The sequence below is a fragment of the Coprococcus sp. RTP31081st1_H1_RTP31081_211007 genome, from assembly GCF_040227275.1.
GTDB classification, from domain to species: Bacteria; Bacillota; Clostridia; order Lachnospirales; family Lachnospiraceae; genus Coprococcus; species Coprococcus aceti.
Window position 1 is genome coordinate 505635 of the sequence record NZ_JBEHVP010000001.1, and the last position, 57671, is coordinate 563305.

Consider the following 57671-nt stretch of genomic DNA (forward strand, 5'->3'; position numbering starts at 1 on the left):
TATTCGCCGCCGCAGACCGTGCAGACAGCCTTGGCGATGCAGGTCGCCGTGCCGCCGTGGCAATTCTCGGTTTCCGTATGGCTGGTGTCACGCTTACAGATTCGAGTGTGGGTCTTTTCATCGCTGTTCTGCGTCCAAGCGCCCCAGTCGTGCCCAAGCGGTTCGGAAGATCCGCCGCAAAGCGTGCATGTCCTTCCGCTTGTGCAAGTCGCCGTTCCGCTCCATATGTGTGACTCCCAGTAATCCCATGTATTATCACACACCGTGCATGTAAGATCGCATCGATGCCATTTATCATTTGCGTATTGACGAGTCACCCTTACCGTTTGTCTCTGGCCGCATTTAGTACATAACGCAATATCCGCCGCATATGCCGTCATAGGCATAACAGCCAGCATCAGGCACAGTATGAGCACAACGCTCAAAATTTTCTTATTCATATAGTCTCCTCTCCTTTGCTGTCCTTTGACAGCTTAAAGTCATATTTCATTTCCAACATGGCGAACAGCTTATACATTACCTCGGTGGCGATTGCCTTGATATCCAGTGATTGAATAAAGGCAAGCACCTTTGCCTGCTCTGCCTCCGGTACCCGATACACCCGCATAGCCGCCGTCAAAAAGCGGCTGAGCTTGCGTTCCAACGGAAAATGAATATCACATTTTCTCGCCATATAGCTGCGCATCAGTCCCGCCGTGCCGATTTCCATCTCGTAAAAGTCGCTCTCGGTATCATCGGGAAATTTTTCACCAAAAATCTGTTTCAGCTCTGCTGTGGTATGCAGGTAAATATATTCCGATGTTTCGGGCAGGGAGTAGGCTTCGATGTAGATTTCCCGCAGGTTCTCGTTCAACTCGGTCAGTGTCAGTTGAATCGCCGTTTCCACCGCATAAGCGTAAACCGGCGGCAGCTTGCTGTCTGCAATGCTTCTTGCCACGCCGAACTGTCCGCCGAACATCGTTTCGGTCAATTCCAGCAAAATTCTGTCCTTGGTAGGAAACAAATTCAAATAGCTTCCTCTTGCAACACCTGCTTCATCCACAATCTGACTGACAGAGGTGTTTTTATACCCCTGCTCCAAAAAGAGACGGACGCACACGGTCAGTATTTTCCTCTTTGTTTCACTGCTGTCTCTCCGCAAATATATCACCTCTCTTTGAGCATCCTAGTACGCATACTAATAATATCATAACAAGTGCAAAAAGGCAAGTGGAATTTGAAACTTTACCTCCGTAAATTGTGACATTTCCGCAAACGCTGGCTTCTTCCATTACTCACGGAACTTTATGACTTATTGAATACTGCCTGAAAAGGAAAAGCCGCCGTCTGTTGTTCATCCTCTGCACCCACAGCATTTGATTTTCCGCTTTGAGGGCTTCCGTTACGCCCTCTTTTTCGGAAAACTGTTTTACCAGCCGAGAAAATATTGCTTCTCCGGCTTTCTGCACGGATTGCTTACGGTGATAATAGAAGTTCTTTTCCAATTGTGCAAAGCACTTGACATTTCATTAAGGGATTTTTTTGATGATGATAATAAGGTTCTAATCAATGATCCACTGTCAACCAGAATATATAGACTCAACTCTGTACAAAGAGAGGCATTACTCGCCTTTCTAAATACTATAGATTAAGAAATCACAACGAAAAACACAGCACTACATAGATAACTACAACTCATCTACATAGTGCTGTGTTTTAATTTTATATTTAATATCTTCCCTGCCTAACGCCGTTTAAAAAAACACCAATTAATCGCCACAAAGTCATTAAATTATGGAAAATCACATCATTTTACATACATTTTTGTCTTTATTGATATGTAACGCATTTGGCTTAAATCCTTAGATTTTATGCGGTCTCACCGGCTTCTAATCCCACTTATACGGTGTGAGCTGATAAACGTAATAATTGAGCCAATTCGCATACAAAGTATTCGCGTGGCATCTCCACTTCTTCACTGGTTTCTTTTCCGGGTCGTTGTCTGGATAATAGTTCACCGGAATCTGTGGATTCAGGCCCTTGCCAAGGTCTCTGTGGTACTCCTGGTCAAGGGTCAGCACGTCGTACTCAGGGTGTCCTGTGACAAATATGTTTTTGCCGCCGTCACCGATTATGAGGTACGGGCCAGCCACATCTGACTCGGCTACGATCTCAAGGTGATCATTGTTTACAATGTCCTCCTTGGACACACCGGTATATCTTGAGTGTGGCACATAGAATACATCGTCGAAACCGCGGACTAGCGGTGTTCTCTTGTGGAAGGTGTGATGTTCGTATATGCCTGACAGTTTCTGCGGAAGGTCGAACTTCTGCACACCGTATCTGTAGTAGAGTCCCGCCTGGGCGCCCCAGCAAATGTGCATGGTCGATGTGACATTTGTCTCGGACCAATCCATGATCTCGCGGAGTTCATCCCAGTAGTCAACATTCTCAAATTCCATCTTTTCAACAGGTGCTCCGGTTATGATGAAACCGTCCCATTTGCGGTTCTTTACGCTGTCAAAATCCTCGTAGAATCTGTCAAGGTGTCCCTTTGTCACGTTCTTGGACTCGTAGGACATGGTTCTAAGAAGCGTGATGTTCACCTGAAGTGGGGTGTTTGACAGGCTTCGCATGAGCTGCAGCTCTGTATCCTCCTTCAGCGGCATGAGGTTGAGTATCAGGATGTCAAGGGGTCTTATGTCCTGGCTGTGCGCCCTTCCTGTTCCCATGACAAATATGTTCTCGTCCTCCAATGTTTTCTTAACCGGCAGATCATCATCTATTCTTATCGGCATCTCTATTCATTCCTTTCCATTTACTACAGTTACTCCTACTGTCCAATCAATTCTAAGAAATCCTCCTCAGATATGATAGGCACATCAAGGCTTTTTGCCTTCTTGTTCTTGGATGATGTAGAATTCACATCGTTATTTATAAGATATGAGGTCTTGGCAGATACAGAACCTGTAACCTGACCTCCTCTGCTCTCTATCAGTTCCTTGAGCTGATTTCTGTTGTCAAAATGGGTGAGCGAACCGGTTATGACGAACACCTTGCCCGCCAGATCCTGCTCCGTATCAGAAACCTCATCCACAAACGTAAGCTCAACCATCAACCTATCTATGATAGCACAATTCTTCTCATTTTCAAAGTATCTGACTATATCCTCTGCTATAACCTGACCGATTCCGTCTATCTCAACGTATGCTGACACATCTGCCTTCTTCATGGCATCCATATCATTTGCAAAATGCTTTGCCATGAGCTTGGCTGTCGCCTCTCCGACATTTGCAATGCCGAGACCATTGACAAGACGCCACATGTTCGTCTGTCTGGATGCGTCCACCGCAGCCACAAGCTTGTTGTACGACTTCTCGCCAAATCCCTCAAGTTCAACTATATGTTCTCTGTGAGCCGCAAGCTTATACAGATCAGGAAGCTCCTCGAGGATCTTCTCATCTATGAACTTCTCTATGGTCGCCTCTGAGAGTCCATCTATATTCAACGCATTTCTGGACACGTAGTGTGAAAATGACTTAAGTTTCTTCGCAGGGCAGAACTGGTTTGTGCAGTACAGAGTCTCAACTCCTGACACTGCACCGCCTTCCTCCCTCACTATCTCAGTCTCTCCTCCGCATGCAGGACACGCAGCCGGTATGACCACGTTACCACTCATGGTTAGATTCCTTGCAATCTGCGGAATGATCATATTCGCCTTGTACACTGCAATCTCATCACCTTCGCCCAGCGCCAATGACTTAAGTATGCTGACGTTGTGTATGCTGGCACGGCTTACTGTTGTTCCCTCGAGCTCCACCGGGTCAAATACAGCAACCGGGTTTATGAGTCCAGTTCTTGATGGACTCCACTCCACATAGCGGAGGTGGGTTATCGCTTCCTCGTCCGCCCATTTGAACGCCATGGCATTTCGCGGGAACTTGGCTGTGGTTCCCAGGCTCCTTCCGTATGCCAGATCATCCAGCATGAGTACCAGACCATCCGATGGGAAGTCATTCTCCGTTATCTTCTCTGAAAATTCCCTCACCTTATCAGGAAGTGCCGCCGAGTCTGTCAGGTAGTGTTCTACCACGGTAAATCCCTGCTGCTCCAACCAGTCAAGCTGATATTTGAATGAATTGTGGAAGTCCACATCCTCACCGTCCACTAAATTAAAAGCGAAGAAATGTACATTTCTCTCTTTTGTTATCTTGTTATCGAGCTGTCTCACTGAGCCGCTGCACAGATTTCGCGGGTTCTTGTACTTAGATTCCGCATCCGTTATCTTCTCATTTATCGCATTGAAATCCGAGTATTTGATGACCGCCTCGCCTCTGATCGTCAGCTTGCCCTTGTACGGGATGTGATGAGGTACATTTGCAAATACCTTCGCATTGTTCGTGATGACCTCGCCTATCTCACCATTTCCACGGGTAACCGCTTTTATCATCTCTCCGTTCTCATATGTGAGAACAACTGTGAGTCCGTCCATCTTCCAGGATATTACGCCCTTCTGACCGCCAAGCCATGACGCAAGAGCACCTACATCCTTTGTCTTGTCAAGAGAAAGCATTGGATGCTCGTGAGCCTCCTTCGGCAGCTCACTGACGACCTCATATCCTACCTTGACCGTCGGGCTGTTGCTCATGACCATCCCGGTCTCTTTCTCCAGGGCACTCAGCTCATCGTACAGAGCATCATATTCCAGATTGCTCATGATCTCTGTATCTTCCATATAATATTTCTTTGCAGCATCGTTGAGCTGCTTTACAAGTTCTTTAATTCTGGCTATCTTGCCATTATCGTTATTGCCACTGATGTCATTATTTTCTTTAATATTTTCACTGGTATTTCTACTAATATCTTCCATACACACCCCACAAAAAATCCTATATACACTCTCTACTACATCCCCACTATCCGTCTCAGCTCTGCCTCTTCCTCGCGGCTGAGCTCCCTTAACTCTCCAGGTCTCATATTGCCAAGCTTCACGTTGCAGACCCTGACTCTCTTCAGGTTCACTACCCTGTAGCCCAATGCATCACACATTCGTCTGATCTGCCTGTTGAGACCCTGTGTCAGCACTATCATGAATGATCTGTCATCTATCTTTCGCACCTTACATTTCTTTGTCACTGTATCAAGTATAGGCACTCCTTCCGACATCTTCCTGATGAAGTCCTCTGTTATCTCACGGTTCACCCGCACTCTGTATTCCTTCTCATGGTTGTTCACCGACTTCTGGATGGCATTTGACAGATCACCATCATTTGTCAGAAGAAGTAGACCCTGGGAGTCCTTGTCCAGCCTTCCCACGTACTGAAGTCTGATCGGATAATCTATGTGATCAAATATATTGTCTGGATCAGCCTTACTCGCTGTACAGGTAAGTCCTATCGGCTTATTATATGCCAGGATCACTGTCCTATCCTTCTGCTGAACCTTCCTGCCCATGAATGTCACCACATCCCCGGGCATGACCTTCTGACCCATGACTGCAGTCTCTCCGTTGATCGTAACCTTTCCATTCTCTATATGTGTATCCGCAGCGCGCCTTGAGCACACGCCCGCCTCACTGAGATATTTGTTAAGTCTTATTCCATCCGCCATAATCTTTCCTCTGTTATTATTTTCCTATATTGTTAATACATATCTCACATTCTAATTTCTGGTCAGCATACACTATGTATCAGCCAGACCAAGGCCAGTAAATTCTAACCAATATGCAGAACCATCATACCATTTATTTTTCATTTTGTGAACCATTCATCACACCATGTATAACCCACAGCAAAGATTCAGTTAAATTAATTTTGTAAAAGTCCTTGATTTTTTTTATCAATTAATGTATATTTAAGCAAACGCAAAGGTGTGTTTCTTCGGAAACGCACCTTTTTTTATTTTAGGAAAAGGAAGTGCATATTATGGATAACATCGACAGAAAAATCATTCATCTTTTACAGGGCAACGCCAGAACCCCACTCAAGTATCTGGCCAGCAAAGTCTTCCTTTCTTCGCCGGCAGTTTCAGCAAGAATAGAGAGACTTGAGAAAGCAGGAATACTGACCGGATATCACGCAAGCATCAACCATGAGGCTCTCGGATATCACATTACAGCATTTATACACATGGCTCTTGATCCAAAACAGAAGCCAACCTTCTATCCATTTGTTGAAGCATATCCAAATGTACTGGAATGCAACTGTGTGACCGGTGCGCACTCCATGCTCATGAAGGTCTGCTTTCCTAATACCATGGATCTCGACTCATTTATCGGACAGCTCCAGAGATTTGGCAGCACAGAGACACAGATAGTATTCTCCACACCGGTTCCTACCAGAGGGATTTTGATCGACACAGATACTGTAGACTCTTCAGAGGCTATGTAACAAAATAGCTGTTCAGCAGAAAACGCAGGCATAAAGCCTGCGTTTTCTTTAATTATACATATTCTGGAACTTTCTAAATGTCTCATCCGTTCTAAGCAGATAATCATTGTTTTCTTTTACATGTTCATATATCGCCTGTATATCACCAGATGAGTTGATGGTGTTGATATACGAGCTCTCCTTGTCAGACAAAGCCGAATTGTTGATCTTGTAGCTTCCATCTGACTGTTTCGTCACATATAACGACCTTATATCGAGCGGTTCCGAGTTGACATCCTTTATCATCAGATTGGATAATTCGTACACGATATACGAATCTGCGGTATATCCGTTGGCTATATAACAGGTGGTCTTGTTGTACGCCGTTATATACTCCGCTGCTATCTCAATGCTCTTCATGTCGTCAAATTCCGACGGATCTGTGACCAGTCTCTGAAGTGTCGTCTGATCTGCCTTTGTTCTCGCCAAAAGATAATTGTTCACTAGCTGATTTATCTCATCGATCGTACACAGCCTGTAATTTGCTCCGTCTGGTATCTCCAGTCTCACCGTGTTATCTCTTCCGGTTATGTTCTCTGTGAACAGCTTATCGTTTATAAAAAATACATACACATAGACTCCGACAAGTATCAGAAATACCGCCCACAGCAAGGCAAGAACGCCACCAGAGATCCCGCCATGTCTGGATCTTCTTCGGCCTTTCCGCGTCTTTGCCTTCTCTTCGGCAAAATAATCGTCATCGCCATACAGCTCTTCATCATCGAACATATCTCCGGTATCCGGTGCATCATCCATATCCTCAGGATCTTCTATGACATAATCCTCATACGGCCTTTTCTGTCTCGCCGGGGTCTCCTCAACCTCTGAAGCTCCGCCGGGCTCTGAGTTATCAGCCAGCTCCGAATCTTCACTGTCATCTAAGTCATCATCTGTCTCTGAATCTCCACCGATCTCTGATTTCCCATCCAACTCCGGCTCTTCATTTTCTATATTCTGTTCTTCCGCTTCCAAATTCTTTTTCTTCTTCATCACTGCATATCATCCTTTTACGAAATAAATATCAGAGTATAAAAAAGCGTACCAGGGCGGAGTCGAACCGCCCGTCATGGCTCCGGAGGCCATTGCCGTATCCGATTGGCTACTGGTACACAGTTGGTATGATACTACAAAAAACTCACTTTGGCAAATAAAAAAACGTCCCCGCACTTATATGCGGGAACGCTTTGAATTCTCTTGTGTCACTAAATAATTACATAGTTACCGAAACGAATTTTACTATAAATAAGAGTGCAATAATCGTCACTACGATATCCTGCTTCTTATACTTGCCTGTGAACAGTGTGATAAGAACATATGTGATAGCGCCAAGACCGATACCATTTGAAATAGAGTATGTCAGTGGCATCATAAGGAATGTCACGAATGCAGGAACTGCTGAGCGCATATCCTCCATATCAACCTTTGCAAAGTTCTTAGCCATAAGTACACCTACGAAGATAAGTGCTGGTGCTGTTGCACATGATGGAATGATGTTGGCAACAGGGCTGAGGAACAGACATACTGCAAAGCAGATTGCTGTAACCAAACTTGTAAGACCTGTTCTACCACCTGCAGCGATACCTGAAGCTGACTCTACAAATGTTGTACATGTTGATGTACCGAGAATAGCTCCTGATACAGTACCTATAGAGTCACACATCATACACTCGTCAAGCTTCATTGGGTCACCCTTCTCGTCAAGCATATTAGCCTGGGAAGCTGCACCATAGAGAGTTCCGATGGTATCAAACATATCTACCAGACAGAAGCTGACAACAAGCATGATTGCTGAGAACACACCGCCGATATACTCAGCAGAGAATGCATCCTTCCATGCCTGTCCCTGGAACACTCCGAGGAATCCGACTGAACCGAAATCCTTGAATGACTGTCCGATCGATGAGAAATCAAAGTTAGGTGCCTGAAGCATCATAACATAATATAATACTGTAGATGCAAGGATACCTATGATAATGTTACCCTTTACATTAAGCTTTGCAAGGATCGCAATTATTATAAATCCTACAAATGCTACTATAGGAGGTGCGATCTGTGCAATAGCCTCCTTTGTGCTGCCAGCGCTTGTGATCACACCGTGAAAATCAAAGAACTGAACAAATGTATATGGGTTGTCCTGGATAAGTGTTGCATTCTTCAGTCCGATAAGAGCTATGAACAGACCGATACCTGCCGGAATTGACTTCTTAAGGCACTCAGGCATTGCAACTGCAATGTACTTTCTGAGTCCTGTCACTGAAAGAATCAGGAATACGAGACCTGATATCAATACTATTACCAGACCTGCCTGATAACCTCTGATAACACTCACACCTGCAAATGCTGCACCAGCTACGAAGATAGTACAGAAGAATGAGTTAAGTCCCATTCCGCAGGCCTGTGCAAATGGCATGTCCGCGAGGAACGCCATGAGAAGTGTTCCCACTATTGCAACAAGAATAGATGCGATGAATACAGCATTCCATACTGTACCAAGCTCACCAGCCATGTCTGGAACTGCCCCTGCCAGCCAGCCATTGCTGCCTTCTCCTGCAACCTGATTTGGATTGACCAGAACGATGTATGCCATGGCGAAGAATGTTGTAAGTCCTGCCATGATCTCGGTCTTGATTGTAGACCCACGCTCTGAGATTTTGAAGAATTTGTCCATGATTACTCTCCTTTTCTCGTTTTAGTATAATATAAACAAATACTTATCCATTCTATATCACTTAATGATACTTTTTCAACTACTTTCAAATAATTTCTTAATGTTCCTTACAAAAATTAAATAACATATAAACAAATAATAAAATAGTCCGGCCGGGTATTCCCCAATCGGACTATCGTATATATGTATTACTCTGTACTATTTTACTTTTTTGACAACAAGACCTCTCACTACTTTATATCTTGAACCTGATATCTTAACTATACCGGTAACTTCTGTGGCGATCTTGCCCTTCTTCACATAGTAGTTCTTGTGATTCTTAGGACTCTTTACTATTCCCGTCTTGCCTGACTGGAATACACCCTTGTAGATATAGCATTTAGCACCTGTTGTGGTACTCTTGAAGAAGCCTGTATAACCTGACTGGATTATACCTTTCTTTACATAGTAATACTTCTTATTCTTAGTGCTTCTGACAAGGGCTGTCTTGCTCTCTGCAAATTTGCCCTTTATTATGAGACACTGCTGTCCCTTTGAATTTCTGTAGAAACCTGTGTATGCTGTATAAATCTTGCCATTCTTTACAAGATATGTTTTTCCCGTCTTAGGGCTCCTTACAAGTCCCTTGTATCCTGTCTTTACCACGCCATTTACAACATAGTAGTTGACTCCGGCACTCCTGACAAATCCTGTGTAATTCTCCTGAACCACGCCCTTCTTATAGAAGTAGGTCTTTCCATTCTCCTTCACAAGACCATTCTTGCTTGTATCAATAGAAGGAGTTGGGTCTGGTGTTGGATCTGGATCCGGTGTTGGTATTGGATCTGGTGTTGGATCCGGGTCCGGTGTCGGATCTGGGTCTGGTGTTGGATCTGGGTCCGGTGTTGGATCTGGATCCGGTGTTGGATCTGGATTTGGATCTGGTGTCGGTGTGATATCCGCATCCTTGTAGAGATATGCGTCATCCCATGTTCCCCATGCCTTACCTGATGCGGTTGCTCTCATTCCGACAACAACCTCTGTTGTCTCTTCCACTGTAAACCTAATCTCAGGATGCTGCCAGATTTTCCAGCCCTGTGGGACTGCAGGTGCGGATGCGAGTTCTGTATCTCCAGCTTTTGCATACACCTCATACACATCGTTATCTCCATTTGCACCGCCCTGAAGATATGCGCTGAACACATACTCTCCCGGTTCAAGTGTGATGGTCTGATATACATCATATGTAAAATCTGATGAATTGTAGTAGTGACCACAATATGCACCGTTTCTAAAATCTTCCTTTGTCTTGATTGCAAATCCCTTGCTTGTATCAGCGATGGTCCATCCCTCGTTTCCTGACTCAAATCCAGGATTTACAAGGATGTTCTCCTTTAATATTGTTACATTGCACTGAACCTCGACAGTCTCATCATTTACTGTCACAGTTCCCTTTACAGTACATGTTCCTGCACCGTAGTTCTTTACCTTCTCAAGTGCTCCATCCTCCCAGGTGATGTCTGCGCTCTCTGAATTGCCATCATTGTAAGCTACTATTGCTGCAGTCGGCAGAGCTACATTTGCAATATCTGTTATCTCGATCTCAACATCATCAACTGTTATTGAGACTACCTCTCTCTTTGTCTTTGTTCCTGTGTGAACATAGGCAAATGTCTTGAGCGACTCAAGTGGGTGTCCTGTGAAGTCAAACAGTGCCTGGTTGTCAACCGCTGAACCGCCGTACCACTTGCCGGCGTCTGCTGCGTCGTACTCTCCTGCGTATGATGAAGCCCAGCCTGAACCGTACTTCTCCCATGCCTCCTTGTTGGCTGCAAGGACGTCTGCTGCATTCTCTGCAGATGAATCATACACATTTACAGGAAGCCATGCAGGCTCCCAGTAGAATACACCGATTCCTGAAGAACCTGTATTCTTTACTGCTTTTATAACGGAGCTTATCTCATTGGCCTGTCCCTGAACTGATAAATCATAAGTTGTAGAATCATCTTTACCTTTTCTGACAGTATTTTCATGTCCATCACCATCATCCAGTGTATATGCCCATGATGTCTCTGCCACCATGACAAGCTTGCCATATGTGTCTGCCACATTCTTGAGAACCGATGTGAGATTGTCTGTTGAGCCATGCCATACAGGATAGTATGATGATGCAAATACATCGTAGTCTACGTTGTATGTATTAAGTCTCTTTGCAAAATTTGCGTAATTGCCACTTCTCTCAGGATTGGTGAAATGGATGGCAACAAGGATATTCTTGTCGATGGCTCTCACTGCCTCACTTCCGGCGCTGAAGATCTTTGCCATGTTTTCCCAGTTCTTTGAAGTCTCACCACATATTCCGTTGGTCGTCTCGTTACCGATCTGAACCATGCCGACATCAACGCCAGCATCGAGCAGAGTCTTAAGGCTCTCTGATGTGTATGACTTAACTGCAGCTACCTTCTCGTCAAGAGTGAAGTCAGCCCAAGCCTTAGGCACCTGCTGTTTGCCAGGATCAGCCCAGAAATCCGAATAATGGAAATCCACAAGAAGCTTTATTCCGGCTGCTGTTGCATACTGTCCGATCTTCTTGGCTGTCTCCAAATCATTGTTACCGCCGCCGTAACCGTTTTTGTCTGCATCATATGGATCATTCCATACACGGACACGCACATAATTTATTCCACATGAAGCAAGGAACTTGAAGTATCCGATATCATCCAGCTCGTTGCCATCGAAATCATAATACTTAACTCCACTGTTCTTCAGTGACACATAGGATGATACGTCTACGCCCTCGATAAATGACTGCTTCTCTCCGTTCAGATCTGTGTATGTGAGATCACGCACGCGGTCCACATATATTCCAGCCTCCACAGGCTCAACTACATCTTCCTCGTCTGTAAGCTTGCAGAGCTTTACATTGTCTATCTTGCCCCAATATCCCTTGGCAAGACTGCCCTTGAATGAAATGCTGACATCAGTTGTATCCTCAAGAACGAACTCTTCTGTCTCATTTGTCGCCCATGCATCCCATCCGGTCGTGGCTCCAACAGCCTGTGACTTATCAGCGACAGATACTGTGAGCCCTGTATCCTGGGCATCGCCCTCGACATCATACTCCAGCTTGTATGTTCCCGCAGGAACAGCCTCTACAGTCTGTGTGATGCTGACATCAGCCGCATCTGAAGCCCAGATATTAAGATAATATGTGGAGTTTACATTACTTCCACCGTTTTTTACAACAAGCTCAGCTCCCGATCCACTCTCTATAGTCCAGTTACTGCTGTCACCTGTTTCAAAATCACCATTTGCAACCTTGAGTGTGTCCACCCAGCTCTCCGCAGCCTTCGCTGTTATCAGTGAAGCTTCCGATCCAAAGATCTGCCCTACCATAAGCGCTCCTGCAAGAACTGCACAGCCAATCTGCTTTACAATTCTCTTTCTTCTCATATACGCCCTCCTAATAAGTAATATTACGCAGACGCATTCCAATGCGCTTCGCGCGGCGTCCGCATTATCACAAGTATTCCTCCTTGTAATGTTGATCAACAGTTGCGCAACCGTTTGTCCTTATGGTGATATATTAACATATTTGAGTTCTGGTTACCATGTCGCTTGTAGACAATGTTTTTAAGAATTAATTGTGCATTTTGTATACATCAAAGCGCAACTCAAGCGCAATCTATTTGCAAATTTGTGCGCAACAGGATAATATTATGTTATGTATTTTCAAATATGCACAATAAATCCCAACGCTTATACAAAGAAAACGCCCTGTCCATGATATGTTATGTAAACTTCATATCATGAACAGAGCGTTTTAACGTATACACACTGTATTATTCTATAATGTAACTTGGAATGTGATGTATCCATCCCCGTCACATCTTGCTGTTATCCTGCCCTTGTGAGACTCAACTATCGATTTGGCGAGAGAAAGTCCTATTCCCGAACCTCCGGTCTCCGAATTTCTTGAGCTGTCAGGTCTATAGAATCTCTCAAACAATATATCCTGAGAGCCCTCTTCCATGCCATCTGTAAGGTTTTTGAGAACAAACTTCACCTTTCTGCCATCACGCTTCAAGGATATACTTATATCCGCTGATTCAACAGCATACTTCATGGCGTTATCCACCAGTATGCTTATGAGCTGCCTGATGGAATTCTCATCTCCGACATACTTTATTCCATCTTCGATATCCGCGCTGATCTTCTTGCCTCGAACCTCCGACAGAGACGAGAAATGATCTATCACCTCATACGCCACATCAGACAGATCAAACTTTGCCTTCTCCTTCGGTTCAGGATTCTCATCCAGTCTGGAGAGAGCCACCATCTGATTTGTGAGCGCTGTCAGCCTCTTGACCTGATCCCTGGTGTTCTTCGTCCATTCACTCTCACCGTTCACCATCTCTATGACCTCGGTATTTGCATCTATGATGGTTAGGGGTGTCTTGATCTCATGGCTTGCATCGGTGATAAACCGCTTCTGCTTGGCATAACTCTCAGCCACCGGCTTGAATATCTTCTTTGACCAGAACAGCACCAACATGAACACCGCAAGGAATCCCAGAAGTGACACTCCTACACTGTATACCAACGTATTTCTGAACGACTCCAGCTCCTGACGGCAGTCGACAAATATTATCCTGGTTCCATCCTCACAGTCCGCTACCCTGTATCTGTATATATCCGTAAATCCACTGTCTGAACCGTCCCCAAGTATCTTCAAAGCATACGACTCGGCTTCCGATTCATCAACAGCAGCTATATTGTCAAGGCTGTAGGACTCAACAGCCCCATCACTTACGACCACGGAGAAATATCTTGTCTGAAATGGTGTCTCCGGTGAGAACTTATCATTGCTCTTGCCATCAGGCTTATCAGGTGGCTGGGAATCCGCATTGGTCTTAACCTTCTCTTTCAGAAAATCCCTGCGGTCAAACTGTCCATTATTATCCACCAGTTCACTTAAGGTATCATCCGCCCTTGAAACCATGCGGGCATAATTTGCTATGTTGAGAATGCTCATTATGACAAACAGCACTCCAAATGTGGATGCCATTGCCGCAAATATAAATCTTTTTCTCAGATTCTTTATCATGTTCTATCCTCTTCCTTATACTCAAGTATGTATCCCTGATTTCTTACTGCCTTAATGGACACCCCTGAGCCTATCTGACTGAGTTTCTTCCTGAGATACGAGATATTGACCCACACAACACTGATCTCCGTATCCGTGTCATAGCCCCATATCTTCTCCATCATAAGCTCTGCTGATATTATCGCATTCTGATTTGCCATCAGCAGTTCCATGATCTGATATTCCTTGTTCTGCAGCTTTACGCTTCCACCAGATGAACTGAGCTCATAATTCAGGCTGTTTAACGTGCAGTCGCCATACTTCATCTCCGTGCTGACCGCCTCACTCTTTCTTCTGGTTATCGCGCGTATCCTTGCCAGGAGTTCCTTTGTCTCAAATGGCTTTGCAAGATAATCGTCCGCCCCCAGATCAAGGCCATTGATCTTGTCATCAGTCTCAGCCTTGGCCGTGAGCATAATGACCGGAACATCGCAGCCCTCAGCCCTGATCTTTGACAGCACGGTAAAGCCATCCATCTTTGGCATCATGACATCAAGTATGACTCCGTCATACACCCCTGCCATAATGTAATCATAGGCATCCTGTCCGTTATACACAGCGTCCACTGAGTAATTGTTGTGCTTCAATATAACCTGAAGCGCGCTTGAAAGCGCTTTCTCATCCTCCGCAAGAAGCAATCTCATAATCTTATCTCCGTCTCATATTATTATGGTCTCCACCAGATATGACGCAAACCATCTATAATTCGTATTTTACCCCTCAAGCTTAAATAAAGCTTAAACCTTCATGACATCAACAATTGTCTGGACAAGTCTGTCTGTATCTATAGGCTTGGCAAGATGGGCATTCATACCCGCTTCCCTGCCTCCACACCGTCAAGCATAAGGTCGACCAAAAGCCCGGATGCCGATTCTATGTGTCCCTGCTCGTTACTCAGCTCGTTTGCGATCATCTGAACCGCAATTACATAGATTATATTTTATACAGTGCTGGATATCAACAGAAACAGACAATAAAAAAGCCCCACGGCCAGCTCAAAAGCCAACCGCAAGGCAATTATTCATATATTCAGATACGGGATATGATTAAACGTTCATCTGCTTAGCAACCTCGGCTGCGAAGTCCTCGTTCTTCTTCTCCATTCCCTCTCCAACCTCGAAACGAACGAAGCTGGCGATCTTGAGATCCTTGTTAACTGACTCAAGGTACTTGGCAACTGTCTGCTTGCCATCCTCAGCCTTAACGTATACCTGATCAAGAAGGCTGATCTCCTTAACCTGCTTTGAGATACGTCCCTCAACAAGGCCATTGAAGATCTTATCTGCAACGATAACATCCTTATCAGCGATAGCAAGCTCTGCAAGCTGTGCCTTTGCCTCCTTTGAAAGGAAGTTGAATAAGAAGTTCATGTTGCTCTTCTTCTCTTCGTAGATAGCTACATCCTCTGCGCTCCATACGCCGTCAACAGCCTTTGCGATAAGCTTGTTAAGGATTGGCTTTGGAAGTGTATCAGGTGCATTAAGTGCACTGTCAACTGTGATCTCCTTAAGCTTAGCCATAGCGTCTGCTGAGATATCAGCTCTGCTGATGTACTGTGGGTTCATAGCTGCGATCTGCATAGCTACGTTCTTGAGTGCTTCCTTAGCAGCGTCATCGCTTGCGCCGTTACCAGCTACGATAACACCGATTCTTCCATTGCCGTGTAAGTAGTCAACTACTACATCGCCTGAAAGCTTCTGGAATCTACGGAATGATAACTTCTCTCCGATTGTTGCTGTCTTGTCAACAAGGGCTTCCTTAAGACCATTCTCTCCGAGAAGTGCCTCAACATCCTCGCCATCCTTGCCACCAACAAGTGATGAAGCAAGTGCCTGATCAGCGATCTGCTGAACAAATGTCTGGAATATCTCGTTCTTAGCAACGAAGTCTGTCTCTGAGTTAACCTCTACAACAACACCTGTTGTACCATTAACTGCTGCACGGCAGATACCCTCTGCTGCGATTCTGCTTGCCTTCTTCTCAGCCTTAACTGCACCGCTCTTACGAAGTACATCTACTGCTGCTTCCATATTACCATCAGTCTCTGCAAGTGCCTTCTTGCAATCCATCATACCGGCACCTGTGAGCTCTCTTAACTCTTTAACCTGAGCTGCTGTGATTGCCATTTTATTTCTACCTCCGAATATTTGTTATAATTACTCCTCTGTAGTCTCCTCAGCCTCTGCCTCATCTACTGAATCAGCATCAACACCCTGCTGAGCCTCGATAACAGCGTCTGCCATCTTTGAAACGATAAGCTTTACAGCTCTGATAGCGTCGTCGTTACCAGGGATTACATAATCAAGCTCCTCTGGATCACAGTTTGTATCAGCGATACCAACAAGCTTAATTCCAAGTGACTGAGCCTCCTGGATACATATTCTCTCCTTCTTAGGATCAACAACGAAGATCATGTCTGGGATTCTCTTCATGTTCTTGATACCGCCAAGATTCTTCTCGAGCTTCTCCATCTCCTTCTTGATCTGGATAACTTCCTTCTTAGGAAGAACGTCAAATGTACCGTCCTGCTCCATCTCCTCGTACTTCTTAAGAGTAGCGATTCTTGTCTGGATTGTCTTGAAGTTTGTAAGCATACCTCCAAGCCATCTCTCATTTACATAGTACATACCGCAACGCTCTGCCTCGCTCTTGATTGAGTCCTGAGCCTGCTTCTTTGTACCAACGAAAAGGATTGTTCCACCGTTTGCAACACAATCACCGATTGCATTGTAAGCATCGTCAACCATTCCTACTGACTTCTGAAGATCGATGATGTAGATACCATTACGCTCTGTGTAGATGTATGGCTTCATCTTAGGGTTCCATCTTCTTGTCTGGTGTCCGAAATGTACACCTGCCTCTAATAACTGCTTCATTGAAATAACGCTCATTTTTTCTACCTCCATGGTTAAAATCTTCTGCCGGCATCAACTCTTTGGACCACCCGAGCACAGGCACCACGCCAACTATCAACCAGCATGTATATTTGTTATGCGCACTCACGCAATCGACATTGTAACACAAAAAAAAAGTGCATTCAAGCACTTTTTTCTGAAAATATATGTTTTATAAGAAGTATTCTGTCTGCCGGTCCGTGTTCTATTTTGCTCTTGTCCTGATGCTGTTTATTATATATGAAACACTGGCTACAACAAACAGAAGATAACCGACCGCAAGCTCACCCCAGAATGAACTCATAGTATCTGCAGCATCCAGCACATCATACATACTCTTATAACAGTCAAAGAAGCTCACATCATATCCATAATCACTAAATTCCTGATATAATTCCATGCTGACACTCAGTCTCTCTGAAATGTATATCATTCCTATACACAACACTACGCAGATTATTATGCCCTTCAGGTCAAGTTTCTTTCCAAACTTGTTGTACCCCATCATGGCACATATGACCATAACCGCTCCTGATATGCCTGCGATATAACCAAGCTTATACACAACAAGCCAGAGCACAACTCCGACCAGTGATCCAAGAAACGCTCCTACCAGTCCTGCCAGAACATTTGATCCGGAACTCTTTGCTTTTTTCCCCTGTGGATTCATAGTCTCCTGATCGTAACCCTGGCCATATGGCTGACTCTGTCCATACATCTGGTTCTGTCCATACTGTGGATTCTGACCATACATCTGGTTCTGGCCATACTGATGATTCTGACCGTACTGCTGTCCCGGATAATAGTTGTCCGTCTGTGAGGCAGCTCCACTATCCGGTTCAGCCGGATTGTTATACCGGTACATAGGACTGGTCTCACTGTGAGTTATTCCAAATTCATTCGGTACATACTGCAAGGCTGCCGGATTTGGCGCAAACGGATCCATACTACTACTACCACTACCCGCACTGAAACGCTGTCCCGGATATCCCATCTCCTCATTATTCATATTGTCTCCCATAATTGATTACTCCTCCCTTTTCTCGTATCTTTACTGATTACCTAATAGTATCCACACTATTCCGCCGTTTGTCTCATTTCCGGTAAATGTGTATGTTCCAGGTACAAGACTCTCAGAATATCCCGATCTGAGAAGCCAGTCGTAATACTCATCTGCATCCCTGATGCCTATCTGTCCAAGCAACTGACATATCTCGTATGCAGATGTTCCAGATCCAAATGTGATCTCTCCGCCGCCATTGTCATACTTGATGGCACTCGCTTTCACAGCCTCTGTCGCCGCCTCGGTAGTCTTATTTGTGCTGCTTCCTGAACCGGTCTGCGAATTCTTATCCTCTGTATAGCCGTTGTCCTTGGCAGATGGAACTCTCTCTGTCTTATCAGAAAGGCCTCCGTTGTTATCTGTTGTGCCGGTTTCATTTGACTTGTCGGAACTTCCGGTAGTACCACTGTTGCTTCCGCTGCCGCTCTCTGCATCGCTCTTGCCATTTTCTGACTTGCCTGTCTCTGTTGTAGTCTTATCGGCATTGGCACTCTTTTCCGTGGTTACTTTCTCTGTCGTTGTCTTTTCTGTCGTCTTATCCTCGGTCTTCTTCTCTGTTGTTGTCTCTGTGGAAGAATCCTCTGTGCTCTTATCCTGCTGCTGACTTACGACCGCCGTCTTGCCCTGACCTGAATCAGTTTTTCCGGCATTTCCAAAATTAAACGCAACAGTCATGGTAAGTGCTCCTATCACCAGCCCTGTACCAAGGCCTCTGAAATAACTTTTTTTATACATAGCTTACCTCCCGGACTGATTACTGTTTGTCAGCCTCATTGATCTTGTCTATCATAACCTTAGCCTCTCCAACTCCTATTCCAAGTTTGTTTGCGATCTCCATGATGCTGAGTCCCTTCTTGTGCAGATCTGCAACCTGTGACTCTACATCTGTGCCTTCATCCCATATATCAACAACCTTGTTCTGAGCGGCTTTCTTCTTTTTTCTCTTCTTTGAACGATTGTTTCTAGATCTGGCAGCATTGTTATTCTCAGCGATCGCTGCGGCTGCCTTCTCAGGATTTTCAGCCTCTACCACTGTAAATGCACTGTCTGTTACCGGTGCATTCTCCACACTGACTGCTTTCTCGGCAGCCTCTGCATCTGCAACAGCCTCAGTGCTGCTCTCTGACTCGGTATTCTCTTTCTGCGCTTCACCCTCGGATGTCTCCGACTTATCATTGTCAGCGATACCGTCTGTCTTTACGTCATCTTCTGCTTCAGCATCAGCTTTAGTCTCAGCTCCATCTGCTGTCTCTGTCTTATCTGCTGCCTGAGAATCATTTTCTGACTGAGCTTTCTCTGCATCCGGCTCAGTCTTCTCTGATCCGTTATCTGCCTCCGCAGGCTCTGACTCGGAAGTCTCTACAGTCTCAGGCTCATCGTATGTCACGGGCTCTTTCTCGCTGGTGTCATCCGGATCATATGCCTCGTATGCATCCTTAAGGCTCTGGTTGATGTAATCTATCATCTGCTTCTTGGCCTTCTCTGACAACTGTTTCTCACAAGCCTCAAGCTCTGTCTGCATCTTCTTCTTTGCAGCCTCTATCCCCTCCTCGTATGCCTTGACTGCATCATCTATCTTCTTCTGGGTATCAGCCTGGGCTGTCTCATTTGCCTTGACTGTGCCGGCTCTGAACTCATCCAGATCCTTCCTTGTGCTGTCCATGAGCTCACTCATTTCCTTCTTTGAACTCTCTCTCATCTCAGCAAGCTCTTTTTTCGATGACTCCCTGACCTCATCAAGGCCCTTTTTCATGTCTGATTTCACAGCTTCGCCCTGTTTCTTCAGCTCATTCTTCTTCTTCTCTACAAGGCTGTTACAATACTCATCAAGCTTCTTCTCCAGATTCTCCCTGCTCTCATCCATCACAGAATTCTCTGTATTCTCTTTTGGACTGTCAGTGAGGAAAAAGCTTACTATCACTATCGCTACACCTACTATCAATGTCACTATTGCCGGTATCATATACGTCTCTCCTTTTCGATGTATTTATAATTCTGTTCTCAGGCATTCTTCAGTTCATCAAACACCACATCATTCAGCACTTTTATGTACGTGCCCTTCATTCCCGATGATCTCGCCTCGATAACACCTGCGCTCTCAAACTTTCTGAGTGCGTTCACTATAACCGATCTTGTTATGCCTACCCTGTCTGCGACCTTGCTTGCCACCAGTATTCCCTCTTCGCCGTCAAGCTCGGAAAAAATGTGTTTGATCGCCTGCAGCTCTGAAAACGACAGAGTGTTGATCGCTGATCTCACTATGGCCAGCTTGCGGTTCTCCTCAGCATTCTCCTCATTGAGCGCCCGCATCATCTCAAGTCCCACAACGGTGGTTCCATATTCGCCAAGAATGATGTCATCTATATCGTACTCAGTCTGAAGTCTGTACAGAAACAGAGTTCCAAGTCTCTCTCCTGCTATATCAATAGGAAGGAGCAGACCATGATACTTGTCTATATCCTTTCCATCAAATCCAAGTGTCGTCAGATTAACATTCTCCTTAGTGGACAGGACGAGAAGAAGACGCTCGTTGAGCATGTTGTCTATGAGACTTCCTACCTTACCCTCAATGAGCTCATGGATCTCCGGAATATCCTCTCTGTTCTTGAGTCCGAGTATCTTGCCCTTCTTGCTTATTACCATCACGTTTGAAGCAAGAATGTCGCTGAGCACATCACAAATGTCATTAAAAACAACCTTATGTGAATTGTTATTGTGCAATAACTTGTTGATTTTTCGTGTTTTATCTAACAATTGTACACTCATAAGTTATCCTCCATTTTTTTATGTAACAAAAAGTATCTTTTGCTCGAAATATTATGACTATTTGTGATTCTACCACAACAAGATTAACATAACAACCATATTTTATGTAAAGTTGTCCTAAAAACAAAGATTTAAGAAAGTGTTGATTTTACTGGATTTTTCAGCCACAACATATAGTGGTCAGTCTTTTTTTCGACACAATTTTAATAATTATGACAACCATACACTTCTTTTAATTTTTCTACAATTCAACAAAAAAACAGACAAATTCACTAATTGTCTCCAATTAGGAATCTGTCTGTCACATATCTTATATCTTAATTATTTATCAGCAGTCTCCGCCGCCTTGTTGTTGCAGGTATAACCACACTCCTGATCTGAGCATACCAGCTTATTGCCCTTTACTATCATGTACTTTCCACATTCAGGACATTTCTCATTGCTTGGCATTGCCCATGACATGAAATCACACTCAGGTGCATTGATACATCCATAGTATCTTCTACCCTTTCTCGTCGTCTTGATGACCACGTCTCCGCCACACTTAGGACAGGTAACACCTATCTTCTCGTAGAACGGCTTTGTAAATCTGCACTCAGGGAATCCAGGACACGCCAGGAATTTGCCGTGAGGACCATACTTGATGACCATGTTTCGTCCGCACACGTCACACACTTCCTCGGACACCTCATCCTCTATCTTGATGGACTCAAGTTCTGCCTCCGCCTTCTTCACCGCCTCGTCGAGATCCGGATAGAAATTGCGGACAACCACTTTCCAGTCCACGGTTCCCTCTCCTATCTTATCGAGAAGGGACTCCATGTTAGCCGTGAAATTCACATCTATGATAACCGGGAACGCCTGCTCCATGCTCTGGTTAACCGCATCACCTATGGCTGTCACATATAACTTCTTCTGTTCCTTCGTTATATATCTTCTCGCAAGTATGGTCGATATGGTTGGAGCATAGGTACTTGGTCTTCCAATTCCAAGCTCCTCCAATGTCTTGACAAGCAATGCCTCTGTATATCTTGCAGGCGGCTGTGTAAAATGCTGTTTCTCCTCAAAGCCGTCAAGCTCCAGCACATCGCCCTCAGCAAGATTGTTGATTCCCGCAACTGTCTCTCCTCTGTCATTGTCCAGATTGTATACAGCAAGGAATCCGTCAAATGCTATCTTTGATGCGGATGTCTGGAATGTCGCATCGCCGCAGCTTACCTTTACACTCTTGACAGAATATACCGCCCCCGCCATCTGGCTTGCAAGGAAACGATTATATATGAGCTGATACAGTCTGAACTGATCCCTTGAGAGCTGTTCCTTTACCATGACCGGTGACAAAGTCACATCTGTAGGTCTGATAGCCTCATGAGCATCCTGTATCTTCTTATCTGTCTTGGCGCGTCCATTTGAATCGCCAATATATATATCACCGAAATTGTCCGTTATATATTTGTCAGCAGCAGCAACTGCTTCCTCTGATATTCTAGTGGAATCTGTTCTCAGGTATGTTATGAGACCTATCGTTCCACGGCCCTTGATATCAACTCCCTCATAGAGCTGCTGTGCGATCCTCATCGTCTTGGATGTCGCAAAATTGAGCTTCGATGAAGCCTCCTGCTGCAGCGTACTTGTTGTAAATGGCAGCGGTGCCTTCTTGTTTCTCTCACTCTCTTTTATGGACTTTACAACGTACTCTCCATCTTGAAGACCGCTGAGTATCTCATCGAGTGCCGCTCTGCCTGATATCTCTTCCTTATTCTTACCATCTCCGGTAAACTTGAACGTGATAGGCTTCTTGAGCTTGCCGCCGGTAAGATTCGCGTCCAGTGTCCAGTATTCCTGCGGGATAAAATCATTTATCTCCTTCTCCCTGTCACACACGAGCTTGAGTGCAACAGACTGTACACGTCCGGCAGAAAGACCTCTCTTGATCTTTGCCCAGAGAACCGGGCTGATCTTGTAACCAACAAGTCTGTCGAGCACTCGTCTCGCCTGCTGGGCATCCACAAGGTTCATGTCTATGTCCCTTGCCTGCTTTATAGAATTCTTTACCGCATTCTTTGTGATCTCATTGAACGTAATTCTCTTGTAATCCTTATTCTCCAGCTTAAGTGCTTTCATCAAATGATAGGATATAGCCTCTCCCTCACGGTCCGGGTCAGTTGCGAGATAGATCTTGTCGGCCTTCTTAACCGCTTTTCTCAGAGCGGCAAGGATATCACCTTTACCCCTTATAGTGATATATTTGGGCTCGAAATCATTATCAACGTCTATTCCCATCTGACTCTTTGGCAGATCTCTCACATGGCCATTCGAAGCAATCACCTCATAGTTTGATCCAAGAAACTTTTTTATTGTCTTAGCTTTAGCTGGAGACTCAACAATAACAAGATTTTTTGCCATAGCTATCTGTCCTTTCTGTAGGTTTCCTGTAATTCTTATCATCCCAGAGCATCTTCCGGCAGTGTTCATTTTCATGGTCAGGCTCTGACATAATAATTTCTTACCAACTGTTTTATCAATCTTTTCTGTTCTAATTCATACAATATCTGAGTCACCTCAGACACTGAAATCCCAGTCTCGAAGCATATATCATCTATATGCCTTGATTCCAAACGTACACAACTATACACTTTTTTCTCTGCAGGCGCAAGTAAATTTTTGTTAAATGCCTTTGATTCAGCTCGGTTTATGCCCATTTCATCAAGTATATCCTCCACCTGTGTGACACACACCGCCCCCATTCTGATAAGTCCGTTACAGCCTCTGCTGCCCGAATCCGTGATCCTCCCGGGAACAGCATACACTTCCCGCCCCTGCTCCAGCGCCTGGTCCGCAGTGATCAGAGAACCGCTTTTTTCCCTCGCCTCAACGATGAGCACACCGGACGAAAGTCCACTGATTATCCTGTTCCTGTACGGGAATCTGAAAGCATCCGGTCTTATGTCAAGCCCACATTCCGACAGCACTACTCCGCCGCCATTTCTTATGTCGTGATATATATCATAGTTCTCCCTCGGATACGGAACATTTATACCACTTCCGAGCACAGCCACAGTCTTTCCTCCGGCCGTCATGGCAGCTCTGTGCGCAGCGCCATCTATTCCCAGTGCCATTCCACTGACTATAGTAACCCCTGATGCTGCAAGCTCCCCCGACAGCCTGTCGGCAGCTTCCCTTCCGTACACAGAGGCCTTTCTTGCCCCTACCACCGCAACCGCAGGGTCCAGATCCGCCAGCACATCCACATCCCCTGCTGCAAACAGAAGCATTGGGGGATCCGGTATATCATACAGCTTCCCGGGATACAGCTTATGTCCCGGATAAATATATGTAATGTCATTTCTTCGAAGCTCCTCTGCATATGCCGCAACTTTCCCGGCATCCCTGTGTTCAAGGAATCCGTCAGCCTGAGCCTGTGTGAGTTCATCCCGAAGCTGTTCCTCAGAAGTGTTCCACAGTCCTCTTATACCTCCGTATTTCATGGCAACGTTCATCTTCACAGTGTGAGTCATTCTGCTTATCATCCCAAACCAGAGATAAAGTAATTCCTCCGTCATGTCACACACCTCCCTGAATGTCCGCATTTCTGAAGAACACCGCTTCTCTCAGGTGTTTTATCCCGACCTCAGGATCTCCATCGAGATCCGCAATAGTCCTGGCTATCTTGAGTACCCTGTATGCTCCTCTCGCAGTCATATCCATATCGGTAAAACAGTCCTCCATGAAATTCTTTGCCTCGCCGTCAAGCACTACATATTTACTGCATAATGCCGAATCCATCTGGGAATTGAACCGTATATTTTCACCGCTGAACCTTTCACTCTGTATCCTCTGGGTCCTCAGCACACTCTCCCTCATTTCTGCTGAATTCTTCCCTGTCCGGCCACCAAATAACTGTCTGCAGTCCACCTTCCTAACATCCACATTTATATCTATCCTGTCAAGCAAAGGCTTGCTTATCCTGGCATTATAATTCCTGATCTGCCTGACAGTGCATGTACACCTGTTCATATCCGGGTACTGTCCGCAGGGGCATGGATTTCTCGCCGCAACCAGCATGAAGTCCGCAGGAAATCTGTATATTCCACCAAGCCTTGATATACTGACCTCACCGTCCTCAAGGGGCTGTCTCATGACCTCGAGCACGTTCCGGTTAAACTCCGGCAGCTCATCGAGAAACAGCACACCACCGTGTGCAAGACTTATCTCTCCTGGTCTCGGATTATGCCCGCCGCCGGACAGGGCATGCAGGGATATCGTATGATGAGGTGCCCGGAATGGACGGCGGTTTATTATATGACAGGATTCATCCAGAAGCCCCGCCACACTGTACACCTTCGTTATCTCTATACTCTCCTCAAGGCTGAGTCTCGGAAGTATCGTCGGGATACGTCTGGCTATCATGGATTTGCCTGCCCCGGCGGGACCTGTCATGAGTATGTTGTGCATTCCCGCCGCGGCTATCTCCACTCCACGTTTAAGGGATTCATGCCCCATTACCTCAGAGAAATCCACTTCAGCTTCATCCCCTGACGTATCCAGCATGGCTTCTACATCAACATATTCAGGCTCTATGGTCTGTATACCACTCAAGTGATCGACCAGCTCTCCTATACTTGTGACCGGTATAACAGTCATCCCACGTATAATGGCGGCCTCCCTGGAATTCCCCGCCGGCACTATACAGCTCCTCACACCTTCGCTGTACGCAGAGTGAACTATGGACAGCACACCGCTCACCGTATTCACATGTCCGTCAAGCCCCAGCTCTCCAAGGATAAGTATGTTCTTTATATTGTCTGTTGGAATAACGCCCATGGACGCCAGCATACCCGCTGCGATGGGCAGATCGAAGGCAGTGCCTTCCTTTCTGATATCCGCCGGAAAGAGATTGATCGTTATTCTCTTCGGAGGAATGTTGAAACCAGAATTGCGCAGTGCAGTCCGGACCCGTTCTCCTGCTTCCTTCACGCAGGAGGACAGGTATCCGACCATATTCATAACGGGAAGCCCATCGTGTATATCCGTCTCCACTGATATGAGCGTCCCGTCGATTCCCTGTACAAGTCCACTTAATACTTTACTATACATAAGCAAGTGCTCCTTCCCGCTCTGCCGAGCAGCCTCTCCATCGGAGCACATATTACACTAAAAAGGATATCCCATAATCAAACACAAGTCAAACTCCATTTTGTATACCTGTTTGGAATATCATATCCTTGACTTTTTCCTTTTTCTGCTGCCCTTAACCAGCTTCACCGAAGCCACCTTAAGCAGCACAAATGATGTTGCAAGATTCACACACACTGAGATCACGGCCATATGATCCACCACGAAATTCGTGTATTTACCGTATCCCGTCATGGTTTCCACCACAGATTCATCCTTGAGCAATCTGATGAAATTTTCTGCTATCCATATGGCAGGATTGACTGCATAGCACACTGCCTTTCCCATCATATAAGCAGCATAACTGCTTCTTGAACCGTCCGACATATACATCATGGATTCAAAAACTTCTCCTATCGCATATGATAAAAACACAACAGCCGCTATAGTCACTATGGTTGATATGGCCGCCGACACAGAAGTTCTCTTCACGCAGGAGTAAAATATTCCGATACTACCAACGTATATATCTATAAAGAGAACCATTCCAAGGTATTTGAACAGTTCGTCCCAGCCCATTCCTCCAACTATGAATGCAACCGCCATAAACGGAAGAGTTGCTATGACATACATTGCCGTGGTGGCAACTGCCGACAAGAGCTTTCCGGCAACTATCGATATAGGTCTTACCGGAGTCGTCAGCATGATCTCAAGCGTCTGTCTCTCCCTCTCACCGGATATCGAGGTGGATGTGATTATCGGAACTATGAGTCCTATTATGCACAGCTCACACACCGCAAGCACAGGAAACATCTGTGCAATATTTGAATAATATACCTGATATGCTGAGCCTCTGCTCGTCATGAAGAGCATTCCGACAACCAGCGCAAACAGGCAGTTGATGACTGTTATCGTCACGACCATTCTGGCACTTCTCGCATTTACCAGAATATCCTTCTTCAATATGGGATTAATAATTGTTCTTCGCGCCACGATTCTCACCTCCCGTAATCTTAAGGAACAGGGATTCCAGATCTTCCTTCTCCCTGAAAAACTGATGAACGTGCACACCGTTGTCCACAAGACTTCTGAGAAGCTCGGCGTCAGACTCCCTCGTGCCTGAATAATAGACAAGAATTTCTCCATCTTGTATACTTATGCGATCCACATTGAATCTTTCCTTCACAATGACAGATATCCTGTTGGCTGAGGCCTCCGCATCAAGTCCCAACATATATCCCTTTATCCTTACAGGAGGCATGTTCTTATCACCATTTACAATCTCATCCACGCTTCCGCTGGCCACTATCTTTCCGTGGTCTATGACACCTATACTCGTACACATCTCTGAAAGCTCCGGCAGAATATGCGAGCTTATCACGATGGTCTTGCCCATCTCCTTCAGATCACGCAGTATATTCTTCATATCATGTCTTGACCTTGGATCCAGACCCGAACTCGGCTCATCGAGCACCAGAAGCTCGGGATCATGTATGAGCGCTCTTGCTACACAGAGTCTCTGCTTCATACCTCTTGAAAGGCTGTCGACGAACTCGTCCTTTTTATCCTGAAGGGCGACAAGCTCCAGATATTTATCTGCGACCTTCTCCACTTCCCGCTTGCTCATGCCGTACATGGAGCCATAAAAATCCATGTACTCCATGACCTTCAGATTGTCGTACACACCGAAAAAGTCAGGAACATATCCTATCTTCCGTTTCACATCCGCAGGTCTGCCAAGTGCGTCTACACCGTCTATGGTGACCTTTCCCGATGTGGCTTTAAGGAGTCCGCACATGATCCTCATGGTTGTCGTCTTACCGGCACCATTTGGTCCGACAAATCCGAATATCTCGCCCTTATCAATATGAAGATTCATATGATCGAGCGCAACAAACTTTCCATATCTCTTGGTGAGTTCTTCTATATCAACCATTACCGGACACCTCCCCTCGCACTGATATGTGGAAGGTAACTGTCCACATAATAATCTCCCTGCTGAGGAGATATAAATCTCATAGCCAGGCATCCGTCCGACATATATTTGTCAAGTTCCTGCCCCTTTATGATCGTTTGTCCATCGGCAAATACCGTGTCATATTCACCGGTCTCTCTGTTGAGCATCTGCACTACGACCTTGTTCTTGCCGCTTCCCGCCTGGGTCTTATCGTATATCAGTTCCGTTATATCATCATTCTTGCCAAATCTGATGTTAACGTCCACGGTTTCAGAATACATCAACAGATCGTCATCACCATAATCTGATCCGCCGATTCCATTCTCATCCCTGTCATAAATGCTGTAATAATAAACTCCATCCACATCCTCATATTTAAGGGTATCTATGTCGTATACCATATAGCTGCCATAATTTTCCGTATCGGCATCACTCATCATATCCGGATCCCGCTGTATGGTTCCCCACACAGCCACAACGCCGTCATCTGCAGCGAGTCTACTGTACTGGGCAAGCCGGAGCTGCATGTAATAATTTCTGGACCATTCCGCCGACGATTCATCATCTCCGAAATAATCCTCACCATACTTCTTCGTGTAATATGATCTCATTCCGTCAAGTATGGAGCCGCCGTCAAATTTGTGGGTATTCTTCCTGCTTATCCGTATGGTATCTCCCGCTCTCAGGACATCAGCAACGTAATAATATCCCTCGGACATGACCACAAGATTCTCCACATCGTACGAGGTGTCATTTGTCAATGTTCCCTCAAAGCCATCTGTATATAATGTCAAATTCTTCCGAATTCTTCCAATATCGTTGCTTCCAGCAAAGCTTGCATTAGCTGATATAGTGCCAAATGAACGATTGCTGTAATAATTCAGTGTAACGCCATCTTTTCCATCATTTTTTACCGCATTGAGATTGTCATAAAAGCTGGATTCCATGGAATCATCCATCTCGATGTTGGAATATTTGCTGTTGATGTCTATCTTGTATTGGCCTGATCTGCCGCCTATTATATATGAATATGCATCCTCCCGCTTGGTATCACCGCTTATATCCGCAGCCACAAATGTAAGTCCGATAGGCTTTATAACTCTGTACTTGAGGCTTACCATATATATGGCACCTGTACCGATAATTGCACATACCGGGATAACTCCCCATATGAGCTCCTTCTTTTTGAGCCTGCTGAGGACGATGTACGCCACAGGACCACACACAATGATATATATGATCAGCACGAGCATAATGACAACAGGTGACGGGGTGCTTCTCTTGTTGGCTGCATTTGCCACATCATATCCATAATATGTGCCACCATAATACCAGCCTCCATCGATCCAGTTCTGTGTCATATCCGTAAAGCCTGCCTCCAGAGCAGCCTGCGCCTGGGCAGTCTTATCCTTCTCATCCGTCTGTGCAAGCGAATACGGGAGCACCACGATCCGGCCGTATCCCATATTCAGATAGTACCCATCTGAGCCGTCCAGCTCATATACCTTCTGTGTGTCATTCACAGCGGAGACAAAATCGCCGTCAAAGCTGCTGAGTTCATTTTCATCTGACGACTTGGCCAGTATCATAGCTCCACCACTGTACACCCATTGTTTTATGGCAGCACTCTGCTTCTCTGACAATCCCGACAGATCATAATCATCCACCAACATGTACTCTATAGCCTCCAGTCCCTCCTCGGACTCAGGAATGTCTGAGGGTGATAATGCAACAGTCTCTACCTTTGCATTATCATACACATTGTCCATGGAGACATCCTCTATATAAGACATGGCATCCTGTCTGTCACTCATCACGCCCACCGCAACTACCATATCATTGCCCTCTATACTCAGTGAATCCCGCTCTGAGTACACCAGCTCTCCGTCACTGTCCTTGATCTCAACCTTTGCTATACCGGAGCCCATATTATCGACACAGAATTCCAGCTCTGTATTTTCTCCTGCCTTTAATTCCACATCTCTGGCATATGTCATATTCTTCGTGCCAAAGCCTTCGGAATAGCTCGTCTGTACAGACACATTTCCCGCAAAATCTGTGTCGCACACAATATCCAGCCTGATAACACTGCCTCTGTCATTTACCGCATATCCATTGAGTCCATACTTTAGCTGTATATCAAAATCAGGGTTATTTTCAATTATCCTCTGTTCAACCCGTCCATATGCACTATCTGTGTTCGTTTCCGCCATAGCTGGACAGATCATACCTCCAAGCAGCATAAGTGCAACCGCACCGCCACACGCAAGTTTCGCCGATCTGATCATAAGTCTTTCCTTCCAATTTGACTTTATTTTTTACACTAAACTTATAATAAATTCTGCTGGTAAATAACGCAACTTACACTTTCGTAAGGACACGTCAAAGCTCTTCCGGCATTCCCCGGCCGCGCAAAAAAAGCTCCCCGGATACATCAAATATCATGTATTCAGGGAGCTGCTCAACTCTTAACTGAAATATACTACCTCTTCATCAGGCGCACTTGTGAGCGTGACCTTCTCTGCTGTGAGAACAGGTCCTTCACCTTCAAAATCTGGGTAATACTCATAGCCTATCTTGGCTGTGACATCAACCCACTGTCTGTCCACAAGATTCTTAGCACCCTGATAATAGCACTTGAATCCGACAAACTGGATATCCTCAACACAGCATGTCATGGCGAATCTTCCAGGAACAAATGCATTGCTGCCGTACTGCTTTGGTCTAAATACCATGGCCTTGAAGTGGATCTTCTTGCCGTCGTATCTCTCTTTCATGTCAGATGCATCCACATACCAGATACCGAAATCGTCATCCGGCAGTTCTATCACATCTGCGCTCACATCGTATGGCAGATCCTCAGGTTCATTTGTCTCAGGTGCAATGGAGCCATCTTTCATCTCAAAGATGATCTGTGCTCTTCTGTTCACCGCCTTGATGGATCTTCTCCACTCAGGGATCTTGGAATTCTCATCACATCTGTTGAAGATGACCATGTCCGCACTGTTGAACTGCTCAACCATGGTTGCCTTCATGTTCTGTGAGTACACATCGTATGTCTCCGCATTCACAAATGAGATAACCTGGACAACCGTCCATCCCTTTGGAACCCTTATCTCAAATATCTTATCGAGCTTCCACATACCATTGTACTCGATCATGACCTGTTCCGGATTGTATTTGTCCTGAAGGTCAAGGAGATGGTCTGTGGTGAGCTGATCTTCCTCTATGAACTCTGTATATATATTAGCCTTCTTCAGAGCCTCAAGATCATACTCCTCCTCTCCGTCCTCACAGACGAGAAGAAGTGTCTTGGCTCCACCTGTAAAGCCTCTGTCCATCAGGGTCTCCTTGGCAAATGTTGTCTTACCGCTCTCAAGGAATCCCATGAACACATATACAGGTATCTCTTTATTCTGACGTCCCATCATATTAACTCCTTATCATAGAACAACCTTCTTAAACCTCGAACAGTTCTGCAAGGTCGTCCTCCTTAAGCTTGCTTCCTATTACGCAAAGCTTACCAGTGATGTCAGCCTTGCCCTTTCTGACCTCAAACTCGCCTGGTACAAGATCAAAGTACAGCCACTCACCTGCATCGCTAGGTACGATACCCTTTGCTCTGAGGATAACACCGTACTTCTCTGTGTCAGCCAGAGTGTCAAGGATCTCTCTGAGTTTGTCCTCATTGTACTTGTGTGGTGTCTCCTTGCCCCAGCTTGTAAATACCTCATCTGCATGATGATGGTGGTGATCATGGTCATGGCAGCCACATGTACACTCATCGCCATGGTCGTGATCATGATGATGATCGTGGTCATCGTGGTCGTGGTGATGCTCGTGCTCATCGTGGTCGTGATGATGCTCATGGTCGTGACAGCCACATGTGCACTCATCGCCGTGGTCGTGGTCATGATCATGTCCCTTCTTAGCCTCATCCATCATTGTCTCCTCAAGAGACTTGTAGTTCTGCATAGCCTCTCTGATGGCTGCTCCATCGATCTCATCCCATGGAGTTGTAATGATGGTTGCATGATCGTTCTTCTCTCTGATCATGGCTACAGCCTTCTCTATCTTGTCCTGTGTAGTAGTCTGTGTTCTGCTCAGGATGATAGTGTTAGCACTCTCGATCTGGTTGTTGAAGAACTCGCCAAAGTTCTTCATATAAATCTTAACCTTTGACACATCGGCAACTGTTGTGTAGCTGTCGAGCTCTACATCAAGATCTCCTGATACATCCTTTACTGCCTTGATAACGTCAGACAGCTTGCCAACTCCTGATGGCTCAATGATGATCCTGTCAGGTGTGTAATCTGTGATAACCTGCTTAAGTGCAGTACCGAAATCTCCGACCAGTGAACAACAGATACAACCTGAGTTCATCTCTGTGATCTGAACGCCGGCATCCTTCAGGAAACCGCCATCGATTCCTATCTCACCAAACTCGTTCTCTATAAGAACCAGCTTCTCTCCCTTAAATGCCTGCTCAATAAGTTTCTTGATCAACGTTGTCTTGCCAGCTCCAAGGAAGCCTGAGATAATATCAATCTTTGTCATATCAATCACTCCTTAAACAAATTTATATTAAGACCATGTATACTAAATACACGGTCTTTGATATCTACATCCACATGATTATACTCGATTGCTTTTATTTTTGCAAGAAATCAGACATCATATGTGGATTATTGAGTATTTATTTCATGTGTACATCCATCTGATTAAATGGAATCTCTATGTCATTCTCGTCAAATGCCTTTTTCAGCTTCCACATGGCATCCCACTTGGCATCAAAGAACTTCTCTATCGTCGCATAGAACTTCACATACATATTGATCCCACTGTCTGCAAATTCATCTATATAGAACAGAATCTGCTCATCCGGAAGATAACCATCCACATCCTTAATGGTCTCAATGGTAACCCTCTTGACCTTCTCCATATCAGAATCATACGCAACAGAAAATGGTATATCCACCCTCCTCATATCATGCTCTGTCACATTCACAAGGGATGTGTTGGATATGTTGCCATTCGGTATGACGACTGATTTGTTGTCGAAAGTTATCAGCCTTGTATAGAATATGTCTATGGACACGACTGTTCCTTCGCAGTGGGTATTGTTCTCCACAATATAGTCACCGACCCTGAATGGTTTTAATATGAGAATCAACAAGCCGCCCGCAAGATTCGACAGACTTCCCTGAAGTGCAAGTCCGAGGGTAACCCCCGCTGTGCCTAGTATAGTTATAAATGAAGTGATCTGAAATCCCACAATGCTCGCCGCAGTGAGCACGATCAACACATTCAGAACAATCTTGACCGCAGATATGAAAAAACCAGCAACGCTTGGATCCAGCTTTGACCTCTCAAAACTCTTCCTGAGTATCCTGAGCAGCAACTTCACCAGCTTGAAGCAGACGACCATGAATATGACAGCCACAACTATACTGCCAAGCTTGGACATACACCAGTCTGTAAGCTTCTGGATATACTGCCCTACGATACTTACCTGATCCGTGGCCTCCTTCACCGCATCCCCGACCACACTCTCTGTGGTCGCAGTATCAGCCGCCATGTTATACAGATCACCAATCAATAGCATAAATGTCTATTCCTCCTATTTTACATGGGCAAACACTGCAAATGACAGTGCAGGAGCACTCACTTCTATCACGCCATCCGCCGCAGTCTCATATCCTTTATTATTGTTGCCCTCGCCTCCGTATTTCAGGTTATCACTTGAGAAGATCTCTCTGTACTTTCCATCCGTCTCAATCGGAAGCTTATATCCTGTCACATTTTTAAGTCCGAAGTTGCAGACAATATACACATCATCTGCGACATCCAAACCATGTCTTACAAATGATATTACCTGTCCCTTCTCCTGCATATCAAGTGCACTGCCGGCAAGGTCCCTGCCATCACCGCACAGAGCATTCTTTGTATCGTATAATTTGTTGAGTTCCTTTATATATTTCTGAAAATAGCTGTTTGCATCGAACTCAAGAACCGACCAGTCGATCTGGGTTCTTCCGTCAAACCCGGCAAATCCGCCTAATTCCTGTCCCATAAATGTCAGCTTTCTTCCCGGTAGTGACATGGTGAGACCAAACAGAAGTCTGAGATCAGCATACTTGTCCTCATAGCCACCCGACATCTTGGATGCGTAACTTCCACGCTCATATGCAACCTCATCATGGCTGAGCGCCCATACGGTATCATCCTTCTCGTCAAATGGTATACCACATGTATAATCCATAAAGCTTCCTCTGTTCACTGGAGGTATCATCATGAAATCTGTCACTCTGGACACAGCTTCATTATTCCACCTGAGATCTGTCATGACAGCATCGCCTGCAGTGCCGAGGGTTGTTCTCAATGCTCTGATAAGCTCCTCGTCCTCCAGCCTTACTCCGTCCAGATGATATGTGTCTATCCAATATGCGATGCAATCCACATCCCTTACAGATACCATATCCATGATAACGCCTATTCCCTTGCTGTGGAAATGGTCGACCATAGCCATGAACTCCGTAGGTGTTCCAAATCTCGATGTCGGAGCGAACATTCCCACGGTATCATAACCCCAGCCATTGTCATCTCTATATTCCATAAGTGGCATAAACTGTATGTAGTTGTATCCCATATTCTTCACGTACATGGCAGCCTCTTTGCCAAATTCGAGATAGTTAAGAGGATATCCATCTGAGTTTCTCTTCCATGTCGGCATGTGGACCTCATATATATTTACCGGGGCAGATACACTGCCTCTCTTCTTCATATATGAAGAGTCTGACCAGCTATACTCAAGCTTTGCAAGTACCGACGCATTCCCCGGTGCCACCTCATAAACCTCAGCGTAAGGGTCTGCAAATATATCTGTATTTCCATCTCTGTATAATGCCTCGAATTTGTATCTGGTATTCATGAGATCGCCCGGAATGAACAGCTCAAACATATCAGTGTAGTCAATCCTTCTCATAGGATTCACGCGTCCATCCCATCCGTTGAAATCTCCGACCACACTGACCCTGGTTGCCCCCGGCATATTCATGCAGAATGATACACCCTGTACACCATCGAGCGTGATCTGTCTTGCTCCAAACAGATCCTTTACATGGAAATCCGACAATATTCCATCGTCTCCATTTACCACCTTCATGACATTGACCGGATCCACGCTGTATCCGAATGAATACGGATCATAGAATTCAGCCGCCTGCTCGCCTTCTGTTATGAGCTTATATGCAAATGCCCCGCTATCCTCGATCTTCACTGTAAAAAATCCCTGTGAACCTATCTCGGTCATAGGATATTTAAATATCGGCTCGCCCGTTTCTTCATTTATCCTGAGAACAAACGCAGCCGTAGCCCTCGGAAGGTATGCATTTACATAGCAGTCATTAAGACACTGGTGCATACCAAGAATATGATGAGGGTTGCCATGCGTACCCCTTGTTATCGCTGCAACCTCATCTGATTTCAATACAAATATCTCCATAAAACCCCTTCTCCTAATGTTAGTCTATCTTGTGTATAAATATTCCGCTTCTGAGCTTTGGCTCAAACCACGTTGACTTTGGAGGCATGAGAAGTCCCGCATCTGCAATGTCGAACAGTTCAGTGATGGATGTCGGATACATCGAGAATGCAACCGCCATTCCTCCATCCACCAGACGCTCAAGCTCTGCAAGTCCTCTGATTCCACCTACGAACATGATCCTCTGATCAGTTCTCGGATCCTGTATTCCAAGTATCGGTGCAAGCACATTGTCCTGAAGTACCGATACGTCAAGTCTGCCCACGACATCATCCGGAACAATACCTTCTCTGACATCTAGTCTGTACCAGCTTCCATCCATGTACATTCCCACCTGTCCTTTGACCTGTGGTTCCACCGGAACATCACTGGCTGTCACATCAAATATCTTTGAAACCTCATCCATGAATTCCTGCTTGTCATGTCCGTTGAGATCCTTTACCACTCTGTTGTACGGCATGATCATAAGCTGGTCATGAGGGAAAAGTACAGAGAGGAAATAATTGAATTCCTCATCCCCGGTATATCCCGGATTCTTCTCTCTCATATGGATTCCCGCCTTGACGGCCGATGCCGCCCTGTGGTGTCCATCCGCTATATAGATATCGTCCACTCCTTCAAATGCAGCTCTGATGGTGTCTATATCTTCCTGGTCATCTATTATCCATACGTTGTGAGTGATCCCGTCAGGTGATGTGAAGCCGTACAACTTATCACCCTTCTTCACTCTATCGATGATCTCGTCAACCTTATCTATCGCTCTGTACGCAAGGAATATAGGTCCCGTCTGCGCTCCGCATGCCTCGACATGCTTTATTCTGTCTATCTCCTTGTCCTCTCTGGTATTCTCATGCTTCTTGATGACTCCATTCATATAGTCATCTATAGAAGAACATGCCACGAGTCCTGTCTGATGCCTGCCATCCATGATAAGCTCATAAATATAATAGACTGGTCTGCGCTCCATGATATATGTTCCATCATCTATCATGCCCTGAAGCAGCTGACCAGCCTTATCATATACACATGGAGCATATGTATCCACATCTGGTCCAAAGGATGTCTCTGCTCTGTCCACTTTCAAAAATGATAATGGTTCGCGCTTGACCTCTATCTCTGCTTCCTGACGGTTATACACATCGTATGGCAAGGCAGCTACTCTGCCTGCAACATCTGGTCTCGGTCTATAGGCTCTAAAACTTCTGATTGTTGCCATATTCTCTACTCCTGTCATAAATATTTTATTGTATGTGCCAATTAACCTCTTACAGCCTTGACAACCTTCTTGATCGAATCCTCATATTCCTCCTCTGATGAGTTCTCGAATATGAAGAGATCCTTGATGTTTGTAGGCGGATTGAAGTTCTGGCTGTTGATGTACTCATCCCAGTGCTCAAGCTTCCATGTATCCCTGTCTGAAGCTCTCTTGATCATTCTCTCATGACATACATCTTTTCTTGTATTTACCCAGATAACGAAGAGCTCTGCATCTTTCTCTGCAAGCTTAGCGCGAAGATTGTCAAGATACTCATCATCTCTGATCTCCTCTGTAAACGGAGCATTGATGAGAACTGTATCATTGTAATCCAATGCCTCAAATGCAAGATCCAGCACACAGTAATACTCGTAATCTCTGATCTCCTTCTGGAAGAAGTCTGATGAACGGTTGTACTCCTGTCCGGCAACCACAAATATCTGCTTTGAAAGCACGATAAGTGTATCCTTGTCAAGGTATACACAATTGTGAAGTGCCTTTGCAACCTGCTTTGAAATAAATGTCTTTCCACATGCTGGTGGTGATGTAACTAAAATAAGCTTCTTCATATCTATAAATGCCTCCATGTAAATGAAATCAATTTTTCTAATAGTTTATCACAATTGCTATTTGCTTACAACATTTTTTAACGTTAAATAAAAATAAAGAACAGCAAAGAACAATATACGTAAAAAACCGTCAGACCTGTTTTGCAGGCCTGACGATTAAGATCATATCTCCCAACTGTATGTTGTTATATTTTTATTTTACTATGATTGTACACTTTGCGTACTTACCACTGCCATCCTTAGCCTTACATTTAATTACCGCACGGCCCTTCTTCTTACCTACTACTGTTCCTCTTGTTGTTACAGTGGCGATCTTCTTATTTGAAGAAACCCAGGTAACTGCCTTGTTGTTTGCAGTTGCAGGACCTACTGTTGCCCTGAGTGTTATCTTTCCCTTTCTCTTTATGGTTGCTGTCTTCTTGTTTAACTTGATTGAAGAAACCATAATAACTGAATTGATTGTACACTTGGCAGTAATATTGCTTCCGTCCTTTGATTTACATGTGATAACTGCCGAACCCTTTCCAACAGCCTTGACAACTCCTGTTGACGAAACTGTTGCAACCTTGGTGTTCGATGATGACCATGTAACCGCCTTATTGTTTGCCGCTGCAGGACCTACAGTTGCCTTGAGTGTGAATGTCGCACCCTTCTTGATAGTCTTGTTTGTTGCATTGAGCTTGATGGATGTTACAGGCTGTGAAACCGTAACAGTACACTTTGCAAGCTTGCCGCTTCCATCCTTAGCCTTACATGTGATAACTGCTGTTCCCTTTGATACTGCTGTGATAGTACCATTGTTTACAGTTGCTACCTTGCTGTTAGAAGTTGTCCACTCAACATTTCTGTTATTTGCGTTAGCAGGAGCTACAGTCGATGTTATTCTGCCCTGTTTACCCACAAACAGATTCAGTTTTGTCTGATTAAGTTTTATTCCTGTAACCGGCTGGTTAACTGTAAGTCTGAGAGCTGCCTTGGCCTTTCTTCCTTCAATGCCTTCGACAGCCTCGCATGTGATTGTCGCTGTACCTCGGGATTTTGCTGTTACCTCTCCATTCTGATCTACAGATGCTACTGCTTCACTCGAGCTTGTCCACTTCAGCTCTGTTTTTGAAGCATTCTCCGGATTGAGAGTCACATTCGGGGTAAACTTATCACCTACATTCACAGTCTTAGTGCTCTCACCCAATACTATTGATGATATCTGCTGGACTACTGTAACTTCACATGTTTTTGATACTCCACTGCCATCTCTAGCTGTACATGTTATGTTTGTTGTTCCGGCTTTAACACCTGTTATTGTTCCGTTTGATACTGTTGCAACACCCGGATCACTTGACTGCCATATAACATTTCTGTCATTTGCATCTTCTGGAAGTACGGTCTGCTTAACAGTTCCTCGTTCACCCACATACAGAGTGAGCTTCTCCTTGTCAAGTGTTATAGCACTTACATACTTCTTTACTGTAAGAGTGAATGATGTTGTTTTCTCACTTCCATCAACTGCTGTAGCTGTGATAACTGTGGTTCCTCTGTCGAGGGCTGTTATCAAACCATCCTTGTCAATGCTTGCAACACTCTCGTCTGATGATGCCCAGATGACTTCCTGATTCGATGCAGTTGCAGGGGATGCAGTGCTTGTTACCTGCAGTGTATCACCAGCATATATTGTTGTCTTGTCTCTGTTTATTCTAAGGCTTGTAACTCTCTGCTTTACTGTAATGTTGCAATCCACATACTCATCATCTGAAATTGAAAATCTGATAACAGCAGTTCCTGCTGATCTGGCAGTAACTGTAGCCTTTGTCTTATCTGTTGAACTATATGACACCGAAGCAACGTTTGTATCTGACGATGTCCACTTCAAATTCTTGTAAATACTTGCATCATCCGCATCGATAACAGCCTCAAGTGATACTGTTCTGCTTTCCGTATCTGCTCCGAGCAGCAATTCTGCACTGTTCATATTGAGAGTCAAACCTTTTACAGGCGGCTGTACAGTCACATGACACTTGCCGTACACCTGCTCAGTATCAACAGATGTACATATGATATCAGCTTCTCCCGGATTGACTGCCTTCACATTTCCCTCGGCATCGACCGTAGCAATGCTCTCATTTGATGATGACCATACAACGCTCTGCTCCACTGCAGTATTTGGAGAAACCGTAGCAACGAGATTACTGCTTCCACCTGCAATGATCGTCATTCTAGACTGTGAAAGTGTCACGCTGTTTACTCTCTGTTCAACATTTACCTGAATTACTGTCTCTACATCAGGATTATCAGTTGATGTAAAATGAAGGAATGCGATTCCTGCACCTCTTGTTGTTATAGTCTTACTTGATGTATTAAACGACAAAACCTTATTGTTTTCTTTGCCATCCGCATCAGTCACCTTACAAGTGAATCCTGATATCTCTTTGGATGCAAGACCATCCTCGGTAACACACTTTACATCCAGCTTTTTAGAGCCATTTCTTGGATATGTTCCACAGTCCATGTTGATGACTGCGCCATTCTCGTATGTTATCTGGTTGCCTGCATCATCCTTCTCGTTCTGATCTACAAGATAAAGTCCGGTAACAGGCTTGTGACACTCCATATTCACATATCCTATAGCACGATCATTCAGCAGAATGTTAATCTGAGCTGTTCCCGCCGAAACACAGGTCAGTTCTCCTGTCTCCCTGTCTATCTGTGCAACTCTTTCATTTGACGAACTCCATGTTATGTTCTTGTGTGGATTCTTTTCGTCATCCGTAGCTGTAAGTGTAGTCGTATCACCAACTCTGAAGCTGAGTGTAGAACTGTCTGACTTTACAACATTTCCATCAGTTGTATACCATACTGTGACCTTGAGCGGGTTAAGAATGTTGAGTGTGAACTTGACCTTCCCCATTCCTGCTCCTGTATAGTAATTGTATGTAATCTTCTCCGCATCCGGCTCCGCTGTAAATATATATCCATCAAGCTGTCCTCCAGTCACGGATGACGCCTCATTGCTGGCATCTATGCCCTGTATTCCTGCGTATCCTGTAGTATTCCTGTTTCGTTTATGAATTTCAACCCCATTATCATCCGTTAAAGGCTTGCCGTTGTTATCTACAGCAACAGGAAGTTCATAGTCATACCACGCCTTATGCAAACCATAGACTTTTGAAAAATTGCTAAAATCATAATCATAGTTCGTAGTATCAAGTGTTATATCCCTGCTATTCCCACTGCAACTGAACACACCATCATCGCCATAAAGTTTAGGACACACTGATATATCTATGGCCACAAGATTGTTGTTGTCAATCTCAAGTTCTTTCAGGTCAGGATGACCATCAAGCTTTATACCCTGGATATTATTGTCTGAAAGATAAAGCTTCTCCAATAAACTGTTTGATGCTATATCAAGCTCTGCAAGAGAATTTGATGATGCGTCAAGATTAACCAGATTGGTGAGAGTAGATACATCAAGCTTATTTATGCCAGTATCCTTGACATAAAGCTCTCTAAGTGCTGTATTCGCAGTAAAATCCACCACACCCAGAACATTGCTGCTGACATCAAGGTAGCTAAGACTTGTGTTCTTTGACACATCTATTGATGTAAGTCTCGTGTTAGAACAATCAAGTGTTGTAAGCGCCGGGGTATTGTCTATGTTCAGCTCAGCCACATAGCTATTTGAACAATCAAGCGAACCAAGGACTATATCACCGGATACGTCAAGCTTGGTAATTGACGAACGAACAACAACTCCACTGTCGCTCTTTGCTCCAGCACAATAAAGATTCTTAAGCTTCTCATGACCTGACACATCAAGGACAGGCAGTGAACGCATGCTGTCACAATAAAGTGTTGTAAGCTCCATGTTTGAGCCAAGATCAAGTGTTGATATGGTGGTTCCACTTACGCCAAGCACCTTAAGCCCCTTCATATTGCTGACATCTATCGATGAAAGGTTTGTTGAATTGGCATTGAGCAGTACAAGATTATTGTAATCAGCCAGAGATGTAAGGCTTGTGATCTTGTTTCCACTTATATCAAGATATGTAAGTTTCTCTGCACTTACCGGCAAGGTCAGACTGTCTATTCTGTTACTTGAGACATCTATATATTCAAGATTCTCAAGATTCTCTATATCAAGATTCCTTATAGACTGCTCATTACAATCCAGCTTTGACAGATTGGTGAACAATTCTACGCCATTCAAACTTGATATAGCAGGAGAACACTTCGAAACATCTATAGATGTTACATTCGCGATCTCCGCATCTGACAGATAACCATTACTGTCTTTATCGAAATTACTCGACACATAGCTTCTAAACGACGAATCCGTAAACGTGTCAGCTATGGATACGCCATCATCCGCTGCATAAACCGGGCCAACACTGGCCAGTGACTGGACAATCATCGCTGCACTCACAGCCGCTGCCAGCCATCTCTTCCCTTTTCTCATAAAATACCTCCCTTAGTAATTCATGGTTTATTTACAATTAATCTAATTTTAGTATACCTGTTTGTGCAATGTCAACATAATGTTATCAATAATACTGCATAATATAACGCCATGCAAAACAAAAAATTGCCGGAACATGTTCACTTCATAGCAGCAACATTATCCCGGCAAATCTTTATGATATTGTTAGCACAGACACTTCAAATATCCATATAATTTATTACTTCTTTGTGATATATCCCTTAGCCTTCAGAAGCTCTGCACAGAGAACTGCACCACCTGCAGCACCTCTTACAGTGTTGTGTGAAAGGCCAACGAACTTCCAGTCATATACTGAATCCTCACGGAGACGTCCAACGCTGATACCCATACCTTTCTCGAAGTCAACGTCCAGAGCAACCTGTGGTCTGTTGTCCTCCTCAAGGTACTGGATAAACTGCTTTGGTGCACTTGGAAGACCAAGCTCCTGAGGCGCGCCCTTGAAGCTTGTCATAGCCTCGATAAGCTGCTCCTTTGTAGGGTTCTTTCTGAACTTTACGAATACAGTTGCTGTATGTCCGTTGAGAACTGGGACTCTGATACACTGGCTTGTGATAGTGATTCCCTCTGCAGGAACGATCACACCATTCTCCTTGTCTACCTTACCCCAGATTCTGAGTGGCTCCTTCTCTGACTTCTCTTCCTCACCGCCGATATATGGGATGATGTTGCCAAGCATCTCAGGCCAATCCTTGAATGTCTTGCCTGCTCCTGAAATTGCCTGATATGTGCTCACGATCACCTCGTATGGCTCAAATGGCAGCCATGCTGTAAGTACAGGTGCGTAACTCTGGATAGAGCAGTTAGGCTTAACTGCAACAAATCCTCTCTCTGTTCCAAGTCTCTTCTTCTGGAACTTGATAACCTCTGCATGATCTGCATTGATCTCTGGAACCATCATAGGAACGTCTGGAGTCCATCTGTGAGCTGAGTTGTTTGAAACTACAGGAGTCTCTGTCTTGGCATAAGCCTCCTCTATAGCTTTGATCTCATCCTTTGTCATATCTACTGCTGAGAATACAAAATCAACTGTGGCAGCAACCTTCTCTACCTCATTGACATTGTATACTACAAGCTTCTTAACTGCCTCTGGCATCGGTGTATCCATCTTCCATCTGTCACCAACTGCCTCTTCGTATGTCTTGCCTGCGCTTCTTGGGCTGGCTGCAACTGTAACGACCTCGAACCAAGGATGGTTCTCAAGAAGTGAGATAAATCTCTGACCTACCATACCTGTTGCGCCAAGGATACCTACCTTTAACTTGTCACTCATTTTTCTTCTCTCCTATTTATCTTTTATTACTTTATGACTCTTACCTTAACAACTCCCTCGATTGCTGAGAGTTCTGCGATGTCGTCTGCTGTTGGCTCTACACCGATATCAAGGATAGAATATGCGTAATCGCCCTTTGCCTTGCTGATCATTCCTGATACATTGCCGCCCTTCTTGGAGAATACTCCTGTGAACTGGGTGAGCATGTTAGGGATGTTCTTGTGGCAGATAGTAACTCTGGCTACATCACTGCACTGTCCCATGTTTACGTTTGGATAGTTTACAGAGTTCTTGATGTTTCCATCGTTGATGTATGCCTTGATCTCCTTACAAGCCATAACTGCACAATTGTCCTCTGACTCTGCTGTTGAAGCTCCAAGATGTGGGAATGCTACCACGTTCTTGTAACCTGCTATAGCTGGGTTAGGGAAGTCTGTCATATACTTTGCAACCTTGCCTGAGTCGAGTGCTGCCTTCATATCCTCATCGTTGACCAGTACGTCTCTTGCGAAGTTGAGGATCTTCACGCCGTCCTTCATCAGTGCAAATGCATCTGCATTGATCATTCCCTTTGTGCTGTCAAGAGCTGGAACATGAACTGTTATATAATCACAGTCTCTGTAGATATCCTCTACATTTGTGATGTGCTTTACATCCTTTGAAAGTCCCCATGCTGCATCTACTGACACATATGGATCATATCCGTATACCTGCATGCCGAGCTTAAGTGCAACATTTGCAACCTTTGCTCCAATGGCACCAAGTCCGATTACACCGAGCTTCTTGCCAAGGATCTCATTGCCTGCGTAGTTCTTCTTCTGCTTCTCCACCATCTTGGCGATATCTGCCTCAGCGGCATTGTCCTTGACCCAGTTGTAACCGCCAACGAGGTCTCTTGAAGCCATGAGGAGTGCTGCTACTACAAGCTCCTTAACACCATTTGCATTTGCTCCTGGTGTGTTAAATACTACGATACCCTTCTCAGCGCACTTATCAAGTGGAATGTTGTTGACACCTGCACCTGCACGGGCTACTGCCAGAAGGTTGTCTGACAGCTCAAGATCATGCATGGATGCACTTCTGACCAGAACTGCATCTGCATCTGCGAAATTGTCTGTTACTTCATATGTATCAGGTAAAAGCTCCATACCGCACTTGGCGATAGGGTTTAAGCAATTAATCTTTACTGACATGTCTTTTTCTCCCTTTTCTGTTACTATATATTACTTGTTCTCTGCCTCGAACTTCTTCATGAACTCTACAAGCTTCTCAACACCCTCGATAGGCATTGCGTTGTAGATAGATGCTCTCATACCACCTACTGTTCTGTGCCCCTTGAGGTTGACAAATCCAGCCTCTGTAGCCTCCTTGACGAACTTTGCATCAAGGTCTGCGTCACCAGTTACAAATGGTACGTTCATGAGTGAACGGTCTTCCTTTACTACAGTTCCCTTGAAGAGCTCTGAGCTGTCGAGGAAATCATAGAGGATCTTGGCCTTCTTCTCGTTGTGAGCCTTCATAGCCTCAAGGCCGCCCATCTCCTTAACCCACTTGAATACCTTGCCACAGATATAGATGCCGTAGCATGGAGGTGTGTTGTAGAGTGAGTCTGCATCTGCCTGAGTCTTGTACTTGAGCATGGTTGGTGTAAATGGCATTACGTCATCTCTGATAAGATCCTCACGGATGATAGCCACTACTACGCCTGCAGGACCAACGTTCTTCTGAACTCCGAAGTAGATCATACCGTAATCCTCAACATTTACAGGCTGTGAGAGAATGTCTGATGACATATCTGCAACAAGTATCTTGCCCTTTGTGTTAGGAAGTGTGTGGTATGTTGTTCCATATATAGTATTGTTATGACAAATGTATACATAATCAGCATCGTCATCTATTGGAAGATCTGAACAATCTGGGATATATGAGAAAGTCTTGTCTGCTGATGATGCAACTGCAACTGCCTTTCCATATTTCTTTGCTTCTTCGTATGCTTTCTTTGCCCACTGACCTGTGATGATGTAGTCAGCTACGCCATTCTTCATGAGATTCATTGGAATTGCTGCGAACTGCTGTGAAGCTCCTCCCTGAAGGAAAAGCACCTTGTAGTTGTCAGGTATGTTCATGAGATCTCTGAGATCCTTCTCTGCCTCTTTGATGATATTGTCGAAGGCTTTAGATCGATGGCTCATCTCCATTACGCTCATGCCTGTTCCCTTGTAATCAAGCATTTCTTCTGCTGCCTCTTTTAATACCACCTCAGGAAGAACTGAAGGGCCTGCTGAAAAGTTGTACACTCTTGCCATTTTTGTTATCTCTCCTTCTTTTTAGTTGTGACAATGATTTCGTTTTAATGTATGTAAGCCTGTGTTTTGCTGCCTATATCGTTCTGCGGAGCGCTCCCGCTCGTCTCCTCCTGCAGCGGTACTAAGGTGCCGCCTACAGCGCCACCTAAGGACCGGCGGAGGAGAATGTCCTTCGAACGATATAGGCAGCAAAACACAGGCTAATTTACTTTATTTACGAAATCATCTGTTTATGACCTAATAAAATGTGTGCGAGATATTTTACTTAACAAAAATGTCCTTCGTTCCCATTTATATGAAAATTCTGACTTATCTTTGTTCTTTTGGTGTATCTCGCTTGCGATTAACAAGTTATTTTTACTAAATTCTTATATTATCAAGTAAAACAACTTTATTATCGCTTATATCCCTGTACTATAGCACTCTTTTCGCCTGTCGGCAAGTAGGGATTATATATATAAGCACCATATCTATGTTTTGTACGCGCACAAATATGGTGCCTTTCCGAGCTTATATTGACATATATTACATATCGTCCTCTGAGAAACAGGTGTCGATGGCTGCTCCCGGAGCTACCATTGGCCATACCTTGTCGTCTCCCGCTATTGTTACATCTATTACCACAGGTCTGCCTGCTGTCAGGGCTGTCTTCATTGCTGCCTCGAACTCATCAAGGGTGTTGGCTCTGATTCCCATGGCACCAAGTCCCTCTGCTACCTTGACGAAATCTACCGAATCGTCAAGCACGGTGTTGGAATATCTGTGGTCATAGAACAGTGTCTGCCACTGTCTTACCATTCCAAGTACGTGGTTGTTCAGGACTACCTGGATGATAGGCACGTTGTATCTCGCAGCTGTCGCTATCTCGTTCAGATTCATTCTGAAGCATCCGTCACCGGCTATGTTGATGACTGTCTTATCAGGTCTGCCGTACTTTGCTCCGATAGCTGCGCCAACACCGTAACCCATGGTTCCAAGTCCGCCTGATGACAGGAATGTCCTAGGCTCCTTGAATATATAGTTCTGGGCTGCCCACATCTGATGCTGTCCGACATCTGTTGTGATGATCGCATCACCATCTGTAAGCTCGTAGATTTTCTTGATAGCTGCAGGTCCGTTCAGTGTGTCAAAGCTGTACACGTCAGGATTCTGCTTCTTGAGGTCTTCGATCTCAGACATCCATGTCTTGTTGGACTGGGCGGCAAGCTTGCTGTTGAGGAGCTTCAGGACCTCCTTTGCGTCGCCGACTATGCTGGCATTTGTAGGGATGTTCTTGTCTATCTCGGCTGCATCTATATCTATATGTATGATCTTTGCATTTGGCGCGAACTTGGATGCATTTCCGATAACTCGGTCTGAGAATCTGGCACCAACAACGATCACAAGATCTGCCCTTGACACACCGAGGTTGGACACCTTTGTTCCGTGCATACCGATCATGCCTGTATATCTCTCGCTTCTTCCGTCAAATGCGCCCTTGCCCATAAGTGTATCGCACACTGGTGCATCCACCTTATCTGCAAATTCTGCAAGCTCTGCTGATGCGTCAGAGATGATACATCCGCCACCTGCCATGATAAATGGTCTTCTTGAAACCTTGATCATCTCAAGGACTTTGTTCACATCCTCCTCGCGGATGGTGTCTGTCTTTCTCTCGATGACCTCCGGTGTCTCTGGTATATACTCTGTCTCCGCTGCGGTTACATCCTTTGTTATATCCACAAGCACCGGGCCAGGTCTGCCGCTCTTTGCGATCTTGAACGCACGTCTGATGGTCGGTGCAAGATCATCTATGTGCTTCACGATAAAGCTGTGCTTGGTGATAGGCATAACAACACCTGCAATGTCTACCTCCTGGAAGCTGTCCTTACCGAGCATATTTACACCTACATTTGCTGTTATTGCCACAACAGGAATGGAATCCATGTATGCTGTAGCTATACCTGTTACAAGATTGGTGGCACCCGGACCTGATGTGGCCATACATACTCCGACCTTGCCTGTAGCTCTGGCATATCCATCTGCCGCATGGGCAGCCCCCTGCTCATGTGATGTGAGCACATGGTTGATCTCATCCTGGTGCTTGTAGAGGGCATCATATACGTTGAGAATAGTTCCTCCCGGATAACCGAACACGGTGTCAACGCCCTGTTCTTTAAGGCACTCTATAACAATTTCAGAACCTGATATCTTTGACATCTTACTTTCTCCTTTTCCCTTAATTGTGATCAATTAATTCTTTGGCACCTCAAGAACAGCACCTCTGTTGCCTGATGTAACCATAGCTGCGTATCTTGCAAGATAGCCTGTTGTAACCTTTGGCTGTCTTGGCTTCCATGCAGCCTTTCTCTTTGCAAGCTCCTCGTCTGAGACATCGAGCTTGATGCTGAGGTTGTTGATATCGATCTCGATCATATCGCCTTCCTCAACAAGAGCGATAGGTCCGCCCACAGCAGCTTCAGGTGATACATGTCCGATGGACGCTCCACGGCTTGCTCCTGAGAATCTTCCGTCTGTGATAAGGGCAACTGATGAGCCAAGTCCCATACCAGCGATGGCTGATGTAGGGTTGAGCATCTCTCTCATACCAGGGCCTCCCTTTGGTCCCTCGTATCTGATGACTACCACGTCACCCTCTACGATCTTGCCGCCCTTGATAGCTGCGATTGCGTCCTCCTCACAGTCAAATACCCTTGCAGGGCCCTTGTGAGCCAGCATCTCAGGCACAACTGCTGAACGCTTTACTACAGAGCCGTCTGGTGCAAGGTTACCCTTGAGTACAGCCAGACCACCTGTAACTGTATATGGATTGTCCATAGGTCTGATGACCTCAGGATTCTTGTTTACACTATTGGCAACAGCCTCTCCTATTGTCTTGCCTGTAACTGTCATGCAGTCCTTGTTGATGAGTCCTGCATCTGCAAGCTGCTTGATAACCGCATACACACCACCGGCCTCATTGAGATCCTCCATGTATGTGTGGCCTGCAGGAGCAAGGTGACACAGGTTAGGTGTCTTTGCGCTGATCTCATTTGCAAATGAGATATCAAAGTCGAAACCGATCTCATGTGCGATGGCTGGAAGGTGGAGCATAGAGTTGGTTGAACATCCAAGTGCCATATCAACTGTAAGAGCGTTGATGATTGACTCCTTTGTGATGATGTCTCTAGGCTTGATGCCCTTTCTGTACATATCCATAACTGCCATTCCTGCATGCTTTGCAAGCTTAAGTCTCTCTGAATATACTGCAGGGATTGTTCCATTTCCAGGAAGTCCCATTCCAAGAGCCTCTGTCAGACAGTTCATAGAGTTTGCTGTGTACATACCTGAACATGATCCGCATGTAGGACATGTCTTGCACTCATACTCGTATACATCCTCCTCAGTCATGGTTCCGGCTGCGTATGAACCTACAGCCTCGAACATACTTGAAAGACTTGTCTTATTTCCCTTTACGTGTCCGGCAAGCATAGGGCCGCCAGATACAAATACTGTTGGGACATTTACTCTGGCTGCTGCCATGAGAAGTCCTGGAACGTTCTTGTCACAGTTAGGGATCATGACGAGCGCGTCAAACTGATGTGCTATAGCCATAGCCTCTGTTGAGTCTGCGATCAGATCTCTTGTAACCAGTGAATACTTCATTCCGATGTGTCCCATTGCTATACCATCACACACAGCGATCGCCGGGAACATAACAGGTGTACCACCTGCCATGGCAACTCCCATCTTTACTGCCTGTGCTATCTTGTCCAGGTTCATGTGACCTGGAACTATCTCATTGTATGAACATACGATACCTACTAAAGGTCTCTCCATCTCTTCCTTTGTCATGCCCAGTGCGTTGAACAGAGATCTGTGTGGTGCCTGCTGCATTCCAACCCTAACATTATCACTCTTCATCTTATTCTCCTCCAATAATGGTCCTTTCTATATTCTCTCGCAGATAAGATCACCCATCTCGGAACAGCTTACGAGCTGTGTTCCCTCTGAGTGGATATCTATTGTTCTGTATCCGTCCTTGAGAACCGTCTTTACAGCGTTCTCAACTGCATCTGCCTCCTTGTCGAGGTCAAATGTGTATCTGAGCATCATTGCCGCCGACAGGATGGTTGCTATCGGATTCGCCTTGTTCTGGCCTGCTATGTCAGGTGCCGATCCGCCTGATGGCTCATACATACCGAACTTTGTCTCGTTAAGTGATGCAGATGAAAGCATTCCGATAGAACCTGAGATCATGGATGCCTCGTCTGAGAGGATGTCTCCGAACATGTTCTCTGTGAGAACCACATCGAACTGTGCAGGATCCTTCACAAGCTGCATCGCGCAGTTGTCGACGAGCATGTGTTCAAGCTCAACCTCAGGGTAATCCTTTGCCACTTCCTCAACGACCTTTCTCCAGAGTCTTGATGAGTCAAGGACATTGGCCTTGTCAACGGATGTGACTTTCTTTCTTCTCTTCATAGCTATGTCAAATGCCTTGATGGCTATTCTTCTGATCTCGTTCTCATTGTATGTGAGGGTATCAACGGCTGTCATAACTCCGTCAACCTCCTCTGTGTGTCTCTCGCCGAAGTAGAGACCACCGGTGAGCTCTCTCATCATCATCATGTCAAATCCGCGCTCTGCGATCTCAGCCTTAAGTGGACATGCCTCCTTCAGCTCATCGTAGAGATTGGCTGGACGAAGGTTTGCGAAGAGGCCAAGCTCTTTTCTGATCTTCAGAAGTCCTGCCTCCGGGCGGAGATTTGGAGGGAGCTTATACCATGGTGATGTGGATGTATTTCCTCCGATTGAACCGAGAAGAACCGCATCCTTTGACTTTGCAACTGCCACTGCCTCGTCTGTGAGTGGCACGCCTGTCGCATCTATTGAACATCCGCCCATGAGGATCTGCTCATAGTCAAATGTATGTCCGAACTTCTCTCCAACTGTACCGAGAACCTTCATAGCCTCTGTGACTACCTCAGGGCCGATACCGTCGCCTTTTATTACGGCTAAATTACACTGCATTTTTGTCTCCTTCCTGTTTTGCCTTTCATGATATATCTTCACTCTGGCCAAACATGCTCATACTCTATTTATTTTTATTATTGATATAGTTGATGAGTCCCTCGCTCTTGATGATCTCCTGCATGAATGGAGGGAATGCCTGTCCCTTAAATTCTGTTCCCTGGGTTCTGTCATAGATCATACCGCTGTCGAAATCGATTTCCACGTCATCGCCTGCCTGGATAGCCTCTGCTGCCTCAGGGCACTCGATGATCGGAAGTCCGATATTGATGGCATTCCTATAGAAGATTCTGGCAAATGTCTCTGCGATTACGCAGCTTATTCCTGAAGCCTTGATGGCTATAGGTGCATGCTCTCTTGAAGATCCACAGCCGAAGTTCTTTCTTGCCACCATGATATCGCCCGGCTTTACGCGCTTTACGAAATCCTTATCTATATCTTCCATACAGCTCTTTGCGAGCTCTGCAGGATCTGATGAATTCAGGTATCTTGCAGGGATGATTACATCTGTATCTACGTTGTCACCGTATTTGTGTACTGTTCCATGTGCTTTCATAGTCTATCTCCTTTATCTCTTTTATAATCCAAGTTCGTCAGGACTGCTGATCTTACCTGTGATAGCTGAAGCTGCTGCAACAGCAGGACTGGCAAGATACACCTCTGAGTCTACGTGACCCATACGTCCTACGAAGTTACGGTTGGTTGTTGATACAGCTCTCTCTCCCGCTGCCATGACACCCATATGTCCTCCAAGACATGGGCCGCATGTAGGAGTTGAAACCACTGCTCCAGCCTTGACAAATATAGTCATGAGGCCTTCCTCAATACACTGAAGGTAGATATCCTGTGTTCCAGGGATGACGATAACTCTGACACCGTCAGCAACCTTTCTTCCCTTGATGATATCTGCCGCAATTCTCATATCTGATATACGTCCATTTGTACATGAACCGATGACTACCTGATCGATCTTGATATCTCCGACCTCATCGATAGTCTTTGTATTCTCTGGGAGATGAGGGAAAGCAACTGTCGGCTTAAGCTGTGACAGGTCGATGGTGTACTCTGCATCGTATACAGCGTCCTCGTCTGCCTCATACTTTGTATATGACTTTGTGCTGTGCTCCTTCATGTACTCCTCTGTAAGCTCATCGACAGGGAAGATACCATTCTTGGCACCTGCCTCGATGGCCATGTTCGCAATTGTAAATCTATCGTCCATTGTGAGGTTCTTGATTCCCTCTCCAACAAACTCCATAGACTTATAAAGCGCACCGTCAACACCGATCATACCGATGATGTGAAGGATGACGTCCTTACCACTGATCCACTTTGCCTTCTCTCCAACGATGTTGAACTTGATGGCTGATGGAACCTTGAACCAGGCCTTGCCTGTCACCATTCCTGCTGCCATATCTGTACTTCCGACACCTGTTGAGAATGCACCGAGTGCTCCGTATGTACATGTATGTGAGTCTGCTCCGATACATGTCTCACCAGCCACGATAAGTCCTTTCTCCGGAAGGAGCGCATGCTCGATACCCATTGCTCCGACATCGAAATAGTTCTCGATCTCATTTGCCGCTGAGAACTGTCTTACACACTTACAGTGCTCTGCACTCTTGATATCCTTGTTAGGTGTGAAGTGATCCATGACAAGTGCTATCTTCTTCTTGTCAAATACTTCCTTCTTGTTGAACTTCTCCATCTCGTGAATTGCGACCGGAGTTGTTACGTCATTTCCTAATACTAAATCCAAATCTGCCTCGATAAGCTGTCCTGCTTCAACTGATGGCAGTCCTGCATGAGCAGCTAAAATCTTCTGAGTCATGGTCATACCCATATTTATAGTCCTCCTATCATTTGTTTCTAAATACAAATTCTTACTCTTGATAATATCACTCATCTAGGTATAATTACAATATATAAAAAGAATAGTTATTATAACCTGGAGGAATATCATGATAAGTAATCTGAACAATTACGTTATTTTTCATACAGTCGCCAAAGCCGGCAACATCAGCAAGGCCGCAAATCAGCTCTACATCAGTCAGCCCGCGATAAGCAAGGCTATTTCCAAACTTGAAGAAGAACTTGGCAATGCGCTTTTTAACAGAAGTTCCAGAGGGGTAACTCTGACTGAAGAGGGACAGGTTCTCTATGAATATGTTGAGAGGGCATTTGACTCTCTGAATATGGGTGAGGAAAATCTGAAGAATTACAAGGAGCTTGGAATCGGTCACATAAGAATCGGCGTGAGCACATCCCTGTGCAAGCACATACTCCTGGACTATCTGAAGGACTTCATCAGGGAGAATCCAAACATCAAGTTCAGCATAGACTGCCACTCAACCGTGAACACCATCAAGCTTCTCAGAAACGAAGATATAGATATAGGCCTGATTTGCAACACAGAGCTTCCAAAGGGGATAGTCTACTCTCCTGTCAAGGAGATACATGACGTATTTGTGGCAAGCCCTGAATATCTGGATAATTTCTACGAGCGCGCAAATGGCAGAGATCAATACAGCTTTGCCGATGAGCTTTCAGGCAATATCAAGGGTAACATTATACCGCTGCTAAACTCAGGCTTAGCCTCTGCCACACACGGCGATGCAACAGATCAAGGTGCGGATAAAAAAAGCAGAGATACCGGACATTCATCCGGCATCTCTGCTTCTACCACTATTCATAACTCAAGTAACTCAGGTATGTCCAATATATCAACAGTCGACATCCTTGAAGGCTCCAACCTCATGGTTCTTGAGGAGGCAAATGTAACCCGTACCCACGTGGACGAGTATCTCCGCTCACAGGGCATAAGCTGCAGCCAGGTACTTGAAATCAACAACATGGATCTCCTCATCGACTTCGCCGCCATCGGCATGGGCGTTGCCAGCGTGGTACGTGAATTCGCACATGAACAACTCTCATCCGGTGTTATAACCGAACTTCCGCTTGACACTCCTATTCCGAGCAGGAGTGTCGGCTTCGCTTACTCAGGAATGAAGAATCAGAGCACAGCTATGAAGAAATTTATGGAGTGGGTAGGGGTGTGATTACATGCTTCTGTTTACTGTCCCACCTCAGCATAAACAGCATGATGCATATTCCAAACAGCGAAACCAGTGCGCCAGCCATAAGCCCAGGTGTTCTGTATGCAATTTCTATATCGTGACTGCCCGCATATATCTGGACCCCCATATTGCCTTTACCAAGGCGAATTTTTTCTGCCGGCTCTCCATCCACATATATCTTAAACCCATCATCATATGGATATGCGATATACAGGATACCTGGATTTTTCACATCCACACTTCCATAGAAAGTATTCTTTACAAATCCTGTACACTCAAGCGGACTATCAAGTATCTTCTCTTCTGCTTTCTCAAATTCATCTGCATTGTAATTGTATACCTTTACAAATCGCTCTCCAACACTTCCTGTTTTAGAGCTGGTCGCACCTCCTATAGTTATCCTGACATGTTGTCCTTTCTTTACGAGGCCGACATGTGACAACTGTTCTGTAACATATGACCCATTCGATACCCTGAGATCTCCGTCCACGATCATCTCCACATAGTGATCGCGGCTATCCTTGCTGTAGACATACATATCCATATCCGATGCCGCATCGAACTCGTAACGTGTCATCGGCACAAATGCATTTGACGTTCTGTATACACAATATCCCACAGATTCTTTAAGCGTATCCTGATTCAGATAAGAATTACTCCAATCCGATATATCAACCTCTGTAAATACATCTGATAAGAGCCCACAGCCACGCCTTATAAAATCATTCTGGTTTTCAAGGGGTGATTTATCAGCCTTCCATCCCTCGATATCATCATCAAGCACAAAGCCCATCATCTCCGGCATATCAGACTCATATATATTATATACATCATTATCATCAATCAGACTATATCCCGAATAAGTTCCCTTTTCCGGACTCAACACATATCTGACATTGTACATAAGGGAAGTAAGCGGTGTTGTGCCAGAGTATATATATTCAACATTGTCAAAGTGAGCAAGTCCCATACTGGAAAACGCTCTGATCGTATTTCCATTTGCCATGGATGAATACCAGTTTGTCTGAGAATATGGCGCATAATTCTCATAAACCATAGCGCTCTTTCTGGTGCCATTTTCTGTATCCAGGGAATTGTATACTGATTCCCACTGATCTAGTCTTACAGCATCTGTCAGAAGACAGTCCTCCGTCTTGCCCGGCATTACATATAATGCATTTCCCATAATCTCAGCTATCCAACAGCCACAGATAATGCACACAGCCACTCCCGGCTTTATGCTTCCTCTTCTGCAAAGCACGCACAGAATGGCTGCAAATGCCAGCATAAGCATAAATATAACATAGCCAAGCGGGGTACTCATCTCTCTGCTGTCAATAAGACTTGCCACAAATATTACGCCTGCCACCGCAGTACTTACAGCAATATACCTCAGTCTCATCTTACCAAGATTCATGAGAATTCGATATGCTGCAACAATTAATATAAACGTTAATATAAATGCAAACCTGTTTCCAAGTCCATGTGTGATCGTCATGCCATGGAACACGTAATTGAGCGGAAGATAGTTCAGGGCAAGCACTAGCAGGGCCATGGCTATACAGTATTTCACCCTCGTCTTCCAGTCGCACACATCAGACAGAATAAAAATGCAGGCAGCAAATATAACAATACTTCCACAATAACTGTTATTGCTGAACATAGATACACATTCCAGATCCTTCAGTGGATAGAACGAGGATATATACGCTCCAAACTGCCCCCACATCTGTGTTCCTTCAAGTCCCATATCAGTCACCGAAGACGCAGCTCTCATGACCACCAGTCCGGCAGGGATCAGAACCACTCCTGCGAGTAGAGCAGATAGCACCGAGCAGCCAGCAAACGAAAGTCCTCTGCATAGGAAATCTCTGACATTTTCCCGTTTTTCCAGCAAGAAATATATCACGGCAAACACACATATATAGAATGAAAAATAGAAATTGCATATGATAGACGCTGCCAAAGACAGCGTGTATAACATCCATCCTTTTCCATCTGACAGATGCTCTATGCCAAGTGCCACTATCGGAAGCAGAATAAGCCCATCAAGCCATATAATATTATGTCCATATGCAAGGACATACCCGGACAGTCCATATGCCATACTGCATGCCAGCTCTATGAACGTTGCAACTGTCTGGCTGTACCCATTCTCTATATTTTTCTTATTGGTATGTCTGAAAAAGTAAAGCGCCGTGACCGGCAGGCAGGCGGATTTTATGATGATAAGCAATACCATGGAAAGTTCCAGCCTGCTCTCTCCCAACATCAGAACGATGATATTGAACGGGCTCAGGCAGTAATACAGTGACTCCTGTACAGCATCGATTCCCATTCCCATCGACCAGATAAAGCTTCCTTTGCCACCTCCCGAAATCCATTCAAATAACATATGAAACATATTCTTATACTGCACATATGCATCATACGTCAGAAAACTTTTATCTCCGAACGGATATGCTTTCTGCAGAATCAGAATTACTGTATATATCAGAAATGTAACTAAGAATACAGCCGCATACAGAATCCCGCTCTTTTTATGTTTGTTTACTTCTCCTTGCTTTGTACCCATATCAATCCCCACTTAATTTATTGCGCTATCTGTTCTATGCAGCCTGTACCTTCTTTTTCCTGCTGCGTCTGAGATTCACCATGTATAATACAACTATGAGCCATCCTGCTGCAGATAACATAAGCCCTAGCTTAAAGCCATATGTTACATACCTGAATTCTATTGTATGTGTTCCTGCTGTCAGCTCCAGACCCACAAGCGCACCGTTTGCCAACGGTGTTATATCGGTCTTATTTCCATCAACATACGCTGTAAAGCCTCTGTAATAAGGAATTGATGTATACAATATACCATCCTCCTTTGCTGTCACCGTACCCTTTACATATGTAGATGTCACTGTGTCAAGTGAAAGTGTCCTATCCTTAATTGATTCCTTGCATTCCTGCATCTTGTCATCGTGATATTCATAGAAATCTATACACGTTACTCCTTTTTTAAGGACTGTGGACAGATTGACTGCCTGTATCTCGACCTTCTGCCCACTCTTCAGCTCGCCGAGATCAAGTACATCCTTTGGTGAGGGATAAGCGTCATACTCATTTATATCCGCTATCACATTTCCGTCTACAGTTACAATATTACACAGCTTATTTGCATCCTCAAGGCTCACATACAAATGCATATCCCTCGGAGCTGTAAACGTATAAATCTGTGTGGCATGGTAATCTTCATCGAGCGACACATTCATATATGTATAAGCATTTTTATCAGTCTTTCTCTCCAAAGTTACTCCATCCGGCAAGACCTGTCTATCCGGAGTGCATCCTCTATATTTCACATCAAAATCAGTCAGTTCATCCGGTGAAACATGAGTGAACACTCCTTCAACTCCCGACACATCTTTCACGAATTCATTCTGCACCTCAAACGGAACTACGTCTGACACATTCCAATCTTTTATACTGCCATCTGTAGAAAAGCCCGCTCCCACAGCATAGTCTGTTGTATACCATGCAATCTCATCATCTATATCGTACACATCGTTTTTCAGATTATAACTTTGCTCCTTTGTATATCCACCATAATATGCATCTGCATCCGATAATACATTTCTTACATTGAACATAAGCGCAGTTACCGGTGTAGTATTTCTGTATGCATATGTAGCGCCGTGTTCCTGATACACCATTCCAAGCGCATCAAAAAGCCATGTCACTTTTGTATTTATGATTGAAGAGAATATATTAGTGTCTGAATAGACTGTATTATTTTGTGACAAAATCCAGGATGTCTTTCTATTAAGATCACTGTTGTCCTTTTCATTATATATGGCTCTCCATCCGTCAGTCCCGCCTAGATGCTCCTTGCCCGTAGTATATGCATCCGTATTCACATATACGGCATTGGATATCAGTTCCACAAAAAGTATTACTATAAAATTCACAATCAGAGAATTTATCTTTATGCTGTTTCTGGCCTGCAATACAAATACCATAAACAAATATATAATAAGCAGAATCGTGACCATATAGCAGACTACATTTTGCACCTCATTGTTTGCCAGAAAAACGCCCCCAAGGAAAACCAGAAATACAACTCCGGTCAGTATCCCTTCCCGAATCCCCGGCTTCGT

41 protein-coding genes, 1 tRNA gene and 1 pseudogene (1 of these 43 only partly in view) are annotated in these 57671 nt (G+C 44.9%); 2 read left to right on the forward strand and 41 right to left on the reverse strand.

Annotated features, from left to right (window positions below; all coding sequences use genetic code 11):
- The 6 genes and pseudogenes from ABUA31_RS02230 to ABUA31_RS02255 form a co-directional block, all read right to left on the reverse strand.
- Positions 1-416, reverse strand: a pseudogene (locus ABUA31_RS02230) (hypothetical protein); the annotation flags it as partial.
- A gap of 20 nt (positions 417-436) precedes the next feature.
- The gene (locus ABUA31_RS02235; RefSeq protein WP_082418028.1) at positions 437-1150 is read right to left on the reverse strand and encodes a TetR/AcrR family transcriptional regulator; all 714 of its coding nucleotides are present in this window, start codon (positions 1148-1150) and stop codon (positions 437-439) included.
- A gap of 124 nt (positions 1151-1274) precedes the next feature.
- Entirely contained in the window at positions 1275-1448 is a 174-nt protein-coding gene (locus ABUA31_RS02240; protein ID WP_308936784.1) for a TnpV protein, read from the reverse strand.
- A 420-nt stretch (positions 1449-1868) separates the two neighbouring features.
- Entirely contained in the window at positions 1869-2777 is a 909-nt protein-coding gene (metA, locus tag ABUA31_RS02245) for a homoserine O-acetyltransferase MetA (protein ID WP_015533508.1), read from the reverse strand.
- Positions 2778-2812: 35 nt separating this feature from the next.
- Entirely contained in the window at positions 2813-4849 is a 2037-nt protein-coding gene (gene ligA, locus ABUA31_RS02250; RefSeq protein WP_349092987.1) for an NAD-dependent DNA ligase LigA, read from the reverse strand.
- Positions 4850-4884: 35 nt separating this feature from the next.
- Positions 4885-5589, reverse strand: coding sequence for a pseudouridine synthase (locus tag ABUA31_RS02255; RefSeq protein WP_022216102.1), 705 nt, complete (start codon positions 5587-5589; stop codon positions 4885-4887).
- 314 nt (positions 5590-5903) lie between these two features.
- Between ABUA31_RS02255 and ABUA31_RS02260 the strand changes: the two genes are divergently transcribed.
- The gene (locus tag ABUA31_RS02260; protein ID WP_349818413.1) at positions 5904-6368 is read left to right on the forward strand and encodes an Lrp/AsnC family transcriptional regulator; all 465 of its coding nucleotides are present in this window, start codon (positions 5904-5906) and stop codon (positions 6366-6368) included.
- 48 nt (positions 6369-6416) lie between these two features.
- Here the strand turns inward: ABUA31_RS02260 and ABUA31_RS02265 are convergent, their stop codons facing one another.
- The 33 genes from ABUA31_RS02265 to leuC form a co-directional block, all read right to left on the reverse strand.
- Entirely contained in the window at positions 6417-7397 is a 981-nt protein-coding gene (locus ABUA31_RS02265) for a hypothetical protein (protein ID WP_349818414.1), read from the reverse strand.
- Positions 7398-7444: 47 nt separating this feature from the next.
- Positions 7445-7516, reverse strand: a tRNA-Arg gene (locus ABUA31_RS02270).
- 101 nt (positions 7517-7617) lie between these two features.
- Positions 7618-9075 carry an NCS2 family permease gene (locus ABUA31_RS02275; protein WP_055144107.1) on the reverse strand — a complete coding sequence of 486 codons (1458 nt, stop codon included), beginning with the start codon at positions 9073-9075 and terminating at the stop codon, positions 7618-7620.
- 198 nt (positions 9076-9273) lie between these two features.
- Positions 9274-12507: a glycosyl hydrolase 53 family protein gene (locus ABUA31_RS02280; RefSeq protein WP_349818415.1), complete on the reverse strand. Its 3234-nt coding sequence runs from the start codon at positions 12505-12507 to the stop codon at positions 9274-9276.
- A 394-nt stretch (positions 12508-12901) separates the two neighbouring features.
- Positions 12902-14161, reverse strand: coding sequence for a sensor histidine kinase (locus tag ABUA31_RS02285; protein ID WP_022216099.1), 1260 nt, complete (start codon positions 14159-14161; stop codon positions 12902-12904).
- Positions 14158-14844 (reverse strand): response regulator transcription factor, encoded by a 687-nt coding sequence (locus ABUA31_RS02290; protein ID WP_015533517.1) that lies wholly within the window; start codon positions 14842-14844, stop codon positions 14158-14160. The genes ABUA31_RS02285 and ABUA31_RS02290 overlap by 4 nt, the downstream gene beginning before the upstream one ends.
- A gap of 402 nt (positions 14845-15246) precedes the next feature.
- A complete protein-coding gene (tsf, locus tag ABUA31_RS02295) occupies positions 15247-16326 on the reverse strand; it encodes a translation elongation factor Ts (protein WP_022216097.1) in 1080 nt (359 codons plus the stop codon).
- A 30-nt stretch (positions 16327-16356) separates the two neighbouring features.
- Positions 16357-17091 (reverse strand): 30S ribosomal protein S2, encoded by a 735-nt coding sequence (gene rpsB / locus ABUA31_RS02300; RefSeq protein WP_055144098.1) that lies wholly within the window; start codon positions 17089-17091, stop codon positions 16357-16359.
- A 208-nt stretch (positions 17092-17299) separates the two neighbouring features.
- Complete coding sequence (locus tag ABUA31_RS02305; protein WP_022216096.1) at positions 17300-18115, reverse strand: hypothetical protein; 816 nt, start codon at positions 18113-18115, stop codon at positions 17300-17302.
- A 30-nt stretch (positions 18116-18145) separates the two neighbouring features.
- On the reverse strand, positions 18146-18892 hold the full coding sequence (locus ABUA31_RS02310; RefSeq protein WP_349819986.1) for a hypothetical protein: 747 nt from the start codon (positions 18890-18892) through the stop codon (positions 18146-18148).
- Positions 18893-18911: 19 nt separating this feature from the next.
- On the reverse strand, positions 18912-20120 hold the full coding sequence (locus tag ABUA31_RS02315; RefSeq protein ID WP_349819072.1) for a prolipoprotein diacylglyceryl transferase: 1209 nt from the start codon (positions 20118-20120) through the stop codon (positions 18912-18914).
- Between the two features lie 38 nt (positions 20121-20158).
- Positions 20159-20923, reverse strand: a complete 765-nt coding sequence (gene codY / locus ABUA31_RS02320; protein WP_022216094.1) for a GTP-sensing pleiotropic transcriptional regulator CodY — start codon at positions 20921-20923, stop codon at positions 20159-20161.
- Between the two features lie 321 nt (positions 20924-21244).
- The gene (topA, locus tag ABUA31_RS02325; RefSeq protein ID WP_055223980.1) at positions 21245-23329 is read right to left on the reverse strand and encodes a type I DNA topoisomerase; all 2085 of its coding nucleotides are present in this window, start codon (positions 23327-23329) and stop codon (positions 21245-21247) included.
- Between the two features lie 77 nt (positions 23330-23406).
- Entirely contained in the window at positions 23407-24486 is a 1080-nt protein-coding gene (gene dprA, locus ABUA31_RS02330) for a DNA-processing protein DprA (RefSeq protein ID WP_349819073.1), read from the reverse strand.
- A gap of 1 nt (position 24487) precedes the next feature.
- On the reverse strand, positions 24488-26020 hold the full coding sequence (locus ABUA31_RS02335; RefSeq protein ID WP_349819074.1) for a YifB family Mg chelatase-like AAA ATPase: 1533 nt from the start codon (positions 26018-26020) through the stop codon (positions 24488-24490).
- 120 nt (positions 26021-26140) lie between these two features.
- Positions 26141-27031, reverse strand: a complete 891-nt coding sequence (locus ABUA31_RS02340; protein ID WP_349819075.1) for an ABC transporter permease — start codon at positions 27029-27031, stop codon at positions 26141-26143.
- Entirely contained in the window at positions 27009-27974 is a 966-nt protein-coding gene (locus tag ABUA31_RS02345) for an ABC transporter ATP-binding protein (protein WP_022216089.1), read from the reverse strand. The genes ABUA31_RS02340 and ABUA31_RS02345 overlap by 23 nt, the downstream gene beginning before the upstream one ends.
- On the reverse strand, positions 27974-30283 hold the full coding sequence (locus ABUA31_RS02350) for a DUF8725 domain-containing protein (protein ID WP_349819985.1): 2310 nt from the start codon (positions 30281-30283) through the stop codon (positions 27974-27976). The genes ABUA31_RS02345 and ABUA31_RS02350 overlap by 1 nt, the downstream gene beginning before the upstream one ends.
- A 180-nt stretch (positions 30284-30463) precedes the next feature.
- Positions 30464-31423: a TIGR03943 family putative permease subunit gene (locus tag ABUA31_RS02355; protein WP_015533531.1), complete on the reverse strand. Its 960-nt coding sequence runs from the start codon at positions 31421-31423 to the stop codon at positions 30464-30466.
- 31 nt (positions 31424-31454) lie between these two features.
- Positions 31455-32552, reverse strand: coding sequence for a CobW family GTP-binding protein (locus tag ABUA31_RS02360; protein ID WP_349818546.1), 1098 nt, complete (start codon positions 32550-32552; stop codon positions 31455-31457).
- 139 nt (positions 32553-32691) lie between these two features.
- Positions 32692-33600, reverse strand: a complete 909-nt coding sequence (locus tag ABUA31_RS02365) for a mechanosensitive ion channel family protein (protein WP_015533533.1) — start codon at positions 33598-33600, stop codon at positions 32692-32694.
- A 15-nt stretch (positions 33601-33615) separates the two neighbouring features.
- Positions 33616-35499 (reverse strand): GlgB N-terminal domain-containing protein, encoded by a 1884-nt coding sequence (locus ABUA31_RS02370; RefSeq protein WP_349818545.1) that lies wholly within the window; start codon positions 35497-35499, stop codon positions 33616-33618.
- Between the two features lie 19 nt (positions 35500-35518).
- Positions 35519-36754, reverse strand: a complete 1236-nt coding sequence (locus tag ABUA31_RS02375; protein WP_349818544.1) for a DUF1015 domain-containing protein — start codon at positions 36752-36754, stop codon at positions 35519-35521.
- A 41-nt stretch (positions 36755-36795) separates the two neighbouring features.
- Positions 36796-37362, reverse strand: a complete 567-nt coding sequence (locus tag ABUA31_RS02380; protein WP_015533536.1) for a P-loop nucleotide/nucleoside kinase family protein — start codon at positions 37360-37362, stop codon at positions 36796-36798.
- Positions 37363-37555: 193 nt separating this feature from the next.
- Positions 37556-41815 carry an Ig-like domain-containing protein gene (locus ABUA31_RS02385; RefSeq protein WP_349818543.1) on the reverse strand — a complete coding sequence of 1420 codons (4260 nt, stop codon included), beginning with the start codon at positions 41813-41815 and terminating at the stop codon, positions 37556-37558.
- Between the two features lie 220 nt (positions 41816-42035).
- A complete protein-coding gene (gene asd / locus ABUA31_RS02390; RefSeq protein WP_349818542.1) occupies positions 42036-43127 on the reverse strand; it encodes an aspartate-semialdehyde dehydrogenase in 1092 nt (363 codons plus the stop codon).
- A gap of 26 nt (positions 43128-43153) precedes the next feature.
- Positions 43154-44320 carry a phosphoglycerate dehydrogenase gene (locus ABUA31_RS02395; RefSeq protein WP_015533538.1) on the reverse strand — a complete coding sequence of 389 codons (1167 nt, stop codon included), beginning with the start codon at positions 44318-44320 and terminating at the stop codon, positions 43154-43156.
- A 30-nt stretch (positions 44321-44350) separates the two neighbouring features.
- Positions 44351-45433: a 3-phosphoserine/phosphohydroxythreonine transaminase gene (gene serC, locus ABUA31_RS02400; protein ID WP_015533539.1), complete on the reverse strand. Its 1083-nt coding sequence runs from the start codon at positions 45431-45433 to the stop codon at positions 44351-44353.
- Between the two features lie 525 nt (positions 45434-45958).
- Complete coding sequence (gene ilvB, locus ABUA31_RS02405; RefSeq protein WP_055279876.1) at positions 45959-47632, reverse strand: biosynthetic-type acetolactate synthase large subunit; 1674 nt, start codon at positions 47630-47632, stop codon at positions 45959-45961.
- Positions 47633-47665: 33 nt separating this feature from the next.
- Positions 47666-49336, reverse strand: a complete 1671-nt coding sequence (ilvD, locus tag ABUA31_RS02410; RefSeq protein WP_015533540.1) for a dihydroxy-acid dehydratase — start codon at positions 49334-49336, stop codon at positions 47666-47668.
- A gap of 27 nt (positions 49337-49363) precedes the next feature.
- Positions 49364-50446, reverse strand: a complete 1083-nt coding sequence (gene leuB / locus ABUA31_RS02415; RefSeq protein ID WP_349818541.1) for a 3-isopropylmalate dehydrogenase — start codon at positions 50444-50446, stop codon at positions 49364-49366.
- Positions 50447-50510: 64 nt separating this feature from the next.
- Positions 50511-51002 carry a 3-isopropylmalate dehydratase small subunit gene (gene leuD, locus ABUA31_RS02420; protein ID WP_022216080.1) on the reverse strand — a complete coding sequence of 164 codons (492 nt, stop codon included), beginning with the start codon at positions 51000-51002 and terminating at the stop codon, positions 50511-50513.
- A gap of 21 nt (positions 51003-51023) precedes the next feature.
- Positions 51024-52289: a 3-isopropylmalate dehydratase large subunit gene (gene leuC, locus ABUA31_RS02425; RefSeq protein ID WP_022216079.1), complete on the reverse strand. Its 1266-nt coding sequence runs from the start codon at positions 52287-52289 to the stop codon at positions 51024-51026.
- Between the two features lie 118 nt (positions 52290-52407).
- Between leuC and ABUA31_RS02430 the strand changes: the two genes are divergently transcribed.
- Positions 52408-53505, forward strand: a complete 1098-nt coding sequence (locus tag ABUA31_RS02430) for a LysR family transcriptional regulator (RefSeq protein WP_349818540.1) — start codon at positions 52408-52410, stop codon at positions 53503-53505.
- Here the strand turns inward: ABUA31_RS02430 and ABUA31_RS02435 are convergent.
- Positions 53483-56098, reverse strand: coding sequence for a YfhO family protein (locus ABUA31_RS02435; protein ID WP_349818539.1), 2616 nt, complete (start codon positions 56096-56098; stop codon positions 53483-53485). The genes ABUA31_RS02430 and ABUA31_RS02435 overlap by 23 nt on opposite strands.
- A gap of 34 nt (positions 56099-56132) precedes the next feature.
- Positions 56133-57671: the 3' portion of a YfhO family protein gene (locus ABUA31_RS02440; protein ID WP_055272717.1), read on the reverse strand. It continues 1152 nt past the right edge of the window; the window shows 1539 of its 2691 coding nt (coding positions 1153-2691); its start codon lies beyond the right edge, outside the window — the gene reads right to left on this strand; the stop codon is at positions 56133-56135.

Bases quoted from the DNA above. Each gene is read 5' to 3' on its own strand.
- leuD (WP_022216080.1), bottom strand. From the start codon at position 51,002: ATGAAAGCACATGGAACAGTACACAAATACGGTGACAACGTAGATACA.
- tsf (WP_022216097.1), bottom strand. From the start codon at position 16,326: ATGGCAATCACAGCAGCTCAGGTTAAAGAGTTAAGAGAGCTCACAGGT.
- dprA (WP_349819073.1), bottom strand. From the start codon at position 24,486: ATGACGGAGGAATTACTTTATCTCTGGTTTGGGATGATAAGCAGAATG.
- ABUA31_RS02265 (WP_349818414.1), bottom strand. From the start codon at position 7,397: ATGAAGAAGAAAAAGAATTTGGAAGCGGAAGAACAGAATATAGAAAAT.
- rpsB (WP_055144098.1), bottom strand. From the start codon at position 17,091: ATGAGCGTTATTTCAATGAAGCAGTTATTAGAGGCAGGTGTACATTTC.
- leuB (WP_349818541.1), bottom strand. From the start codon at position 50,446: ATGCAGTGTAATTTAGCCGTAATAAAAGGCGACGGTATCGGCCCTGAG.
- ABUA31_RS02355 (WP_015533531.1), bottom strand. From the start codon at position 31,423: ATGGGACGTCAGAATAAAGAGATACCTGTATATGTGTTCATGGGATTC.
- ABUA31_RS02335 (WP_349819074.1), bottom strand. From the start codon at position 26,020: ATGTATAGTAAAGTATTAAGTGGACTTGTACAGGGAATCGACGGGACG.
- ABUA31_RS02430 (WP_349818540.1), top strand. From the start codon at position 52,408: ATGATAAGTAATCTGAACAATTACGTTATTTTTCATACAGTCGCCAAA.
- leuC (WP_022216079.1), bottom strand. From the start codon at position 52,289: ATGGGTATGACCATGACTCAGAAGATTTTAGCTGCTCATGCAGGACTG.
- ABUA31_RS02395 (WP_015533538.1), bottom strand. From the start codon at position 44,320: ATGTCAGTAAAGATTAATTGCTTAAACCCTATCGCCAAGTGCGGTATG.
- ABUA31_RS02280 (WP_349818415.1), bottom strand. From the start codon at position 12,507: ATGAGAAGAAAGAGAATTGTAAAGCAGATTGGCTGTGCAGTTCTTGCA.
- ligA (WP_349092987.1), bottom strand. From the start codon at position 4,849: ATGGAAGATATTAGTAGAAATACCAGTGAAAATATTAAAGAAAATAAT.
- ABUA31_RS02315 (WP_349819072.1), bottom strand. From the start codon at position 20,120: ATGATACCGGCAATAGTGACATTGATAGTAGGTGTAGCGATAGTGATA.
- ABUA31_RS02380 (WP_015533536.1), bottom strand. From the start codon at position 37,362: ATGAAGAAGCTTATTTTAGTTACATCACCACCAGCATGTGGAAAGACA.
- ilvD (WP_015533540.1), bottom strand. From the start codon at position 49,336: ATGAAGAGTGATAATGTTAGGGTTGGAATGCAGCAGGCACCACACAGA.
- ABUA31_RS02305 (WP_022216096.1), bottom strand. From the start codon at position 18,115: ATGGGAGACAATATGAATAATGAGGAGATGGGATATCCGGGACAGCGT.
- ABUA31_RS02285 (WP_022216099.1), bottom strand. From the start codon at position 14,161: ATGATAAAGAATCTGAGAAAAAGATTTATATTTGCGGCAATGGCATCC.
- ABUA31_RS02310 (WP_349819986.1), bottom strand. From the start codon at position 18,892: ATGTATAAAAAAAGTTATTTCAGAGGCCTTGGTACAGGGCTGGTGATA.
- ABUA31_RS02365 (WP_015533533.1), bottom strand. From the start codon at position 33,600: ATGCTATTGATTGGTGATCTGTATAACATGGCGGCTGATACTGCGACC.
- ABUA31_RS02370 (WP_349818545.1), bottom strand. From the start codon at position 35,499: ATGGAGATATTTGTATTGAAATCAGATGAGGTTGCAGCGATAACAAGG.
- serC (WP_015533539.1), bottom strand. From the start codon at position 45,433: ATGGCAAGAGTGTACAACTTTTCAGCAGGCCCTTCAGTTCTTCCTGAG.
- topA (WP_055223980.1), bottom strand. From the start codon at position 23,329: ATGGCAAAAAATCTTGTTATTGTTGAGTCTCCAGCTAAAGCTAAGACA.
- ABUA31_RS02385 (WP_349818543.1), bottom strand. From the start codon at position 41,815: ATGAGAAAAGGGAAGAGATGGCTGGCAGCGGCTGTGAGTGCAGCGATG.
- metA (WP_015533508.1), bottom strand. From the start codon at position 2,777: ATGCCGATAAGAATAGATGATGATCTGCCGGTTAAGAAAACATTGGAG.
- ABUA31_RS02255 (WP_022216102.1), bottom strand. From the start codon at position 5,589: ATGGCGGATGGAATAAGACTTAACAAATATCTCAGTGAGGCGGGCGTG.
- ABUA31_RS02350 (WP_349819985.1), bottom strand. From the start codon at position 30,283: ATGATCAGATCGGCGAAACTTGCGTGTGGCGGTGCGGTTGCACTTATG.
- ABUA31_RS02275 (WP_055144107.1), bottom strand. From the start codon at position 9,075: ATGGACAAATTCTTCAAAATCTCAGAGCGTGGGTCTACAATCAAGACC.
- ABUA31_RS02360 (WP_349818546.1), bottom strand. From the start codon at position 32,552: ATGACAAAGATTGATATTATCTCAGGCTTCCTTGGAGCTGGCAAGACA.
- ABUA31_RS02290 (WP_015533517.1), bottom strand. From the start codon at position 14,844: ATGAGATTGCTTCTTGCGGAGGATGAGAAAGCGCTTTCAAGCGCGCTT.
- ABUA31_RS02375 (WP_349818544.1), bottom strand. From the start codon at position 36,754: ATGGCAACAATCAGAAGTTTTAGAGCCTATAGACCGAGACCAGATGTT.
- ilvB (WP_055279876.1), bottom strand. From the start codon at position 47,632: ATGTCAAAGATATCAGGTTCTGAAATTGTTATAGAGTGCCTTAAAGAA.
- ABUA31_RS02260 (WP_349818413.1), top strand. From the start codon at position 5,904: ATGGATAACATCGACAGAAAAATCATTCATCTTTTACAGGGCAACGCC.
- codY (WP_022216094.1), bottom strand. From the start codon at position 20,923: ATGAGTGTACAATTGTTAGATAAAACACGAAAAATCAACAAGTTATTG.
- asd (WP_349818542.1), bottom strand. From the start codon at position 43,127: ATGAGTGACAAGTTAAAGGTAGGTATCCTTGGCGCAACAGGTATGGTA.
- ABUA31_RS02345 (WP_022216089.1), bottom strand. From the start codon at position 27,974: ATGGTTGATATAGAAGAACTCACCAAGAGATATGGAAAGTTTGTTGCG.
- ABUA31_RS02435 (WP_349818539.1), bottom strand. From the start codon at position 56,098: ATGGGTACAAAGCAAGGAGAAGTAAACAAACATAAAAAGAGCGGGATT.